The organism is Stutzerimonas stutzeri (assembly GCF_019090095.1).
GTDB classification, from domain to species: domain Bacteria; phylum Pseudomonadota; class Gammaproteobacteria; order Pseudomonadales; family Pseudomonadaceae; genus Stutzerimonas; species Stutzerimonas stutzeri_AN.
This window is the reverse complement of sequence record NZ_JAGQFP010000001.1, coordinates 115343-171542: the sequence shown is the minus strand read 5'-3', so window position 1 is coordinate 171542 and position 56200 is coordinate 115343. Positions and strand designations below refer to the sequence as shown.

General features: G+C 62.1%; 54 protein-coding genes (2 of these 54 cut by a window edge). 27 read left to right on the top strand and 27 right to left on the bottom strand.

From position 1 onward, the window contains the following. The 4 genes from ligA to moaA all read right to left on the bottom strand — a co-directional run. On the bottom strand, positions 1-1209 hold the 5' portion of the coding sequence (gene ligA, locus KVO92_RS00655) for an NAD-dependent DNA ligase LigA (protein WP_217473762.1). The gene continues 1158 nt to the left of window position 1, outside the view; the window shows 1209 of its 2367 coding nt (coding positions 1-1209); the start codon lies at positions 1207-1209; the stop codon falls past the left edge of the window. 304 nt (positions 1210-1513) lie between these two features. Beyond that, positions 1514-2335: a cell division protein ZipA gene (zipA, locus tag KVO92_RS00650; protein ID WP_217473760.1), complete on the bottom strand. Its 822-nt coding sequence runs from the start codon at positions 2333-2335 to the stop codon at positions 1514-1516. 180 nt (positions 2336-2515) lie between these two features. Next, positions 2516-6004, bottom strand: a complete 3489-nt coding sequence (gene smc, locus KVO92_RS00645) for a chromosome segregation protein SMC (protein WP_217473759.1) — start codon at positions 6002-6004, stop codon at positions 2516-2518. 319 nt (positions 6005-6323) lie between these two features. Then, a complete protein-coding gene (moaA, locus tag KVO92_RS00640) occupies positions 6324-7319 on the bottom strand; it encodes a GTP 3',8-cyclase MoaA (RefSeq protein ID WP_217473758.1) in 996 nt (331 codons plus the stop codon). A 241-nt stretch (positions 7320-7560) separates the two neighbouring features. Between moaA and KVO92_RS00635 the strand changes: the two genes are divergently transcribed. Then, positions 7561-8415, top strand: a complete 855-nt coding sequence (locus KVO92_RS00635; RefSeq protein ID WP_217473757.1) for an ion transporter — start codon at positions 7561-7563, stop codon at positions 8413-8415. 136 nt (positions 8416-8551) lie between these two features. Then, positions 8552-8965, top strand: a complete 414-nt coding sequence (locus KVO92_RS00630) for a CopD family protein (RefSeq protein WP_217473756.1) — start codon at positions 8552-8554, stop codon at positions 8963-8965. Between the two features lie 67 nt (positions 8966-9032). On the opposite strand, the gene KVO92_RS00625 is transcribed toward KVO92_RS00630, so the two are convergent. Next, positions 9033-9497: a DUF2231 domain-containing protein gene (locus KVO92_RS00625; RefSeq protein ID WP_217473755.1), complete on the bottom strand. Its 465-nt coding sequence runs from the start codon at positions 9495-9497 to the stop codon at positions 9033-9035. Positions 9498-9644: 147 nt separating this feature from the next. Between KVO92_RS00625 and coxB the strand changes: the two genes are divergently transcribed. From coxB to KVO92_RS00610, 3 genes are read left to right on the top strand one after another with little or no spacing between them, the layout of a single operon-like run. Further along, positions 9645-10538, top strand: a complete 894-nt coding sequence (gene coxB / locus KVO92_RS00620) for a cytochrome c oxidase subunit II (protein WP_217475383.1) — start codon at positions 9645-9647, stop codon at positions 10536-10538. Next, positions 10535-13066 (top strand): cytochrome c oxidase subunit I, encoded by a 2532-nt coding sequence (ctaD, locus tag KVO92_RS00615; protein WP_217473753.1) that lies wholly within the window; start codon positions 10535-10537, stop codon positions 13064-13066. The genes coxB and ctaD overlap by 4 nt, the downstream gene beginning before the upstream one ends. Continuing rightward, a complete protein-coding gene (locus tag KVO92_RS00610; protein WP_217473752.1) occupies positions 13066-13425 on the top strand; it encodes a hypothetical protein in 360 nt (119 codons plus the stop codon). Before ctaD ends, KVO92_RS00610 begins: the two co-directional genes overlap by 1 nt. A gap of 173 nt (positions 13426-13598) precedes the next feature. Here KVO92_RS00610 and tusA read toward each other — a convergent pair whose 3' ends face one another. Then, positions 13599-13850 carry a sulfurtransferase TusA gene (gene tusA / locus KVO92_RS00605; protein ID WP_217473750.1) on the bottom strand — a complete coding sequence of 84 codons (252 nt, stop codon included), beginning with the start codon at positions 13848-13850 and terminating at the stop codon, positions 13599-13601. A 60-nt stretch (positions 13851-13910) separates the two neighbouring features. Further along, complete coding sequence (rlmM, locus tag KVO92_RS00600; protein ID WP_217473749.1) at positions 13911-14960, bottom strand: 23S rRNA (cytidine(2498)-2'-O)-methyltransferase RlmM; 1050 nt, start codon at positions 14958-14960, stop codon at positions 13911-13913. A gap of 289 nt (positions 14961-15249) precedes the next feature. On the opposite strand from rlmM, the gene acnA reads away from it, so the two are divergent. Together acnA and KVO92_RS00590 are read left to right on the top strand one after the other, a co-directional pair. Continuing rightward, positions 15250-17925, top strand: coding sequence for an aconitate hydratase AcnA (acnA, locus tag KVO92_RS00595; protein WP_217473747.1), 2676 nt, complete (start codon positions 15250-15252; stop codon positions 17923-17925). A 225-nt stretch (positions 17926-18150) separates the two neighbouring features. After that, positions 18151-19719 (top strand): methyl-accepting chemotaxis protein, encoded by a 1569-nt coding sequence (locus KVO92_RS00590; protein WP_217473746.1) that lies wholly within the window; start codon positions 18151-18153, stop codon positions 19717-19719. A 42-nt stretch (positions 19720-19761) separates the two neighbouring features. Here KVO92_RS00590 and KVO92_RS00585 read toward each other — a convergent pair whose 3' ends face one another. Continuing rightward, positions 19762-20460, bottom strand: a complete 699-nt coding sequence (locus KVO92_RS00585; protein WP_217473745.1) for an alpha/beta family hydrolase — start codon at positions 20458-20460, stop codon at positions 19762-19764. Positions 20461-20540: 80 nt separating this feature from the next. Here KVO92_RS00585 and ccoN (KVO92_RS00580) point away from each other — a divergent pair, with 80 nt between their 5' ends. The 12 genes from ccoN (KVO92_RS00580) to KVO92_RS00525 all read left to right on the top strand — a co-directional run bounded on the left by ccoN (KVO92_RS00580) (position 20541) and on the right by KVO92_RS00525 (position 32606). Continuing rightward, positions 20541-21965: a cytochrome-c oxidase, cbb3-type subunit I gene (ccoN, locus tag KVO92_RS00580; RefSeq protein ID WP_217473744.1), complete on the top strand. Its 1425-nt coding sequence runs from the start codon at positions 20541-20543 to the stop codon at positions 21963-21965. 10 nt (positions 21966-21975) lie between these two features. Further along, positions 21976-22587, top strand: coding sequence for a cytochrome-c oxidase, cbb3-type subunit II (gene ccoO / locus KVO92_RS00575; protein ID WP_217473743.1), 612 nt, complete (start codon positions 21976-21978; stop codon positions 22585-22587). 96 nt (positions 22588-22683) lie between these two features. Further along, complete coding sequence (ccoP, locus tag KVO92_RS00570; RefSeq protein WP_217473742.1) at positions 22684-23619, top strand: cytochrome-c oxidase, cbb3-type subunit III; 936 nt, start codon at positions 22684-22686, stop codon at positions 23617-23619. Between the two features lie 355 nt (positions 23620-23974). Beyond that, the gene (gene ccoN, locus KVO92_RS00565) at positions 23975-25402 is read left to right on the top strand and encodes a cytochrome-c oxidase, cbb3-type subunit I (protein ID WP_217473741.1); all 1428 of its coding nucleotides are present in this window, start codon (positions 23975-23977) and stop codon (positions 25400-25402) included. A 12-nt stretch (positions 25403-25414) separates the two neighbouring features. Next, the gene (gene ccoO / locus KVO92_RS00560) at positions 25415-26026 is read left to right on the top strand and encodes a cytochrome-c oxidase, cbb3-type subunit II (RefSeq protein WP_217473740.1); all 612 of its coding nucleotides are present in this window, start codon (positions 25415-25417) and stop codon (positions 26024-26026) included. Between the two features lie 6 nt (positions 26027-26032). Beyond that, the gene (locus KVO92_RS00555; RefSeq protein ID WP_217473739.1) at positions 26033-26215 is read left to right on the top strand and encodes a cbb3-type cytochrome oxidase subunit 3; all 183 of its coding nucleotides are present in this window, start codon (positions 26033-26035) and stop codon (positions 26213-26215) included. Continuing rightward, the gene (ccoP, locus tag KVO92_RS00550) at positions 26216-27133 is read left to right on the top strand and encodes a cytochrome-c oxidase, cbb3-type subunit III (protein ID WP_217473737.1); all 918 of its coding nucleotides are present in this window, start codon (positions 26216-26218) and stop codon (positions 27131-27133) included. Between the two features lie 137 nt (positions 27134-27270). Further along, positions 27271-28683, top strand: coding sequence for a cytochrome c oxidase accessory protein CcoG (gene ccoG / locus KVO92_RS00545; RefSeq protein ID WP_217473735.1), 1413 nt, complete (start codon positions 27271-27273; stop codon positions 28681-28683). Between the two features lie 11 nt (positions 28684-28694). Beyond that, the gene (locus KVO92_RS00540; protein WP_217473734.1) at positions 28695-29198 is read left to right on the top strand and encodes a FixH family protein; all 504 of its coding nucleotides are present in this window, start codon (positions 28695-28697) and stop codon (positions 29196-29198) included. A gap of 7 nt (positions 29199-29205) precedes the next feature. Next, a complete protein-coding gene (locus KVO92_RS00535) occupies positions 29206-31638 on the top strand; it encodes a heavy metal translocating P-type ATPase (RefSeq protein ID WP_217473733.1) in 2433 nt (810 codons plus the stop codon). 43 nt (positions 31639-31681) lie between these two features. Beyond that, positions 31682-31888, top strand: a complete 207-nt coding sequence (ccoS, locus tag KVO92_RS00530; RefSeq protein ID WP_217473732.1) for a cbb3-type cytochrome oxidase assembly protein CcoS — start codon at positions 31682-31684, stop codon at positions 31886-31888. Further along, positions 31881-32606 (top strand): sulfite exporter TauE/SafE family protein, encoded by a 726-nt coding sequence (locus tag KVO92_RS00525; RefSeq protein ID WP_217473731.1) that lies wholly within the window; start codon positions 31881-31883, stop codon positions 32604-32606. The genes ccoS and KVO92_RS00525 overlap by 8 nt, the downstream gene beginning before the upstream one ends. A 53-nt stretch (positions 32607-32659) precedes the next feature. On the opposite strand, the gene nadE is transcribed toward KVO92_RS00525, so the two are convergent. Further along, positions 32660-33487, bottom strand: coding sequence for an ammonia-dependent NAD(+) synthetase (nadE, locus tag KVO92_RS00520; protein WP_217473730.1), 828 nt, complete (start codon positions 33485-33487; stop codon positions 32660-32662). A 194-nt stretch (positions 33488-33681) separates the two neighbouring features. Here nadE and hemN point away from each other — a divergent pair, with 194 nt between their 5' ends. The 4 genes from hemN (at position 33682) to KVO92_RS00500 (ending at position 37072) form a co-directional block, all read left to right on the top strand. Then, positions 33682-35064 (top strand): oxygen-independent coproporphyrinogen III oxidase, encoded by a 1383-nt coding sequence (hemN, locus tag KVO92_RS00515; protein ID WP_217473729.1) that lies wholly within the window; start codon positions 33682-33684, stop codon positions 35062-35064. 93 nt (positions 35065-35157) lie between these two features. After that, entirely contained in the window at positions 35158-35892 is a 735-nt protein-coding gene (gene fnr / locus KVO92_RS00510; RefSeq protein WP_102850835.1) for a fumarate/nitrate reduction transcriptional regulator Fnr, read from the top strand. Positions 35893-35909: 17 nt separating this feature from the next. After that, positions 35910-36458 (top strand): adenine phosphoribosyltransferase, encoded by a 549-nt coding sequence (locus KVO92_RS00505; protein ID WP_217473728.1) that lies wholly within the window; start codon positions 35910-35912, stop codon positions 36456-36458. Between the two features lie 17 nt (positions 36459-36475). After that, positions 36476-37072 carry an SCO family protein gene (locus tag KVO92_RS00500; RefSeq protein ID WP_217475382.1) on the top strand — a complete coding sequence of 199 codons (597 nt, stop codon included), beginning with the start codon at positions 36476-36478 and terminating at the stop codon, positions 37070-37072. A 12-nt stretch (positions 37073-37084) separates the two neighbouring features. Here the strand turns inward: KVO92_RS00500 and KVO92_RS00495 are convergent, their stop codons facing one another. The 8 genes from KVO92_RS00495 to pdxB form a co-directional block, all read right to left on the bottom strand. Further along, a complete protein-coding gene (locus KVO92_RS00495; RefSeq protein ID WP_336512592.1) occupies positions 37085-37798 on the bottom strand; it encodes an amino acid ABC transporter substrate-binding protein in 714 nt (237 codons plus the stop codon). Between the two features lie 8 nt (positions 37799-37806). Further along, on the bottom strand, positions 37807-38580 hold the full coding sequence (locus KVO92_RS00490) for an ABC transporter permease (protein WP_217473726.1): 774 nt from the start codon (positions 38578-38580) through the stop codon (positions 37807-37809). Then, positions 38580-39323: an ABC transporter ATP-binding protein gene (locus KVO92_RS00485; protein WP_217473724.1), complete on the bottom strand. Its 744-nt coding sequence runs from the start codon at positions 39321-39323 to the stop codon at positions 38580-38582. Before KVO92_RS00485 ends, KVO92_RS00490 begins: the two co-directional genes overlap by 1 nt. Positions 39324-39416: 93 nt before the next feature. Beyond that, positions 39417-40406 (bottom strand): ABC transporter substrate-binding protein, encoded by a 990-nt coding sequence (locus KVO92_RS00480; protein WP_217473722.1) that lies wholly within the window; start codon positions 40404-40406, stop codon positions 39417-39419. A 155-nt stretch (positions 40407-40561) separates the two neighbouring features. After that, positions 40562-41161, bottom strand: coding sequence for a recombination mediator RecR (recR, locus tag KVO92_RS00475; protein WP_217473720.1), 600 nt, complete (start codon positions 41159-41161; stop codon positions 40562-40564). Positions 41162-41270: 109 nt separating this feature from the next. Then, positions 41271-41597: a YbaB/EbfC family nucleoid-associated protein gene (locus KVO92_RS00470; protein ID WP_021207923.1), complete on the bottom strand. Its 327-nt coding sequence runs from the start codon at positions 41595-41597 to the stop codon at positions 41271-41273. A gap of 15 nt (positions 41598-41612) precedes the next feature. Beyond that, positions 41613-43652 (bottom strand): DNA polymerase III subunit gamma/tau, encoded by a 2040-nt coding sequence (dnaX, locus tag KVO92_RS00465; RefSeq protein ID WP_217473718.1) that lies wholly within the window; start codon positions 43650-43652, stop codon positions 41613-41615. A gap of 113 nt (positions 43653-43765) precedes the next feature. Continuing rightward, positions 43766-44911 carry a 4-phosphoerythronate dehydrogenase PdxB gene (gene pdxB, locus KVO92_RS00460; protein WP_217473716.1) on the bottom strand — a complete coding sequence of 382 codons (1146 nt, stop codon included), beginning with the start codon at positions 44909-44911 and terminating at the stop codon, positions 43766-43768. A 123-nt stretch (positions 44912-45034) separates the two neighbouring features. Here pdxB and KVO92_RS00455 point away from each other — a divergent pair, with 123 nt between their 5' ends. After that, a complete protein-coding gene (locus KVO92_RS00455) occupies positions 45035-46432 on the top strand; it encodes an MATE family efflux transporter (RefSeq protein WP_217473714.1) in 1398 nt (465 codons plus the stop codon). 13 nt (positions 46433-46445) lie between these two features. Here KVO92_RS00455 and KVO92_RS00450 read toward each other — a convergent pair whose 3' ends face one another. Next, entirely contained in the window at positions 46446-47201 is a 756-nt protein-coding gene (locus tag KVO92_RS00450; protein WP_217473712.1) for a sulfite exporter TauE/SafE family protein, read from the bottom strand. 105 nt (positions 47202-47306) lie between these two features. Here KVO92_RS00450 and KVO92_RS00445 point away from each other — a divergent pair, with 105 nt between their 5' ends. Further along, positions 47307-48263, top strand: a complete 957-nt coding sequence (locus tag KVO92_RS00445; protein WP_217473711.1) for a LysR family transcriptional regulator — start codon at positions 47307-47309, stop codon at positions 48261-48263. A 12-nt stretch (positions 48264-48275) separates the two neighbouring features. Here the strand turns inward: KVO92_RS00445 and KVO92_RS00440 are convergent, their stop codons facing one another. Beyond that, entirely contained in the window at positions 48276-48617 is a 342-nt protein-coding gene (locus KVO92_RS00440) for a ribonuclease E inhibitor RraB (RefSeq protein WP_217473710.1), read from the bottom strand. Between the two features lie 351 nt (positions 48618-48968). Beyond that, positions 48969-49829, bottom strand: a complete 861-nt coding sequence (gene speE, locus KVO92_RS00435; protein ID WP_217473709.1) for a polyamine aminopropyltransferase — start codon at positions 49827-49829, stop codon at positions 48969-48971. A gap of 154 nt (positions 49830-49983) precedes the next feature. On the opposite strand from speE, the gene KVO92_RS00430 reads away from it, so the two are divergent. Further along, a complete protein-coding gene (locus tag KVO92_RS00430; protein WP_217473707.1) occupies positions 49984-50952 on the top strand; it encodes a DNA-3-methyladenine glycosylase family protein in 969 nt (322 codons plus the stop codon). Between the two features lie 162 nt (positions 50953-51114). On the opposite strand, the gene KVO92_RS00425 is transcribed toward KVO92_RS00430, so the two are convergent. The 7 genes from KVO92_RS00425 to aroC form a co-directional block, all read right to left on the bottom strand. Next, positions 51115-51306, bottom strand: a complete 192-nt coding sequence (locus tag KVO92_RS00425; protein WP_217473706.1) for a PLDc N-terminal domain-containing protein — start codon at positions 51304-51306, stop codon at positions 51115-51117. 3 nt (positions 51307-51309) lie between these two features. Then, positions 51310-51519 carry a PLD nuclease N-terminal domain-containing protein gene (locus tag KVO92_RS00420; RefSeq protein ID WP_021207933.1) on the bottom strand — a complete coding sequence of 70 codons (210 nt, stop codon included), beginning with the start codon at positions 51517-51519 and terminating at the stop codon, positions 51310-51312. 78 nt (positions 51520-51597) lie between these two features. Continuing rightward, entirely contained in the window at positions 51598-52281 is a 684-nt protein-coding gene (gene mtnC, locus KVO92_RS00415; RefSeq protein ID WP_217475380.1) for an acireductone synthase, read from the bottom strand. Between the two features lie 2 nt (positions 52282-52283). Continuing rightward, positions 52284-52829 (bottom strand): 1,2-dihydroxy-3-keto-5-methylthiopentene dioxygenase, encoded by a 546-nt coding sequence (locus KVO92_RS00410; protein ID WP_217473704.1) that lies wholly within the window; start codon positions 52827-52829, stop codon positions 52284-52286. A gap of 82 nt (positions 52830-52911) precedes the next feature. Next, positions 52912-53532, bottom strand: coding sequence for a methylthioribulose 1-phosphate dehydratase (locus KVO92_RS00405; RefSeq protein ID WP_217473703.1), 621 nt, complete (start codon positions 53530-53532; stop codon positions 52912-52914). Then, positions 53529-54677 (bottom strand): MFS transporter, encoded by a 1149-nt coding sequence (locus KVO92_RS00400; protein ID WP_217473702.1) that lies wholly within the window; start codon positions 54675-54677, stop codon positions 53529-53531. The genes KVO92_RS00405 and KVO92_RS00400 overlap by 4 nt, the downstream gene beginning before the upstream one ends. Before the next feature lie 66 nt (positions 54678-54743). Next, on the bottom strand, positions 54744-55835 hold the full coding sequence (aroC, locus tag KVO92_RS00395) for a chorismate synthase (RefSeq protein ID WP_217473701.1): 1092 nt from the start codon (positions 55833-55835) through the stop codon (positions 54744-54746). Between the two features lie 153 nt (positions 55836-55988). On the opposite strand from aroC, the gene KVO92_RS00390 reads away from it, so the two are divergent. Next, on the top strand, positions 55989-56200 hold the 5' portion of the coding sequence (locus tag KVO92_RS00390) for an alpha/beta hydrolase family protein (RefSeq protein WP_217473700.1). The gene runs 754 nt beyond the window's last position; the window shows 212 of its 966 coding nt (coding positions 1-212); its start codon is at positions 55989-55991; its stop codon lies beyond the right edge, outside the window.

Here is a 56200-nt window from a genome sequence, read left to right as displayed (position 1 = left end):
TTCCGGTATCACGCCAAGAATCTGCGGGATGACATCACCGGCCCGGCGCACGATGACCGTGTCGCCGATCATCACGCCCAGACGCGCCACTTCATCCATGTTGTGCAGCGTGGCATTGGAGACCGTCACGCCCGCGACCTGCACGGGCTTCAGCCGTGCCACAGGTGTGATGGCGCCGGTGCGGCCGACCTGAAACTCGACATCGAGCAGCTCGGTGACTTCCTCGCGAGCCGGAAATTTATGCGCGATCGCCCAGCGGGGCTCGCGTGCGCGGAAGCCCAGTTCGCGCTGCTGCGCGGTCGAGTTCACTTTGAACACCACGCCATCGATCTCATAAGGCAGCGCATCGCGCTTCTCGCCGATCGCCTGGAAATAGGCGCGACATTCAGCGACGCCCTTGGCCAGCTTCAGCTCGCGACTGATGGGCAAACCCCAGCCCTTGAGTGCCTCGAGAATACCGATGTGGGTGTTCGGCAGCTCGCCATCACTTCGGCCGACCCCGTAGGCACAGAGCTCCAGCGGTCGACTGGCGGTTATCTTCGGATCGAGCTGGCGCAGGCTACCGGCTGCGGCGTTACGCGGATTGGCAAAGGGCTTGTTCCCCGCTTCGAGCTGACGCGCATTGAGCGCCTCGAAGCCCGCCTTGGGCATGTAGATCTCACCCCGCACCTCGAGCATCGCCGGCCAACCGTCGCCGTGCAGCTTCAGCGGAATGTTGCGGATGGTGCGCACGTTGGCGCTGATGTCTTCGCCTGTGCTGCCGTCACCTCGAGTCGCACCGCGCACCAGCTTGCCGTTTTCGTAAAGCAGGCTGACGGCCAGACCGTCGAGCTTCGGCTCGCAGCTGTACTCCAGCACGGCACCGCCGCCCAGAAGATCGCCCGCCGGCAGATCCAACCCCTCGCGCGCGCGCCGGTCGAAGTCAATCAGATCCTGTTCTTCGAACGCATTGCCCAGGCTCAGCATCGGTACTTCATGGCGAACCTGGCCGAACGCAGCCAACGCCGCACCGCCAACGCGCTGGGTCGGCGAGTCCGGCGTGACCAGTTCCGGATGCTCGCCTTCGAGCGCCTTGAGCTCATTGAACAGGCGGTCGTACTCCGCATCGGGGACGCTGGGCTCGTCGAGTACGTAGTAGCGGTAATTGTGGGCGTCGATTTCGCTGCGCAGTTCGGCGATACGCTCTGCGGCGGTTTGGGCGGAAGGCATATGACGGAGCCGTGGCTGTGGCAGTGCAGATACAGACAGTATCAGCGCGCCTTGGTTGATAGGTAGGCGCAGCATTTTAGCCGATCGGGGAGGTGAAATCGGTTCTGGCCGCTTACAAAAACGCGCTGCGCGCGGTTCATTTCAGATCGTGCGCGGCCAACACCCGCCTCCGCGCGAGGCCTTGTTTTCGAGTGCCCGAGTGCGCGCTCTAGGCCGGCGTGCCGCTCACCAGGCGCGTTCGAGAATGGCTATGGGCGCCACTCTCAACCCAAAAAAGAACCGCTCCTGAGAGCGGTTCCTGGGTTCAGCGCTTGGTAGTCATCTGCCGGCGCTCGTAATCGACGATGCGCTGGCGGTAATGCTCGATGGTTTGCGCCGTCAGCACGCTGCGCTGATCGTCCTTGAGCTCACCGTTCAGTTCCTGAGACAACTTCCGCGCGGCCGCGACCATCACGTCGAAAGCCTGCTTCGGGTATCGCGGCCCCGGCAGACCGAGAAAAAAGCTTACGGCGGGCGTGGTGAAATGATCGATGTCGTCCAGATCGAAGGTGCCAGGCTTGACGGCATTGGCCATGGAAAACAGCACCTCGCCGTTGCCGGCCATGCTCTCGTGGCGGTGGAAGATGTCCATCTCGCCAAACCTCAGACCGCTCTCGAGGATGTTCTGCAGCAAGGCGGGACCGCGAAAGCCATGCGGATCGCGCGAGATCACATTGATGACGAGCACTTCCTCAACCGGAGGCAGGTCCTGATCAGATTCTTCAGCCAAGTCCTCGTCATCATCCGAAACCGGGTCGAGCAATGTTGGCACCGGCGCGTCGTCGTTGGAGAAACGCAGGTCGCCTTGCTGGGGTTCCGTTGAGCGGCGCTTGTTAGTATCGCGCGCACTCATCGAAGGGAGCTCTTCTTCGTCCAGCGATGGCTCGTTGCTGCGACTCACCACACGCGGCGGCCCCAGCAATTCGTTGGAATCGTCATCATCCGGAAAGCTATTGGCGATATTACGGTCCAGCTTGAACTTCAACTTGCCCTTGCTACCGCGCATCCGCCGCCAGCCATCGAAAAGAATGCCGGCGATAACAATGATGCCGATGACGATCAGCCACTCGCGCAGACCGATATCCATTAATGCTTAAACCCCTGAAATCGATGATAAAGACGCAGATTCCCAGCCGCTGAACAGGCTCATCTGCGCATCGTAAAAATTGCGCCCTAAACTAGCACGACGAACGGTAGATGTGCACCGCCCGGCGCGGCTCTTTTATTGGTCTCCACTTGCCCTCGATCCGTCTGGATCACACGCCACTCAGGCTTCCGCCAATGCAACCGCTTGCTCCACATCGACCGCCACCAGCCTTGAGCAACCCGGCTCGTGCATGGTCACGCCCATCAGTTGGTCAGCCATCTCCATCGCGATCTTGTTATGCGTGATGTAGATGAACTGCACCTTTTCCGACATCTCCTTGACCAGACGCGCATAGCGCCCGACGTTGGCATCATCCAGCGGCGCATCCACTTCATCGAGCATGCAGAACGGCGCCGGATTGAGCTGGAAGATCGCAAAGACCAGCGCTAGAGCGGTCAACGCCTTCTCCCCTCCTGACAGCAGATGGATGGTGCTGTTCTTCTTGCCCGGTGGACGCGCCATGATCGCCACCCCGGTATCGAGTAAATCTTCCCCGGTAAGTTCCAGATAGGCATTGCCGCCACCGAAAACCTTGGGGAAAAGCGCCTGCAGACCGCTATTGATCTGATCGAACGTTTCCTTGAAGCGGTTGCGGGTCTCCTTGTCGATCTTGCGAATGACGTTTTCCAGCGTTTCCAGCGCCTCGGTGAGGTCGTCGTTCTGGGCATCGAGGTAGCGTTTGCGCTCCGATTGCTGCTGATATTCGTCGATCGCGGCGAGGTTGATCGGTCCGAGCCGCTGAATTCGTGCCCCCAGGCGCTCGAGTTCGGCTTCCCATTCCGACTCGCTGGCCTCGGCCGGAAGGGTCCCGATCACGCCATGCAGATCGAACCCATCCTCGCGCAGTTGATCCTGCAGGGCTTTGCGCCGCACCGTAAGCGCTTGCCATTCCATACGCTGCTGTTCGAGCTGCCCGCGCAGCAGTTGCGCCTGCTGCTCGGCCTGGGTACGCCGCTTCTCGGCGTCACGAAGTTCGCGATCGGCGTCTTCCAGCGCCAGTCGTGCCTGTTTGAGTTCGTCCTCGACCCCCATGCGCCGCTCCAGCAGCTCCTCGAGCTTCATGCGCAACTCTTCGAGCGGCGCCTGCCCTTCGTCCAGATTCAGACTCAGCTGCTCGCGTCGCTCCAGGGCACGCTCGAATTGTTGCTCCAAGCGCTCGAGCGCCTGGCGGGTCGAGTCGTGCTGCGCCCTGAGCGATCCGACCCGAACGGCCAACTGATGGGCGTGGTCCTTGTGCTGACGGGCTTCCTGGCGGATGCGATCGAGCTGCTCACGGATGCCGTCACGGCTCGCCAACAGCGTCTCTCGCTGCTCGGTCACCAGCGCCATGGCATCCAGCGCGTCCTGCAGCTGCAGCCGCGCCTCGCCGAGCTGCTCGGTTTCCACGGCTCGCTGTTCAGACAGCTCGATCAGCTCTTCATCCAGCCGCTGGCGGCGCAAGGTCAGCTGCTCCAGTTTGGCCTGGCTGGCAGAACGTCGCGCATTCAGCTCGCCTTGCTGGCGGGACAGCTCCTGATGCTGCCGACGCTGCTGCTCGCGGCGCTCTTCCCATTCGCGCTGCGCCTCACGAAGCTGGAGGAGCTGTTCACTCAGCAGTTCAAGAGCCGCTTCGCCTTCGTCGCGCTCGGCTTGCAGCCGCTCGAGTTCCTGGCTGCGCGCCAGCAAGCCGGATTCGGCCTCCCCGGCTCGACGGATTCGCAGAAAGTGGCGGCCGACCCAGTAACCGTCGCGACTGATCAGGCTTTCGTCGTCAGCCAGCGACGCGCGCTCCGCCAACGCCTGATCGAGATCCTCGACCGGTTTAACGCGGCCCAACCAGGGTGACAGGTCCGAGGTGGCGGTTACCTTGTCCAGCAAGCTGCCGCGGACGGCTCGCGCTGCCAGCTGGGGACTGACAAGACGCAGATCGCCCTGCTCGAAGCCGCCAAAGTCCAGGTCGTCGAAACGATCCAGCAGGACCGCTTGCAAATCGGCGCCCAGCACGGTTTCAACTGCCAACTCCCAGCCCGGCTCGACACGTAGCCCGTCGGCAAGACGTGGCCGTTGATCGAGCCCTTGGTCCTGCAGCCATTCAACGACGCCTTTACCCGGGTCCATTGCGGCCTGCTGCAGCGCTTCCAGCGAGGCGATACGGCCATTCAGCCGCTGCAGTTCACCCTGTGCGTGCTGCTCGCTGCGGCTAGCCTGCTGAATCTGCTCGCGTAGCTGTTCGAGCTGCTGATCGGTCTGCTCCTGAGCAACGGCCAGTTCTTCGAGGCCAAGCTCACCGAGCGCCAGCTGTTCGTTCAACTCGGAGAGTTCGACGCCTTCCGGATCGCCGGCAAGCGAGGCGCGTTCGTCATCAAGACGCCGTCGACGCTCGACCAGGCGTTCGAGGCTCTGTTCCAGTTGCTGGATGCGTGACTGTTGTACCTCGGCGGCGCGACGTGGCTCGGTACTTTGCTGGTTGAAGCGCTCCCATTGTTCCTGCCAGGCCTGCATGGAAATTTCGGCTTCTTCGAGCTGCGCCGCGGATTCCTCGGCCGCCGCGCCGGCGATGTCCTGCTCCGGTTCGAGCATCGCCAGTTCCTCACCGAGCGTGGCAAGCAGCGTGCGGTCGTGGCCCAGATGCGATTCGGTTTCCAGGCGCGCCTGTTCCGCCTCGCGCAGATCATCCTGCAACTGACGCAAACGCTGCTGACCGTGCTGAATGCTCTGCTCGACCCGTGCGATGTCGCCGCCAACGGAGTAGAAGCGCCCCTGAACCAGGTTGAAGCGCTCGGATAGCTCGTGGTGCCCGTCGCGCAAACGCTCGATGCTGGCGTCCGCATTGCGTTGTTCGGCGTTCAGCGCCTCGAAGCTGACTTCCTGGCCGCCGATCACCTGTTCGCGCTGGCCGACCTGGGCATTCAGTGCCTGCCAGCGCAATGCGGTCAATTGCGCCTTGAGTTGGCGCTCCTCGGCCTTGTACTCCTGATACTTTTCAGCCGATTGGGCCTGACGATGAAGGCGCTCAAGCTGGCGTTCGAGCTCCTCGCGCAGGTCAGTCAGACGTGCCAGGTTTTCGTGGGTACGGCGGATACGGTTCTCGGTTTCCCGGCGACGCTCCTTGTACTTGGAGATGCCCGCCGCCTCCTCGATGAAGTTGCGCAATTCCTCCGGCTTGGCCTCGATCAGCTTGGAGATCATTCCCTGCTCGATGATTGAATAGCTGCGCGGCCCCAGACCCGTACCCAGAAAGATGTCGGTGATGTCACGGCGACGACATTTCACGCCGTTGAGAAAGTAGGTGTTCTGCGCATCCCGCGTGACCCGTCGGCGAATGGAGATCTCGGCGAACGCCGCGTATTCGCCGGTCAGGGTGCCATCGGAGTTGTCGAAGATCAGCTCGATGCTGGCCTGGGTTACGGGCTTGCGGGTGTTGGAGCCGTTGAAGATGACGTCGGTCATCGACTCGCCGCGAAGATTCTTCGCCGAGCTTTCGCCCATCACCCATCGCACGGCATCGATGATGTTGGACTTGCCACAACCGTTGGGCCCAACGACGGCGGCCATATTGCTCGGAAAGCTGACCGTGGTCGGATCGACGAACGATTTGAAGCCGGCGAGCTTGATACTTTTCAGTCGCATGAGCCCTGTCCGTGGCAATCAGCGTGAGGATGAACAAGCAGGGTCGCCAACATCGGGGCTCCTACATCGGGTGAGTAGTGGCGCAAAGCCGCGAAGTTTATCACGCCGTCTGGCAGCGATCTCGGCACGCTCGGGCGCCGTGCTCCGAACCGAGTAGTGGTAGGCGTAAAGGAGAGGTTTGCAGGCGAGAACGTCGCGCCACGGTTCGCGTCGACGCGCCAAGGTCGAGGCGCGTCGGAGGGATGGGAGTCAGAGATCGATTTGCGAATCGCAGGGGGATTGGTGGGCCGCAGCCCACCCCGGGAAACCCTGGTAGGGTTCAACCACCGGTCATGCTCATGAAGCGCACCACCTGCACCTGCTCGTCCGTACGAAACTCATGCTTTTCCGGCTTGAGCTGCAGCGCGTCGATCAGCGCCTGACGCAGGCGCTCGCTGTCGCCCGGATGACGACGCATCAGCGTCTTGAGATCCAGCGCGCCTTCATGACCGAGGCACAGCACGAGTTTGCCTTCGGCCGTGACCCGCACACGGTTGCAGCTGCCGCAGAAATTGTTGCTGTGCGGCGAAATGAAGCCCACCTGGGTTTCGCTGCCGGCGACCTGCCAATAACGCGAGGGGCCGCCCGTGGTGTGGCTGCTGCGCACCAGCTGATGGCCCACCTCGATACGCTCGCGCACCTCGTCGCTGGAACAGAAGGTGATCTCACGCGCGTGACTGGAGACGTTGCCCAGCGGCATCTCTTCGATAAAGCTGATATCCAGGCCCCGGTCGACAGCAAAGTTCACCAGGTCGAGCACTTCGTCGTCGTTGCGGCCTTTCTGGATCACACTGTTGAGCTTGATTCGGCGGAAGCCGGCAGCACGCGCAGCATCGATGCCCTCGATCACCTGATCGAGCTTGTCGCGGCGGGTGAGCTCGGCGAAGCGTTCGCGCTTGAGCGAATCGAGGCTGATATTCAGCCGCTTGACCCCCGCGTCGCGCAGTACCGGCGCGAGCGTCGGCAGTTGCGAGCCATTGGTGGTGATGGCCAGATCTTCCAATTCTTCACGCGCACCCAGGCGGCTCAACAGGGTCGGCAGGCCCTTGCGCACCAACGGTTCGCCGCCGGTCACGCGGATACGCTTGACCCCTAGGCTGATAAAAGCGTCGGCTACGGCGTAGAGCTCTTCCAGCGAGAGAATCTGCGCACGCGGCGCGAACACCATGTCTTCGCTCATGCAATAGGTGCAGCGGAAGTCACAGCGGTCGGTAACCGACAGTCTCAGGTAGGTGATACGTCGGCCGAACGGATCGACCAACTGGGAATCTGGCATGTCGCTCTCCGAGGCTTGATGCCCCTTAAGACTATGTCGGAACGTGACGCGAGGCAAAGGGATGGAGCCGAATGGTCCACTCGACGGGCGAAATCGGCACCTGCCGGTATTGTTACCCCGCGGCGTCGAACGAGCCAACGACAAAACCGTCACTTACTTAGCTGTAGCCGCAACCATGTTTTGCGGCGGCGGTTCGAACACTGGGATAACCTCGCTTCATCGATTCACCAGGAGCTATGCAATGGACAATGACGCCCTCCGCTCGATGGGCTGGCGCGAGCGCCTCTACGTCATCATCTTCTTCACCAATACCTCGGCCGGCCGGCGTTTCGATACCTGGCTGCTCGTCATCATCTTCGCGAGCCTGGTGGTGGTGCTGTTCGACAGCGTCGCAAGCTACCGGGAACGCTACGGTGACGTGATGGCCGGTCTGGAGTGGGGGTTCACCGCGATATTCGCCGTCGAATACCTGCTGCGCATCTACTGCCACCCGCAACCGCGAAAGTATGTCTTCAGCTTTTACGGAGCCATCGACCTGCTGTCGGTGCTACCCGCCTTCATCGCTCTGGTGCTGCCCGACTCGCAATACCTGATCGTGGTGCGCGCGATCCGCATGCTGAGGGTATTCCGCGTGCTGGCGCTGACCCACTACCTGAGCCAGGCCACCTTCCTGCTGGTCGCGCTGCGTGGCAGCAAGCAAAAGATCGTGGTGTTCTTGCTCAGCGTGACCACCATGGTGCTGATCTTCGGCACGCTCATGTACGTGATCGAAGGGCCGGAGAACGGATTTACAAGCATCCCGATGAGCATCTATTGGGCCGTGGTGACGATCACCACCGTCGGTTTCGGCGATATCGTCCCGCAGACGGCGCTGGGCAAGGGCGTGGCCGCGCTGACGATGATCACCGGTTATTCGATCATCGCGGTGCCGACCGGCATCTTCACCGCCGAACTGGCCACCGCCATGCGGACCGACAGCCTGCAGCACCGTTGCCCGACGTGCGAAAAGCTCAGCCATGAGCCCAACGCAGCGTTTTGCAGTCGTTGCGGCTCGCAACTGTTCCAGCAGGCAGCCGCGACCGCCGACGACGACTGAGGGTTGTCCGCGCTGCTCGGGGCGCGTAGCGGCGCCCGCCACTGCTGCTGACACATCGGCACATCAGCACCAGCCGAACCGGCCAGGCAGCGGGCTGTCACAACTCTGACTTGCCCCGGGCCGGACGGAGACGCGAATGCCCCTGCTCAAACTGCTGCATTTCGCGAGCTTGCTGTGTTGGTGTGGCACCCTGCTGTATCTGCCGGCACTCGTCGCGGCCGGCACTCGCCAGACCAGTGCCCTCTTCTACCGCGACCATGCGCACCTGACGCGCATGGTGTTCACCCTCGTCGGCACGCCTGCGGCATTGATCGCGATCGGCTCTGGCACGGCACTGTTTTTGCGCGACGGCATCCTGGCGGGCTGGCTGATCGTCAAGCTCAGCACAGTGGCCGGCATGGTTCTCTGCCACGCCCTCTGCGGCGTCATGGTGCTGCATATCGAGCGCTCACCGGAACAGAGCGTGAACCTTCGCTGCCTGTTCCTGGGCATCGCCATCGCCACCTTCATCACCGCAACGCTCTGGCTGGTATTGGCCAAGCCGTTCTAGCCCAAACGTTCGACAGAACCGAAAAATGCTCATGACCGAACGATCCAAGCGACACGCGGCGCCCGACTCAGACCTTTTCCAGGTCGACTCCGACGGCATGCTCGTAGACCAACCGGCCGCCGAGGTACGCCGCCAGGGCGATCATCGCCGCGGTGACGGCCGAGAGGTACAAGGCCCAGAGTTCCATACCGCCACCCTGGTTCTGAAAGCGCAGCAGCCAGTTGAGCGAGGCCAGCGACAGCATCATCACGGCCAGAATGGCATGGCACCAGGCGGTAATCTTCAGGCGAATCTCGCGCACCGTGAGCAAGTCGATCAGCCCGAAGAGGCTCGCCACCCAACCGCCCAGCGCGCCTACACCGGACAACCACAGCCCGGCACGCCACCAGAAATCATCCAGCGTCCAGAGATGGGCCAGGTCGACGGGCAACAGGCCGGTCAGGGCGGCCACCGGAAAATGAATCAGCATCGGATGCAGCGGGTGGCCAGCAATTGCCGCGCGGCTATGGATAGAGTCTCGGTAGTTGGCCATTCGGCCCTCCAGCAGCAGAAAGGGAAGCAGGCAGCACAACGATCGGAACGAACCGGACGCCTCTTGAAATGGACCATCCTGGCGCTGGCAGTTCCTTTATTGAGTGCATGCGGCGGGCCACTATCGGCACTGAACCCGGCCAGCCCCATGGCGCGGCAGGTCGCGAACGTCTGGTGGGGCATGTTTGCGTTCGCCACCCTGGTGCTCGTGGCCGTCAGCGCCATCTGGATCTATGCGCTGGCACGCAAGCCGCGCGAAACGTCCGAACAGCAGGCGCTGAAGATCAACCGTCGCTGGGTTATTGGTGGCGGCATCGTACTGCCCAGCCTGAGCATCATCGTGCTGCTGATCTTCGGCATACCGACCGGGCGCAGCATGCTGCCGTTGCCGGTACAGGGCGAGCAGCCGCTTAGGGTGGAGGTCATTGGCCATCAATGGTGGTGGGAAGTCCGTTACCCGGACAGCGGTGTCGTCACTGCCAACCAACTGATCATCCCGGCTGGCCGGCTGATCGACGTGCAGGTCAGCAGCGCCGATGTCATCCATTCATTCTGGATCCCGCGGCTCGGCGGCAAGATGGACATGCTGCCCGGGCGCACCAATGTCATCCGTATTCAGGCCGGGCATGCGGGCATCTTTCATGGCCAGTGCTCGGAGTTCTGCGGCCTGCAGCACACCCATATGAAGCTGCACGTCGAGTCGATGGAACAAGCCGCCTTTGACGGCTGGATAACCGCACGTGAAAACCTGCGTTTCAGCGATGGACCGCCAGGCGAAGCGGGACAACTGTTCGGCAACCGCTGCGGGCAGTGCCACCGCGTGGCCGGCATCAGCGAAGGCGATCGGGCGCCGGACCTCAGCGATCTGGCGACTCGCCCCGGCCTCGGCGCCGGGGTGATCGAGAACGACAGCGAAGGCCTGCGCCGCTGGCTGAAAGAGCACAAGACGCTCAAGTTCGGCAATGCCATGCCCGCACACGACGACATCCCCCCGCAAACGCTCGACCAGATAGCCGACTGGCTGGAGACGCTCGCGCCATGAATTCATCCTTCAGGGACAACGCCCCCTGCACCGAACCGGACCAGTTGCACGACCAGTTCAACGAGGTCTGGGGCAATCCGCGCGGCTGGCGCGCGCTGACCATCGTCAACCACACCAGCATCGGCCTGCGCTTCCTGGTCACCGGTGGCGTGTTCTTCCTGATCGGCGGGCTGATGGCCATGCTGATCCGCACCCAGCTTGCCCTGCCCGGCTACGTGCTGATGGAGCCGGAGGTCTACAACCAGGTCTTCACCATGCACGGCTCGGTGATGATGTTCCTGTTCGCCGTGCCGATGATGGAAGGCCTGGCGGTCTACCTGATCCCGAAGATGATCGGCGCGCGCGACCTGATCTTCCCGCGGCTCTCGTCGCTCGGCTATTTCTGCTACCTGTTCGGCGGCATCATCCTGCTGTCCAGCGTGTTCCTCGGCGTCGCACCGAAAGCCGGCTGGTTCATGTACACGCCCTTGTCCAGCACGTCGCACATGCCGGGCGTGAATTCGGACTTCTGGCTGCTGGGCATCACCTTCGTCGAGATCTCCGCCGTCAGTGCAGGTGTCGAGCTGGTCGTGTCGATCCTGCGCACCCGCACCAGCGGCATGGCACTGCACAAGATGCCGCTGTATGCCTGGTACATCCTGGTGATGGCGCTGATGATCGTCTTCGGCTTTCCGCCGCTGATTCTCGGCAGCATCCTGCTGGAACTCGAGCGCGCGGCCGGGCTGCCCTTTTTCGATACGGCCAAAGGCGGCGATCCGGTGCTCTGGCAGCACCTGTTCTGGCTGTTCGGCCACCCCGAGGTGTACATCATCTTCCTGCCTGGCGCCGGCATCGTCTCGACGTTGCTGCCAGTGTTCTGCCAGCGCCCGCTGGTAGGTTATCGCTGGGTGGTGCTTGGCGTGCTGACCACCGGTTTCTTGAGCTTCGGGCTCTGGGTGCATCACATGTTCGCCGTGGGCATTCCGGCGCTGGCGCTGGGGTTCTTCTCGGCGGCGAGCATGCTGGTGGCGATCCCGACGGGCGTGCAGATATTCGCCTGGATTGCCACGCTCTGGCTGGGCAAGCCGGTGTATCACGTACCGATGCTGTGGCTGGTGGGCTTTTTGATCGTCTTCGTCTGCGGCGGCCTGACCGGCGTGATGGTCGCGCTGGTGCCCTTCGACTGGCAGGTACACGACACCCATTTCGTCGTCGCGCACATGCACTACGTGCTGGTCGGCGGGATGTTCTTCCCGCTGATGGCTGGGCTGTACTACTGGCTGCCGCATTTCTCAGGCCGAATGCCTTCGGTGCGCCTGGGCCGCTGGGGGTTCTGGCTGGTCTTCATCGGTTTCAACATGACCTTCCTGATCATGCACTGGACCGGCCTGATCGGTATGCCGCGGCGCGTCTACACCTATGACACCGGGCTGGGTTGGGACATCCCTAACCTGATTTCATCGATCGGCAGCTTCATCATGGCGATCGGGATCGGCACCATCCTGCTGGATATCGTGCTGCACTTCCGCTTCGGTCAACCGGCCAAGACCAACCCATGGAACGCCGATACCCTGGAGTGGGCGACCGCTCTGCCACCCAGCCCGTACAACTTCGTCAGCCTGCCCGATGTCACCGATCGCCACCCGCTCTGGCAGGACCCGGATTTGCCCCACAGCATTGCCCGCGCCGAGCACGCACTCAAGGCCATCGACCACGGACGACGCGAAACCTGGGGCTCTGACCCGCTCACCGGCGAGGTACGTGAGGTCATCCATCTGCCCGGTAACAGCTGGTGGCCCTTCGTTGCCTCGGTGTTCCTCACCGTGCTTTGCCTGAGCCTGTTGAACAAGGTCTACATGCTGGCCCTGGTGGCGACGGTGGCGACGCTGATCGTGCTGTTCCGCTGGTCCTGGGAGAACGGCGCGCACCCGGCTGCCGCACCCGATGCCCAGACCCAGCCCGACGAGCCGCCCCTGCATTCGCGCACATTCGACGGCCCCGGGCTCTGGGGCATGGGCGTCACATTGCTGGCGAACGGCACCCTGTATTTATCGCTGCTGTTCGGCTGGTTTTATCTCTGGACCGTCTCACCAGGCTGGCAGGTCCCGGAAGCGTCCGGCCTCAACGGCTGGCTGATGCTGGCAAGCGCCGTGGTGCTGACCGCCGGCACCCTATGGATGCGCCTGGTGCCCGGCCGTCTGCGCCGCGGAAATGGCGGGCGTCTGATGCTGAACCTGAGTGCTATCGCGGCTATCGGCCTGGTGCAGTTCGCGCTGCTGCTCTGGGTGCTGCTGTCGGCAGGCCTGCAGGTGACCGAAACGGCGCACGACGCAGTGATCTTCGTCATCCTCGCCTACAGCCTGATCCATTGCGGTCTCGCGACCATTTTGACCATGCTGCAGGCGCTACGGGTGAGATACGGCTACGTCGGTGACAAGGCGCCCTATGAGGTGATCGTCGTGGAGCAGCTCTGGTACTACAACCTGGCTGTGGTCTGGAGCGCCTATGCCGCGGTCGTTCTGCTACCGCCGGCGCTGGGAGGTATCTGATGGAATATCGCCGCACATCCGTTTTCCACCCGATGCAGATCCCGTTCGGCCTGGCCATCTGGAGCGTCTGGTTCGCTGCCATGTACGGCTCGCACGCCGTGGTCTGCTCCATCGCTCCGCCGGATCCTGAGCAAGGCATCTTCAACTGGCTGAACATCAGCTTCGGCGCCGGCACGCTGGTGGTCGTCTGTGCGCTGCTCTGGCTGGGGCGTCGATCCTGGAAGCTCTCGCGCCCGCCGCATGACCTGAACGAGCGTCAGGTCTTCGTCACCAAGGTGGCCTCCGGTATTCACTTCATTGCGGCGCTGGCGACCGTATTCATCGGGCTGCAGCTCGCGTTCCTGCCGCCCTGTGTTTGATTGCTTCCGCGTGGACATTGAACCGGGTGGGGTTGTGGTGGGTTACACCCATCCTACGTCGGGCCCGCCGTATGGATTCAGCTGTAGGCCGGCTAAAGCCCACACCACCCGTAGGATGGGCGAAACCATCGGCCCGCTTCACCGAACCGGCTGCGCGCTAATCTGCTTCCAAGTCACTCGGTCTTCTTGCGAATCCAATAGAGGTAGGTGCCGTCGCCTGCCTGCTGGTCAACCAGTTCGTGCCCGAGGAAGACGCAGAATTTCGGGATATCGCGCTGGGTCGACGGGTCGGTCGCGATGACCTTGAGCAGCTCGCCGCCGCCCAGCCCACGCACCTTGTTATGCAGCATCATCACCGGCTCAGGGCAGTTCAGGCCGCTGGCGTCGAGTACCGCATCGACAGTCAATTCAACGGATTGGGACATCACAGGCTCCTCATTCGGGTCGGCATTGTCGCTCAGACGATGCGGATGGTCATTCGTGCATCACAGCCGACGCAGGTGGCAGGTGACTTCCTCACGATCATGATAAAGCTGCTTGCAGCCGATACTCGCCTTCACCCCTCGTTCGGCAAGCCCATCGGCGATGCGTTCCAGCAGGCGCTTCACCTCGGCATAGCGTTGCTTCATGGGTAGCTTGAGGTTCACCACCGCCTCACGACACAGGCCTTCGCCGATCCAGGTTTCCAGCAAAGCGGCGTTCTTTGCCGGCTTCTCGACGATATCGCACACCATCCAGTCCACCGGCCGTTTGGGCCGGAAGGCGAACCCATCGGCCCGGTAGTGGCCGACCAGACCTGACTCTAGCAGTTGCTCGTTCATCGGCCCGTTATCGACGGCCATGACCTCGATGTCGCGGTTGACCAACTGCCACGTCCAGCCGCCAGGTGAAGCGCCCAGATCCACCGCCGTCATTCCTGCAGCCAGTCGCGTATCCCACTGATCGCGAGGAATGAAATGGTGCCAGGCTTCTTCCAGCTTGAGCGTCGAGCGGCTCGGCGCCTGCCGAGGGAATTTCAGACGCGGAATGCCCATCGGCCACATTGCACCGTTATCGGCTTCGGCAAGGCCGAGAAACACCTCGCGGCCGCTCTTGAAGGTCAACAGCAAGCGTGGCCCGTTGTGCCCTTCCTTGAGTCGCCCGGCCTTGATCAGGGCCTTGCGCAGCGGCGCCTCGAACTTGCGGCAGAAGGTCGACAGCTCCTTGCCTTCATTGGTATCCAGAACCTCGAGCCAGAGACTGCCACACAGGGGATAGCCTTGGAGCTGGTCGAGCAGAACGCCGATGCGATCGGTTTCCGGCAACGCCAGGTACTCGCCACGCGCCCATTGCCGGGCAAAGATCAGCCGGGAGAAGCGCAAGCCACGCATCAGGCGCTCCGGGCCGCCGTCATCGCTGCAGATGAACTCGGCGCAGGCGCTGTTCGGCTTCGCCTTGGCATAGCCGGCCACATCGAGGCGGGCAGCCTGATCGCTGATTTCAGCGCAGACTTCGTTCTCGAAACCCGGTCGACAGTGCAACAGCAGTGTTTTCATGTACGAACCTTATCGTCCCCAGGGGCTGGCGCCGAAGCGTCCGGCAAAAGCCGCACATGATAACCGAGTGGGGAACCCCAGGCTTGCTGCCTCGGTCCAGTGAACAGTCAGCTCCAGTTCAGTGCGGCAAGCGCGACCTCACCGCATTGGCCCATCGCGACCGCGGCCCGATTCCAACTGCCAACTGGATTGGCAGCCGGTTTCTTGGCGAAACGAATCGCCAGAAGCTAGTTTCAACAGACCGCTCCCTACTCAGTCAGCCCGACCGTGCGGGCACAAGGAGAGACGAATGCCATCCCTGGATAGTCTGCAATGCCGTCGAAGCCTCGAGGTGAACGGCAAAACCTATCACTACTACAGCCTCCCCGAAGCCGCCAAGCAGCTCGGTGACATCAGCCGCCTGCCGACGTCACTCAAGGTGCTGCTCGAGAACCTGCTGCGCTGGGAGGATAACGTCACGGTGCGCGCCGATGACTTCAGCTCGCTGGCAGTCTGGCTGAAGACCCATACGTCCGAACGCGAGATCCAGTACCGCCCCGCGCGCGTGCTGATGCAGGACTTCACCGGGGTTCCCGCGGTGGTCGATTTGACGGCCATGCGCGATGCGGTGTCGCGCGCCGGCGCCGACCCTCAGCGCATCAATCCGTTGTCACCGGTAGACCTGGTTATCGATCACTCGGTCATGGTGGATCGATTCGGTAGCGACCAGGCCTTCGAACAGAACGTCAAAATCGAGATGCAGCGCAACGGCGAACGCTACGAGTTCTTGCGCTGGGGCCAGCAGGCGTTCGACAACTTCCGCGTGGTGCCACCGGGGACCGGTATCTGCCACCAGGTCAACCTGGAATACCTCGGCCAAGTGGTCTGGACCAAGGAAGAAGACGGCGAAACCGTCGCCTACCCTGACACCCTCGTCGGCACCGACTCCCACACCACGATGATCAACGGCCTCGGCGTGCTGGGCTGGGGCGTGGGCGGTATCGAGGCAGAGGCGGCCATGCTCGGCCAGCCTGTATCGATGCTGATACCCGAAGTGATCGGGATGCGCTTGACCGGCAAGCTCAACGAAGGCGTGACCGCGACCGATCTGGTGCTGACCGTGACGCAGATGCTGCGCAAGCACGGCGTGGTCGGCAAGTTCGTAGAGTTCTTCGGCCCGGGGCTGGACCATCTGCCGCTCGCCGACCGAGCCACCATCGGCAACATGGCGCCGGAGTACGGCGCGACCTGTGGCTTCTTCCCGGTCGACCAGGTGACGATCGATTACCTGCGCCTGACCGGCCGCGACCCGGATCGCATCGCCTTGGTCGAGGCTTATAGCAAGGCTCAGGGCATGTGGCGCGACAGCCAGTCACCCGATCCGGTCTTCACCGCCACACTGGAACTCGACCTCGGCCAGGTGCAACCATCGCTCGCCGGCCCCAAACGCCCGCAGGATCGCGTCTCGCTCGGCGATATCGGCGCCAGCTTCGACCTGCTACTGGAGACCAGCGGCAAGACGCAGCAGGCCAATACGGCGGTCCCGGTCGAAGGCGAAAGCTTCCACCTGAAGCATGGCGCGGTGGTCATCGCCGCCATCACGTCCTGCACCAATACGTCCAATCCCAATGTGCTGATGGCCGCAGGCCTGGTTGCGAAGAAGGCCCTCGAGCGCGGCCTGAAGCGCGCGCCCTGGGTGAAATCCTCGCTGGCACCCGGCTCCAAGGTGGTGACTGACTACCTCGAGCGCGCCGGCCTGACCACCTATCTGGACCAGTTGGGCTTCAACCTGGTTGGCTACGGTTGCACCACCTGCATCGGCAACTCCGGGCCCCTGCCCGAGCCCATCAGCAAGGCGATCACCGACAACGACCTGATCGTGTCCTCGGTGCTCTCAGGCAATCGCAACTTCGAAGGACGCGTTCATCCGCTGGTCAAGGCCAACTGGCTGGCTTCGCCGCCGTTGGTGGTCGCCTTCGCCCTGGCGGGCACCACCCGGATCAACATGGACAAGGAGCCACTGGGCTACGACGAACAAAACCAGCCGGTCTATCTCAAGGACATCTGGCCATCCAGCGCCGAAGTCAACGAGGCGGTCAGCCGGATCGACGGGCAGATGTTCCGCACACGCTATGCGGACGTCTTCAGCGGCGACCAGCATTGGCAATCGATTGCCGTGACCGCGGGCGACACCTACAAATGGAACAGCAACTCCAGCTATGTGCAGAACCCGCCGTTTTTCGAAGACATCGGGCAACCTCCGGCCCCGCCGGCCGACGTGGAGAACGCGAGGATTCTGGCGCTCTTCGGTGATTCCATCACCACCGACCACATTTCGCCGGCCGGTAACATCAAGGCCAGCTCGCCCGCCGGGCTGTACCTGCAGCAGCTGGGCGTCAAGCCGGAAGACTTCAACTCCTATGGCTCCCGGCGCGGTAACCATGAAGTCATGATGCGCGGCACCTTCGCCAATATCCGTATCAAGAACGAGATGCTCGGCGGCGAAGAAGGCGGCAATACCTTTCATCAGCCAAGCGGAGAGCGGATGTCGATCTATGACGCCGCTATGCGCTATCAGGCCGAAGGTGTGCCGCTGGTGGTGGTCGCCGGCAAAGAATACGGCACTGGCTCCAGCCGCGACTGGGCAGCCAAGGGCACCAACTTGCTGGGCGTCAAGGCCGTCATCGCGGAAAGCTTCGAACGGATACACCGCTCGAACCTGATCGGGATGGGCGTGCTGGCGTTGCAGTTCGTTGGCGATCAGAACCGGCAGTCGCTGGGCCTGACCGGCAACGAGAAACTGTCGATTCGAGGCCTGAGCGCCGACATCAAGCCACGTCAACTGCTGACCGTCGACATCGAGCGGGCGGACGGCGCACGGGACAACTTCCAGGTGCTTTGCCGTATCGACACCCTCAATGAGGTTCAGTACTTCAAGGCCGGCGGCATTCTGCACTACGTGCTTCGGCAGCTGATCGAGAGTTAGGAACGGACCGCCTGTCCGACGGGCCCGTTGCAGCCGGCTGCAACGGGCTTTTTTGCGTTCTACGCGCGTGTCGTCGCCCTTAAGTCCTTGGGATATCAGCCGTTACGATGGCTAACACAACGGTCACCGAGTTGGCGTCAATTTGCCACCACGCTATAAGCGCCGCTTCGAGCGGCCCTGACCGATCACGTGGCGACGGCCACCTCGACTGCCAGGCGTATTCCCATGCGAAACAACCAACCCGTTACCCAACGCGAATATGCGTTTCCCGATCAACAACGACTGATTTCCACGACGGATCTGAAAGGCAAGATCACCTATTGCAACGACGTCTTCGCGGAAGTCAGCGGCTATGACCGCGCCGACCTGATCGGCGCTCCGCATAACCTGATTCGCCATCCGGATGTCCCTCCCGCTGTGTTCGCCCATATGTGGGCCACGCTCAAGGACGGCAAACCCTGGATGGGTATCGTCAAGAATCGACGCAAGGACGGTGATCATTACTGGGTCAACGCCTACGTAACGCCGGTGCTCGACATGCAGCGTGCCGTTATCGGTTACGAGTCGGTGCGCACCAAACCCACCCGCGAACAAGTGAAGCGCGCCGAGGCGCTCTATGCGCGGCTGAACGCAGGCAAGAGCGGTGTGCCACAGCGAGACAAGTGGCTGCCCGTCGCCATCGACTGGTTGCCCTTCATCGTGATCAGCCAGATAGGCTTCATGATCGGCGCATGGTTCGATCATGCCTGGGGCTTTGCCCTGGCGGCGCTGCTCTCCGTGCCGCTGGGTCTCGCCGGGCGCCACTGGCAGATGCGCGGCATTCACCGCCTGGTACGGCTGGCCGAGCAATCGACCAGCGACCCCCTGATCGCCCAGATGTATACCGACAGTCATGGCGTTGAAGCCCGCCTGGAAATGGCGATGCTCAGCGAGCATGCGCGCCTCAAGACGTGCCTGACACGTCTGCAGGACAGCGCCGTTCAGCTGCAACAACAGGCCAAGCGTGCTGACGAGCTGGCGCACAGCTGCTCGGATGGCCTGGCTCGCCAGCATCATGAAACCGAGCAGGTGGCAACGGCGATCAACCAGATGGCCGCGACTACCCAGGAGGTCGCCGGCAATGTGGCCCTGACGGCCGAGGCAACCGAGCAAGCCAGCCAGCTTGCCGCGCAGGGTCAGGAAATCAGCGCCCAGACGCGCAAGGCCATCGAACTGCTGGCCCACTCCGTGACAGAAACCGGCGATGCCGTGAACGCACTGGCGCGTAACAGCGACGAGATCGGCACCGTGGTCGACGTCATCAAAAGCATTGCCGACCAGACCAACCTGCTCGCGCTCAACGCGGCTATCGAAGCGGCGCGCGCCGGCGAAAGCGGTCGCGGCTTTGCGGTGGTCGCAGACGAAGTTCGCCAGCTGGCCCAGCGCACCGCGACGGCCACCGGGCAGATCCATCAGCTGATCGAACAACTGCAGCAACAAGCGCGGCAAGCCGTGGGCACCACCGAGCAGGGACGTGCGCAGGCCAGTCGCGGTGTCGAACGGGTCATTGATGCCGACAAGGCGCTGACCGGTATCAGCGATGCCGTCGCGCGCATCATCGACATGACGGCGCAGATCGCCTCTGCGACAGAACAGCAAAGCGCAGTGGCGGACGAGATCAGCCAGAACGTCGGCAATATCGCCAATCTGGCTGATCAGACGTCAGGCGATGCGCAGAGCTCGGCCCTGCTTTCCGAGGATCTGGCGGCAACCGCGCAGTCGCAATACAGCCTGGTGGAGCGCTTCAACCGCTAAACCGGCACGGTCGGCCTTCGCGCAGCAAAGCCAGGCGTTGGATTACGCCCGGCCTTGCTGCGGCTGGCGCAGAAACGTCAATACCAGATCGGCGGCTCGATCCAGGTGCTGGTCATGGGTCAGCCCGGAGCGTTTCAGCGGTTTGAGGTCATGGTCGGCCGCCTCGAGCCACTCCACGTCTATTGCCGACGACAACGCATAGCGCGACACCGTCTGCCGGTCACCGAGCGCGTCGCGCTCGCCCTGAACGATCAGCGTTGGGGTCTGCAGCTCGGCCAGATGGGCCACACGGGGCTTTTCCGGTTTACCTGCCGCATAGAACGGATAACCCAGGCAAACCAACGCATCGGCGACCAGCTCATCGGCCACCAGACTGGCCATGCGCCCGCCCATCGACTTCCCGCCGATCGCCAACCGACCCGCGGTTTGCTGTCGCACCGCCTGGTATACCTCCCGCCATTGCTGCAACAGCTGCGCCTGTGGATTGGGTGGTCGCCTGCCCCCACTGACCCGTCGCTCGGCCATATAAGCGAACTCGAACCGAACCACCGCAATGCCCCGCGCCACAAGCCGCTCCGTTATCTGCTGCATGAACGGGCTGTCCATCGGCGCCCCCGCACCATGCGCCAGAATCAGACTGGCGCACGCCTCGCCTGGCGGCCGATCAGCTCGGACGAACGGAATTTCGCCGGCTTGCGAGTATTGATCGGCGTCAATACCGGCCATTTGCCCATTGCCCATCCTTGCCCCCGCTTTTCAATGAAAGAACTGTCTGCTCACCGCAACAAAAACTGCTCATTACCGTGGATGGAAGCCCATACATGAACACAGCAACCAGTACCGCCTACGACTATAAGGTGGTCCGCCAATTCGCCATCATGACGGTGGTGTGGGGAATCGTCGGGATGGGGCTCGGCGTTTTCATCGCATCGCAATTGGCCTGGCCGTTTCTCAACTTCGACCTACCCTGGACAAGCTTCGGGCGCCTGCGTCCATTGCACACCAACGCGGTGATTTTCGCCTTCGGTGGTTGTGCCCTGTTCGCGACGTCCTACTACTCGGTCCAGCGCACCTGCCAGACCACACTGTTCGCGCCGAAACTGGCCGCCTTCACCTTCTGGGGTTGGCAACTGGTGATCCTGCTGGCGGCGATCAGTCTGCCACTGGGCTACACCAGCTCCAAGGAATACGCAGAACTCGAATGGCCGATCGACATTCTGATCACCATCGTCTGGGTTTCCTACGCCATCGTGTTCTTCGGCACCGTGGCCACGCGCAAGGTCAAGCACATCTATGTCGGCAACTGGTTCTTCGGCGGGTTCATCCTGACCGTTGCACTGCTGCACCTGGTGAACAACCTGGAAGTGCCGGTGACCCTCACCAAATCCTACTCGCTGTATTCCGGCGCGACCGATGCGATGGTGCAGTGGTGGTACGGTCACAACGCGGTGGGCTTCTTCCTGACGGCGGGCTTCCTCGGCATCATGTATTACTTCGTGCCCAAGCAAGCCGAACGTCCGGTGTATTCCTATCGCCTGTCGATCGTGCACTTCTGGGCGCTGATCACCGTTTACATCTGGGCCGGTCCGCACCACCTGCACTACACCGCACTGCCGGACTGGGCGCAGAGCCTGGGCATGGTGATGTCGCTGATTCTGCTGGCACCGAGCTGGGGCGGCATGATCAACGGCATGATGACCCTGTCGGGCGCCTGGCACAAACTGCGTAGCGACCCGATCCTGCGCTTCCTGGTCGTGTCCCTGGCGTTCTACGGCATGTCGACCTTCGAAGGTCCGATGATGGCCATCAAGACCGTCAACGCCCTCTCCCACTACACCGACTGGACCATCGGCCACGTACATGCCGGTGCCCTCGGCTGGGTCGCGATGGTATCGATCGGTGCGCTTTATCACCTGATTCCGAAAGTGTTCGGCCGCCCGCAGATGCACAGCATCGGCCTGATCAACGCGCACTTCTGGCTGGCCACCATCGGCACCGTGCTCTACATCGCCTCGATGTGGGTCAACGGCATCGCCCAGGGCCTGATGTGGCGCGCGATCAACGAAGACGGGACCCTGACCTATTCGTTCGTCGAAGCCTTGGAAGCCAGTCATCCCGGCTTCGTAGTGCGCACGATCGGCGGTGCGATCTTCTTCACCGGCATGTTGCTGATGGCTTACAACACCTGGCGCACCGTAAGCGCCGCCAAGCCAGCCGAATACGCAGCCGCCGCGCAGATCGCCTGAGGAGCCGATAATGAAGAAGCACGAAATACTTGAAAAGAACGTCGGCCTGCTGACCCTGTTCATGGCGCTCGCGGTAAGTATCGGTGGCCTGACCCAGATCGTTCCGCTGTTCTTCCAGGACGTCGTCAACGAGCCGGTCGAAGGCGTGAAGCCCTACACCGCGCTGCAGTTGGAAGGCCGTGACCTGTACATCCGCGAGGGCTGCGTCGGTTGCCACTCACAGATGATCCGCCCGTTCCGTGCCGAGACCGAGCGCTACGGCCACTACTCGGTCGCTGGCGAAAGCGTTTACGACCACCCCTTCCTGTGGGGCTCCAAGCGTACCGGCCCGGATCTGGCCCGTGTCGGTGGCCGCTACTCCGACGACTGGCACCGTGCGCACCTGTACAACCCGCGCAACGTCGTACCTGAGTCGAAGATGCCCTCCTACCCATGGCTCGTGGAAAGCACCCTCGATGGCAAGGATACCGCCAGCAAGATGAAAGCACTGCGCTCGGTCGGCGTGCCCTACAGCGACGATGACATCGCTGCGGCAGGCGACGCGGTCAAGGGCAAAACCGAGATGGACGCTCTGGTGGCTTACTTGCAGGTACTCGGCACGGCGCTGCAGAGCAAGCGCTAGGCCAAGGCTATCGAACAACGACGCGCTGCCGAGGTGGCCGTCAGGGAATAAACATCGCGGGGCAGCTCGAGCGTTCGGGCTGCTCAGGAGTAACAAATGAACGCTTTCTGGAGTGGTTACATCGCCCTGCTCACGCTGGGCACCATTGTCGCTCTGTTCTGGCTGATCTTCGCTACCCGAAAAGGCGAGTCCGCCAGTACTACCGACAAGACCATGGGACATTCCTTCGATGGCATCGAGGAATACGACAATCCGCTTCCCCGCTGGTGGTTCTTGCTGTTCATCGGCACCCTGGTATTCGGCATCCTTTACCTGGTGCTCTACCCAGGCCTAGGCAACTGGAAAGGCGTGTTGCCTGGCTACGAGGACGGCTGGACCCAGACCAAGCAATGGCAACGCGAGGTCGAACAGGCTGACGCCCAATACGGCCCGATTTTCGCCCGCTACTCGGCGATGGATGTCGCTCAGGTCGCCCAGGACGAACGCGCACTGAAAATCGGCGGGCGTCTGTTCGCCAACCATTGCGCGGTTTGCCACGGATCCGACGCCAAGGGCGCCGTGGGCTTCCCTAACCTGGCCGATCGCGAGTGGCGCTGGGGCGGCGATGCCGAAACCATCAAGACCACTATCCTGCACGGTCGCGTAGCGGCCATGCCGGCCTGGGGCCAGGTGATTGGTGAGGAAGGCGTAAAGAATGTCGCAGCTTACGTGCGCAATGGACTGGCCGGCCTGCCGCTGCCTGAGGGCACCGAGGCGGACGTTGCTGCCGGCGCTCAAGTCTTTGCCCAGACCTGCGCGGTCTGCCACGGCGAAAAAGGAACCGGAACGGCGGCCATGGGCGCACCGAACCTGACCAACCCGGGCGGTTGGATCTACGGCTCGAGCCTGCCCCAGCTGCAACAAACCATCCGTCACGGGCGCAACGGGCAGATGCCGGCACAGGAGCAATACCTGGGCAACGACAAGGTGCATCTGCTGGCCGCTTACGTGTACAGCCTCTCGCAACAGCCAGAGCAGATGGCCAAGCGGTAACCTCCCTACAGGGCGGCGTAGTACGCCGCCCTGTGCGAAAACAACTTCGTCGCGAAAACGCCTCCATGCGACGCTCTGTCGCAGACCGCCCGATCCCTCCCCAGTTTGCCTTCTGCCTGCCGGCTTCTATAGTTCTTCCCCATTCGCCGGACTTCCCAGAACTACAAGGCGAAACCCTCGACTCCACACGTCGGCATGACGTGTAAAACGACCCTGCAAAGCGTATGGAAAACGCTTGGAATCAGGGTCCGAACGGCGCGAGATGGCCTGGGCGTTGATTGCATTGCCCCCCTCCTTTCTCCATACTTGCCGCCGTTTTTGCCCCCTTGATATGCCATTAGCGTGGAAGCCTTGCATGAGCACAGCAATAAGTGAGACTGCATATAACTATAAGGTGGTTCGCCAATTCGCCATCATGACGGTGGTTTGGGGAATTATCGGAATGGGCCTGGGTGTGTTTATCGCCGCACAGCTAGTATGGCCTCAACTGAACTTCGACCTGCCCTGGACCAGCTTTGGTCGCTTGCGCCCACTGCACACCAACGCGGTGATTTTCGCCTTCGGCGGCTGTGCGTTGATGGCGACGTCCTTCTATGTGGTCCAGCGCACGTCGCAGGCCCGGCTGTTTTCCGACGGTCTGGCTTCGTTCGTGTTCTGGGGTTGGCAAGCCGTTATCGTGCTGGCCGTCATCACCCTGCCGCAAGGCTTCACCAGCTCGAAGGAATATGCCGAGCTGGAATGGCCGATCGACATCCTGTTGGCGATCGTCTGGATCTCCTACGCGATCGTGTTCTTCGGCACCATCATGAAGCGCAAGGTTGCCCACATCTATGTAGGAAATTGGTTCTACGGCGGCTTCATCCTGGTCACGGCGATGCTGCACATCGTCAACAACCTGGAAGTTCCGGTCACCTGGTTCAAGTCGTACTCGATCTACTCCGGCGCGACCGACGCGATGGTGCAGTGGTGGTACGGCCACAACGCGGTAGGCTTCTTCCTGACCACCGGCTTCCTCGGCATGATGTATTACTTCGTACCGAAGCAGGCTGGCCGCCCGGTCTACTCCTATCGCCTGTCGATCGTGCACTTCTGGGCGCTGATCACCCTGTACATCTGGGCTGGCCCGCACCACCTGCACTACACCGCGCTGCCCGAGTGGGCGCAGAGCCTGGGCATGGTGATGTCGATCATCCTGCTGGCACCGAGCTGGGGCGGCATGATCAACGGCATGATGACCCTGTCCGGCGCCTGGCATAAGCTGCGCACCGACCCGATCCTGCGCTTCCTGGTGGTATCCCTGGCGTTCTACGGCATGTCGACCTTCGAAGGTCCGATGATGGCCATCAAGACCGTCAACGCGCTGTCCCACTACACCGACTGGACCATCGGCCACGTACATGCCGGCGCCCTCGGTTGGGTCGCGATGATCTCCATCGGCTCCATGTATCACCTGATTCCGAAAGTGTTCGCTCGTGAGCAGATGCACAGCATCGGTCTGATCAACGCGCATTTCTGGTTGGCCACTATCGGCACCGTGCTCTACATCGCCTCGATGTGGGTCAACGGCATCACCCAGGGTCTGATGTGGCGTGCGATCAACGAAGACGGCACCCTGACCTACTCCTTCGTCGAAGCACTGGAAGCCAGCCATCCCGGCTACATCGTTCGGGCACTGGGCGGGGCGTTCTTCGTCACCGGTATGTTGCTGATGGCTTACAACACCTGGCGCACTGTGCGTGCCGCCAAGCCGGCCGAATTCGAAGCCGCTGCGCAGATCGCCTGAAGGAACGGATAAATGAAGAATCATGAAATAGTTGAAAAGAACATCGGTCTGCTGACCCTGTTCATGATCCTCGCGGTAAGTATCGGTGGCCTGACGCAGATCGTGCCGCTGTTCTTCCAGGACGCCGTCAACGAGCCGGTTGAAGGCATGAAGCCGCGCACCGCGCTGGAACTCGAAGGCCGTGACATCTATATCCGTGAAGGCTGCGTTGGCTGCCATTCGCAGATGGTCCGTCCGTTCCGTGCCGAGACCGAGCGCTACGGCCACTACTCGGTCGCTGGCGAAAGCGTCTACGACCATCCGTTCCTCTGGGGCTCCAAGCGTACCGGTCCTGATCTGGCACGCGTCGGTGGCCGCTACTCCGACGACTGGCACCGTGCGCACCTGTACAACCCGCGCAACGTCGTACCGGAGTCGAAAATGCCTTCCTACCCCTGGCTGGTAGAGAACAAGCTGGACGGCAAACACACTGGCGACAAGATGGTAGCCCTGCGCAGCGTTGGCGTGCCTTACACCGACGAAGACATCGCCGGTGCCAAGGACGCGGTCAAAGGCAAAACCGAAATGGATGCCCTTGTCGCCTTCCTGCAGAGCCTTGGCACAATTCTCACCAACAAACGGTAACGCACCATGGATATCGGGACTCTTCGCGGCCTGGGCACCATTATTGTCTTCGTCGCCTTTGTCAGCGTCGTGCTCTGGGCCTATAGCAGCAAGCGCAAGAAAGGCTTCGACGAAGCCGCCAATCTGCCCTTCGCCGACGAGCCCGACACCAAGAAGCGTGATGAAGAAGCTTCCAGGAGTAAGAAATAAATGACCACGTTTTGGAGTTGGTACATCACCCTGCTGAGCCTGGGGACCATTGCCGCACTGGTCTGGCTGCTGCTCGCGACTCGCAAGGGACAACGCCACAACAGTACCGAAGAAACCGTTGGCCATTCCTATGACGGCATCGAGGAATATGACAACCCGCTGCCACGCTGGTGGTTCATGCTGTTTGTTGCCACGGTGATCTTCGCGCTCGGTTACCTGGCCCTGTATCCAGGCCTGGGCAACTGGAAAGGCATGCTGCCGGGCTACGAAGGCGGCTGGACCCAGGTGAAGGAATGGCAACGCGAGATGGATAAGGCGAACGAGCAGTACGGTCCGCTTTACGCCAAGTTCGCAGCAATGCCGGTGGAAGAAGTCGCCCAGGATCCGCAAGCGTTGAAGATGGGCGGCCGTCTGTTCGCCTCCAACTGCTCGGTATGCCATGGCTCGGACGCCAAAGGCGCCTATGGCTTCCCCAACCTGACCGATAACGACTGGCTGTATGGCGGTGAGCCTGAGACCATCAAGACCACCATCATGGGTGGCCGTCAGGCAGCGATGCCGGCATGGCGCGACGTGTTGGGCGAAGAAGGTATTCGCAATGTTGCCGGTTACGTTCGTAGCCTGTCCGGTCGTGACGTTCCCGAGGGCATCAACGCCGACATTGAGCAAGGTCAAAAAATCTTCGCAACCAATTGTGTAGCTTGTCATGGTCCTGAAGGCAAAGGTACGCACGCCATGGGCGCGCCGAACCTGACCGACAACACCTGGCTATACGGTTCGAGCTTCGCACAGATCCAACAGACCCTGCGCTATGGCCGGAACGGCCGCATGCCAGCCCAGCAAGACCACCTTGGCAACGACAAAGTGCACCTGCTGGCCGCTTATGTGTACAGCCTCTCGCAAAAGTCGGAGAACTGATCCGAACGATTCAGGCGCGACCGACGGTCGCATCTGACATCGACTATCGAGGCGTACCATTCGCAGCAGGTAAGCAAAAGATCCCGGCCGGCATGTATCGGCCGGGACACTCACCCTTCCGCCGTGGTACGTAATCGATGTCCCAGCAAATTCCCGTTCGTGATGTGACGCCCCCGTCGAAGGTCAATGCTTCATCGGACCTCTACGCCGCTCGCGAAAAAATCTACACCCGCGCCTTTACCGGCCTGTTCCGCAATTTGCGACTGGTTGGCGGCGGCCTGCTTTTCATTCTCTATTTCGGAACCGTGTGGCTGACCTGGAACGGTCGTCAGGCGGTGTGGTGGGATTTGCCCGAGCGCAAGTTCTACATCTTCGGCGCCACCTTTTGGCCCCAGGACTTCATCCTGCTCTCGGCGCTCCTGATCATCTGCGCCTTCGGACTCTTCTTCATCACCGTATTCGCCGGCCGCGTCTGGTGCGGCTACACCTGCCCGCAAAGCGTGTTCACCTGGGTGTTCATGTGGGCGGAAAAAGTCACCGAGGGTGATCGCAACCAGCGCATGAAGCTGGACAAGGCGCCGATGAGTGCCAACAAATTTTTGCGCAAGTTTGCCAAGCATTCGATCTGGCTGTTCGTCTCGCTGGCGATCGGCATTACGTTCGTCGGCTACTTCACCCCTATTCGCGATCTGGTGCCGGATCTGTTCACGCTTCAGGTTGGCGGCTGGGCAGCCTTCTGGGTTGGCTTCTTCACCCTGGCGACCTACGGCAACGCCGGCTATCTGCGCGAGCAGGTGTGCATCTACATGTGCCCTTATGCCCGCTTCCAGAGCGTGATGTTCGACAAGGACACGCTGATCGTCTCCTACGACCCACGGCGTGGCGAGCGTCGCGGCCCGCGCAAGAAGGATGCCGACTACAAGGCCATGGGGCTCGGTGACTGCATCGACTGCACCATGTGCGTGCAGGTCTGCCCCACCGGCATCGACATCCGGGACGGCTTGCAGATCGAGTGCATCGGCTGCGCGGCGTGCATCGACGCCTGCGACACCATCATGGACAAGATGAATTACCCGCGCGGGCTGATCAGCTACACCACCGAGCACAACCTTTCCGGGCAAACGACCCACCTCGTGCGGCCACGCCTGATCGGATACGCGGTCGCGCTGATAGCGATGATGAGCGTGTTCGGCTATGCGGTCAGCGATCGCTCGCTGGTCAAGCTCGACGTGCTCAAGGATCGGGTGCTGTATCGCGAAAACGAGCAAGGCAGAATCGAGAACGTTTATACGCTGAAGGTCATGAACAAGGCGCAGAACGAGCAGACCTTCATCATCGAGGCCACCGGATTGGACGGCCTGCAGTATGAGGGGCGCCGGGAAGTGCATGCCGAGGCCGGCGAGCTGGTTACCATCCCGGTAGAACTGTCGGTGGCCCCAGAGAAGCTTCCCTCGAGCACCAACGAAATCGTCTTCCACGTGCGATCGGCAGATGATCCGTCCATAGAAGATGCATCGGACAGCCGCTTCATCGGCCCGAGCATTCGCTGAATAGGTAGTACATGAGCCATTCTGAGCAAGAGAACACCCGTTGGTATACCCAGTTCTGGGCCTGGTTCGTCATAGCCATTCTGCTGGCATCGGTGATTCTCGGCACATCGATGCTGACCATCGCGATCCGAAACTCCGACACCCTGGTCTCGGACAACTATTACGATGCCGGCAAGGGTATCAACCAGTCGCTGGAGCGCGAGAAGCTCGCCGAACGTCTCCAGGTGCGCGCCCAGGTGACGCTCAATGACGATCGTGGCCTGGCCGAAGTGCAACTGAGCGGTCACAGCGGCCCCCAGCAACTGGTCCTCAACCTAATCTCGCCGACCCAGCCAGAGCGTGATCGCCGCATCGTCCTGCAGCCACAGGGCAACGGCTTTTACCAAGGCCAGATGCAGGAACCGGTAACCGGCAGGCGTTTCGTCGAACTGCTCGGCCGCGAGGGTGATCAGGACTGGCGCCTGTTCGAAGAGAAGGAAATCGTCACCGGACAGACGCTCGAGCTGAGCTACTGACCGGTCGATGGCAAGCCCAACCCCCTGCTATCACTGCGGGCTGCCGGTGCCGGCCGGCAGCACCTTTCACGCCCGTGTGCTCGGTGAGCAGCGGGCGTTGTGCTGCCCGGGCTGCCAAGCCGTTGCGGAGGCGATCGTCCAAGGTGGCCTGGAAAGCTACTACGTGCATCGCAGCGACACCTCCGCCAATCCCGGCGCCTTGCCGCAGGCGCTGACTGACGAGCTGGCACTCTACGACCGCGAAGACGTGCAGCAACCCTTCGTACAACACGAAGGTGAGCAGGCCAGCACCTCCCTGCTGATAGAAGGGATCAGCTGTGCCGCTTGTGGATGGCTGATCGAAAAGCATCTGCGGGGCCTCGAGGCCATCACCGAGGCCAGCCTGAACCTTTCCAACCATCGCCTGCGCGTACGCTGGAACGATGCGTCCATGCCACTCAGCGAGTTACTTGCCGAGTTAAGACGCATCGGTTACGCGGCGCACCCCTACCAGGCCGACCAGGCGGCAGAACGTCTCGCCCAGGAAAACCGGCGCAGCATGCGCCAGCTGGGAGTGACGGGGCTGTTGTGGATGCAGGTGATGATGGCAACCATGGCCACCTGGCCCGAGTTCAACCTCGATCTGTCAGCCGGCATGGCCAGCATTCTGCGCTGGACGGCGCTGCTGCTGACGACACCCATCGTGTTTTACTGCTGCACCGACTTTTTCAGGGGCGCGCTGAGGGATCTGCGCACCCGGCACCTGACCATGGATGTGTCCGTGTCGCTGGCTATCGGTGGCGCCTATGTCGCCGGAATCTGGTCGACCGTGACCGGTCAGGGAGAGCTGTACTTCGATGCCGTGGGGATGTTCGCCTTGTTCCTGTTGGCCGGACGCTTTCTCGAACGTCGCGCCCGCGAGCGCACGGCTGCCGCAACCGCACAGCTGGTCAACTTGCTGCCCGCATCCTGCCTCAGGCTCGATGAGGCCGGCCAGACGACGCGTATTCTCCTGAGCGAGCTGCAGCTCGGCGACCGCGTGCTGGTACAACCCGGCACGCTGATCCCGGCCGATGGCGTTATCGTCAGCGGGCACTCGAGCGTCGACGAATCGGTGCTCACTGGCGAATACCTGCCACAGGCGAGGAGCACGGGCGATACCGTTACCGCCGGCACGCTTAACGTAGAAGGCGGCCTGACCGTGCAGGTCCAGGCGCTGGGCGACAATACCCGTCTGTCTGCCATCGTCGGCCTGCTGGAGCGCGCTCAATCGGACAAGCCCCGGCTGGCGGAGCTGGCCGACCGGGTGGCGCAGTGGTTTCTCGTCATCGTACTGCTGAGCGCGGCCGTCGTTGGCATCGTCTGGTGGCAGATCGATCCGCAGCGTGCCTTCTGGATCGTTCTCGCCTTGCTGGTTGCGACCTGCCCCTGCGCTCTGTCACTGGCAACACCGACGGCCCTGACCACCGCTACGGGCACGTTGCACAAGCTGGGGCTGTTGCTCACGCGCGGCCATGTGCTCGAAGGGCTCAATCACATCGACACGGTGGTTTTCGACAAGACCGGCACGCTGACAGACGGCCGCCTGACCCTTGGTGAAGTGCGCCCGTTGGCGGAACTGGATGCCGATACCTGCCTGGCGCTGGCCGCTGCGCTGGAAAACCGTTCGGAACACCCGATCGCCAAGGCATTCGGCCGCGCACCACAGGCCGCCGACACCGTCGGGAGCGTTCCCGGGCTGGGCCTGCAAGGTTCGGTCGGCGGACGCACGCTGCGCATCGGTCAGCCCGATTTCGTCGCAGCGGGCTACGGGGCGAAGGCTCCAGCCATCCCGGGGCGCGAGGGTCAATGGTTGTTACTAGGCGACGCGACAGGACCGCTGGCCTGGCTGGTACTCAGCGATCGCCTGCGCGAGGACGCACCTACCCTGCTGCAAGCCTGCAAGCGCCGCGGCTGGAAAACGGTCCTGCTGTCTGGCGACAGCTCGCCAATGGTTGGCGAGATCGCGCAGCAGCTCGGCATCGAGTCGGCCCACGGCGGTCTGACGCCAACGGACAAGCTCGATTATCTGCAGCGGCTGCAAGCCGAAGGACGCCGCGTATTGATGGTCGGTGACGGCGTCAATGACGCACCGGTGCTCGCCGCTGCCGATATCAGCGTGGCCATGGGGTCGGCGACCGACCTGGCCAAGACCAGCGCCGATGCCGTCCTGCTCGGCAATCGCCTCGATACCCTGGCGCAGGCCTTCGTGGTGGCACGGCGTAGCCGCCGAATCATCATCGAAAACCTGGCCTGGGCGAGCCTCTACAACGGGCTGGTCCTGCCGTTTGCGGCCATCGGCTGGGTCACCCCGCTCTGGGCGGCGCTGGGCATGTCAGCCAGTTCGCTGATGGTCGTGCTCAATGCCCTGCGCCTGGCCCGCATCCCCACCAACCGACAGGCCAGTCGTGGCGTAGGATAGGACTGCTCCGACCCGCCCTGCCGTATCGTTACTGGGAGGCCCCATGGCCGCGCTATACATCTTGATTCCTGTCGCCGTGATATTGGTCGCCTTGGCCATCTGGGTATTCTTCTGGGCGGTCGACAGCGGTCAGTACGACGATCTCGACGGCCCGGCACACAGCATCCTGTTCGACGAGGAAGACCCGAAGCACCGCGCCGGCATCGAACAGGCCGACGGTCGCGATGAGGAGAAATCCAATCGTGACTGACCTGCTGCCGCAGCTGGCTTCGGCGCTGGTACTCGGGCTGCTCGGAGGCGGGCATTGCCTTGGCATGTGTGGCGGCCTGATGGGCGCCTTGACCATGGCGATCCCGGTGGAACAACGCGGCAAGCGCTTGCGACTGCTAGTGGCGTATAACCTGGGGCGCGTGCTCAGCTACGCTTCGGCCGGCCTGCTCATCGGCCTTGCCGGTTGGGCGGTGGCCAACAGCCCAGCGGCCATGGCGCTGCGCGTCGTCGCTGCGCTGCTGCTGATCTCCATGGGACTGTATCTGGCCGGCTGGTGGAGCGGTCTGACGCGCGTCGAAGCCGTGGGTCGTGGCTTGTGGCGGCATATCCGTCCATTCGCCAGTCGGCTGATGCCGGTCAAGAGCGTACCCCGAGCCCTGTTGCTCGGCGCGCTATGGGGCTGGCTGCCGTGCGGTCTGGTCTACAGCACCCTGCTGTGGGCGGCAAGCCAGGGCGATGCCACGGAAAGTGCCTTGTTGATGTTGGCGTTCGGCCTCGGCACTTGGCCGGTGCTGCTGGCCACTGGCCTGGCCGCCGAACGGCTCATGGCCGTGTTGCGCAAACGCGGCGTGCGGATACTGGGGGGCATAATGGTGATTCTATTCGGCTTGTGGACCATGCCCGGTCCGCATCAAGACTGGCTGATGGGCCATGGCGGCGGCAGCGCCGAACCGCAGCCAGCCATGCATCATCATTGAAACGCCGGGCAGGCCAGCGCCAATGCGCTGCTCGCCCGCCGACCCGCTCTCGCTCAAGGCTCTTTTGGCAGCTGGCGCTTGTGCGCCGACTTGTCGTAGGTCTCGATGATGATGCGCGCCGCCTCGTCTGGCACTGGCTGACCCTGCAGAAAGGCATCGATGTTCTGGTAGGTCACACCATGGGCGGCTTCGTCCGGTTTGCCGGGAGACAGATCCTCCAGATCAGCGGTCGGGACCTTCTTCACCAGTTGCTCGGGCGCGCCCAGGGCGGCGGCCAGCTCTCGGACCTGATGCTTGACCAACCCCGCCAAGGGCGTCAGATCACAGGCGCCGTCGCCGAACTTGGTGAAAAAACCCATCACCGCCTCGGCCGCATGGTCGGTACCGATCACCAGCCCCTGGCGCGCATTGGCAATCGTGTACTGAGCCACCATGCGCATCCGCGCCTTGGTGTTGCCGAGCACGAAATCACGCTTTTCGGGCGTGAGAGGCTCAAGTGCCTCGGTCGCCCGCGACAGCCCGAGCACGGCGGCACCGATGTTGACCGTATGACATTCGTCCGGCTTGATCGTATCGACCGCCAGCTGTGCCTCGTCTTCATCATGCTGAACCTGATACGGCAGGCGGACGGCAATGAAGCGGTAATCATCGCCCTCGCCTGCGGCGCGCATGCCTTCGACCGCACGCTGCGCGAGCATGCCGGCAGTGGTGGAGTCCACACCACCGCTGATACCGAGCACCAGTGTCTTCATCCCCGAGTCGCGCAAACACGACTGGATGAAGGCCACCCGCCGCTCGATTTCAGTCTGTACGGCGGCTGGACCGTCAAAGGGTGGGCAGACGTTGAGTGCGGCAGCGATCTCTTGCTGGCGGGCGTGCATGAGTTTCTCCTGTGCGGGTGAGCAATCTGGAATGCTAGTTTGACTAATCGACCACAATCCAGCGAATAAATCTCCTGCCTTGTTACCGCCAGTCTCGGCGTCTCCTGTAGGTCCGGACTCGCTTGATACAGGTCAAGTCTGCCCAGCGGCGTGCACCCTAGAATCCCGTCACCCCACTCAACCGAGAACGTGAGATGCTCGACGCCATTCGCTGGGATGCCGATCTGATCCATCGTTACGATCAGGTTGCGCCGCGCTACATGACCTACCCCACGCCAGTCCAGTTCAGTGGCAAGCTGGGCTCGTTCGACCTGCTGCACGCGCTGCGTCGCAGCCGGCAGGCCAATCGGCCACTTGCGCTGTACGTCCATCTGCCGTTCTGTACCAAGGCCTGTTACTACTGTCGCTGCAACAAGGTCATCACCGACGATCGCAGTCGCGCATTGCCCTACCTCGAGCGGTTGGAGAAGGAAATCGAACTGATCGCCTGCCATCTGGGTGACGACCAGGTCGTGGAACAGCTGCACGTCGGTGGCGGTACGCCGACCTTTCTCAGTCATGGCGAGCTGCGTCGCGTAATGGCGCATCTGCATAGGCATTTTCATCTGCAGGATGACGATCACGCCGACATCAGCATCGAGATCGATCCACGCGAGGCAGACTGGCCAACGATGGGGTTGCTGCGCGAGCTGGGCTTCAACCGGGTCAGCATCGGACTGCCGGACCTGGATCCGGACGTGCAGCGCACCATCAACCGACTGCAGACGCTCCAGCAGACCCAGACGATCATCGAGGCCGCTCGGACGCTGCAATACCGCACGATAGACCTCGATCTGCTCTATGGACTACCCCTGCAAACACCGGAAACCTTCGCGCGCACACTCGAGACGGTGATCGCACTGCAGCCGGACCGGATATCCGTGTCCAGCTACATGCACTCGCCAGAACGCTACATGGCGCAACGACGGATCAACGCAGCCGACCTGCCCTCCGACGAGCAGTTGCTCGCGATGCGGCAGCACGCGGTGAAGCAGCTCGGCCGTTCCGGCTACCGCTATATCGGCATGGATCACTTCGCGCTACCCGATGACGAGCTGGCAATGGCGCAGGAAGACGGCACGCTGCAGCGCAACTATCAGGGCTATACCACGCATGGCCACTGCGACCTGATCGGCCTGGGCGTATCGGCCATCAGCCAGATCGGCGACCTGTACGTTCAGAACAACAGTGACCTGACCCTCTACCAGCAAGCGCTGGACCAAGGCCAACTGCCCACGGTGCGCGGCGTGCGCTGCAGTCAGGACGACCAGATCAGGAAGCACGTCATCCAGGCCCTGCTATGCAATTTCGAGTTGCATATCGGGGAGCTAGAAGCGCTCTACAAAATCGACTTCAAGACCTATTTCCAAGCCAACTGGCCCGCCCTCGAACAGATGGCCGCGGACGGACTCATCGTACTCAGCGAAGACGTCCTCCGCATTCAGCCCGCCGGGCGGTTGTTGGCCAGTGTGGTCTGCATGCAGTTCGATCACTACTTGCCGTCACGACCTGTTCCGTATATGAGCCGCGCGATCTAGTCCAAGCGTCGCCTGCGACCCTTGTACCAATTGGCCTAAGGCCTCCGCCTGAGTTAATCTTGCGCGTCCCGTAGGGTTTTTCAGGAACCGCCAATGTCCGAGTCGATCAAGGTCCGCAAGCAGCCGCAAGCGCATTGCAAGGACTGCAGCCTTTCCGGCCTGTGCTTACCGCTTTCATTGAACATGCAGGACATGGAAGCGCTGGACGACATCGTCAAGCGCGGGCGCCCGTTGAAGAAAGGCGAAATGCTTTTCCGTCAAGGCGATGCGTTCAGCTCGGTGTTCGCCATCCGCTCCGGAGCGCTGCGGACATTCAGCGTCACCGACGCCGGTGAAGAGCAGATCACCGGCTTCCATCTGCCCAGCGAGCTGGTTGGGCTGTCGGGCATGGATACCGAGACCTACCCAGTCTCCGCGCAAGCGCTCGAGACGACATCGGTCTGTGAAATTCCATTCGAGCGTCTCGACGAACTCAGCGTTTTGTTGCCGCAGCTGCGCCGTCAACTGATGCGCATCATGAGCCGCGAAATTCGTGACGATCAGCAGATGATGATGCTGCTGTCGAAGAAGACCGCCGATGAGCGGATCGCGACCTTCCTGGTCAATCTGTCGGCACGCTTCAGCGCGCGCGGGTTTTCCGCCAACCAGTTCCGTCTGCCCATGTCGCGCAACGAGATCGGCAGTTACCTGGGCCTGGCGGTCGAAACGGTCTCCCGCGTGTTCACTCGTTGCCAAGCCAATGGCCTGCTGGAAGCTGAAGGCAAGGAAGTCCGCATCCTCGATTCCATTCGTCTATGCGCCCTGGCGGGCGGCAACATGGACGCCTGAGGCGTCCGGAGCCCGTTATGATTTTTGACGAATTCTCCATCAAGAAGCTGATACGCCCGGTCCCGGATTTTCCCAAACCAGGCGTGGTATTTCGCGATATCACACCCCTGTTGCAGTCGCCCAAGGCATTGCGCATGGTGGCCGACAGCCTGATCCAACGTTATGTTGAAACCGGCTTCAGCCATGTTGGCGCGCTGGATGCCCGCGGGTTCATCATCGGGTCGATCATTGCCTACGAGCTGAACAGGCCGCTGATCCTGTTCCGCAAGCAAGGCAAGCTGCCAGCCGATGTGCTGACGGCGTCCTATACCACGGAGTACGGCGAAGCCTTCCTCGAAGTGCACGCTGACAGCCTCTGCGAGGGAGATTCAGTTCTGTTGCTGGACGATCTGATCGCCACCGGCGGCACCCTGATCGCCGCCGCTCAACTGGTGCGCCGGATGGGTGCCCAGATCCATGAAGCCGCTGCCATCATCGACCTGCCCGAGCTTGGCGGATCCCGCAAGTTGCAGGACATGGGCATTCCGACTTTTACCCTGACCGCATTCGAGCTGAACGAGCGGTAGCCGTGCGCCCTCGTGCGATGCTCCTCGGCGCCGCCACGGTGGCGCTGCTGGCCTGCAGCTCATCGTTGTTCGCGCTCGATCGCAACGCCTTGCTCGACGAAGCGAACCTGTTATTGCTACCGCGGGAACGGCCGTTGCCAAGCGTGAGCCTGGTGGACGAACAAGGCGAACCGGTTACGACCGAGGCGTTGCATGGCCGTTGGCATCTGTTGTTCTTCGGCTTCACTGCCTGCCCGGATGTATGCCCTACGACGCTGAGCGACATGCGACAGGTGCTGGGGCAATTGCCAGCAGAAATCCGCGAGCAGCTCCAACTGGTACTGGTCAGCGCCGACCCAAGGCGCGACACGCCGGAAACCTTGCGCACCTACCTTGGCCACTACCGCGCAGGATTCAAAGGCTGGACGGGCGAGCTGGCACAACTGCAGATCCTGTCCAAGGCGCTTGGCCTGCCTTTCGTTCCAGCGAGGGAAACCAATGGCGACTATAGCGTCAGCCACAGTGGCAATTTGGCGATCGTCGATCCCAAGGGACGCCTGCGTGGCCATATCCGAACCCCGCTCGACCGCGAAGGCCTGCGCCAGGCGCTACCCCAGCTGATCGAAGCCGAGTGAGCCAACGGCACGTCAGTGGCAATCGAGTGTGTCGGCCAGTACATAAGCCTGAAACGCGACCTCGTCGATCCAGTGCTGGGTGACGTCGGCCAACGCTTTCTGCCCCGGCTCGCTTGAAAGGTCCCGCTCGATCCGCTGCTGCAGCGCCGCGTCGGACGCTTCGATTCGCAAACTCAGAACAATGTCATTCAGCGCCGGCAACAGCCGGTTGTAGCGACGCCATTCGGGCAGTTCAGCGACCTGCCGCAGCAGTTTCCGATCGCCAACCACCGCCTGGCATTCGCCGAGTTTCAATCCAATCAGGGCCTGCGCCGCGCTGTCATAGCCGCGCGCGATGCCGCCAAAGCGGGATGTGATTACCGCAGCGTAAGGGTGTCCAGCTGTAACACAGAACGGCTCGCCAGCGAGCTGCTCCCAACGAGTCGGCCCCGCTTCCGCTGACGTGAGCGCTGCAACTTCGCTGGTGTAATAGGCAACGCCTGATGCCAGCGCTCCCATGCGCAGGTCCGCCTGTGCGACTGAGCCCGCCAGCGAAACGCTGCGCCCCAGCCGTTCAGCCAGCGTTTTTAGCCAGGCGGCTTCGAAACCCTCGCTCAGCGGCTCATCCGCCGTGGCCTTGAAAGGCCGATATCCATCGACCAAGGCAGCCTGCAGCGGCGCCCCATGCACGCTGACCGGGATCGACAGCACGAGCATCAGCACCAGCCGCAGCAGACGGGCGTTCACAAGGCCTCTCAGACGTACTGATAACGCAGCAGACGTTGTTTGAATTTTTCCAGCACCACCTGATCAATCATCGTTGCCAGGATAGCGATGACCAGGATATTCATCATCACACCGACCATATCGGCGATCTCGCCAGAGTAGGCCAGCGAGCGACCCAGGCCCTGGCCGAAGCCGATCAGCATCTCGGCGGAGATCAGCGCCCGCCAGGCATTACCGAAGGCAAGCTGCGCACCGGTGATCAATTCGGGCATGACCGCTGGCAGGTAGACGCGACGCAGCAGCTGCCAGCGCGAGGCGCCCATGACCCGGGCAGCCGCTACGTGAACCGGTTGGACACTTTCGGTCGCGTTCATGACCGACAGCGCCATTGGGAAAAACGCCGCCAGCGCAACCACCACGATGATCGGCAGGTTGCCAAAGCCCATCACGATGAGAAACAGCGGCACCCAGGCGATGGACGGGATTGACTGCAAGATCACGATGGCCGAGCGCAGGATCTCGCGGAAGAAGAACAACACCCCACCGACCAGCCCGAAACCGATGCCGAACAGCAAAGCGAAGCTGTAACCACTGCCCAGTCGGCTCATGCTGCCGTAGAGCCCTTCGCGAAACGCCGGCTCCTGCACCGTGGCAAATAACCGCTCGAACACGACCGGAATGCCGGGCATCAGAAACGCAGGCAGGCTCCACGCCGCGATCTGCCAGATCAGCAGGATGAACAGAATCGCCAGTACGACAGCGAGGTATTTTTTCGAACCGGTCAGACGACGTCCCTGACTCATCAGTGCCCTACCTCCGTCTTGATACCCAGCAAACGCAGGATTTCGCGCCGCTCGGCCGCGAACTCGGAGAGGTCGTGGCTCTTCTCGCAATGGGTGAAATTGAAGGTTTTCAGCACCCGTGCCGGCCGGGCACTGAACACCAGTACGTGATCAGCCAGATACAAGGCTTCATCGACGTCATGGGTCACCAGCAACACCGTGGGCAGATGCTCGTCGATCAGTTCGCGCAGAACATCCTGCAAAGCCATGCGGGTAAGCGCGTCGAGGGCGCCAAAGGGCTCATCGAGCAGCAGCACCTCCGGTTTGGCAATAAAGGCGCGCGCCAGCGCCGTGCGCTGACGCATCCCGCCGGAGACCTGATGCGGGTAGTACTGCTCGAAGCCGTCCAGGCTCACCCGGGCGAGCCACGCCTTCGCTTGTGCGAAAGCCTCGGCCTTGGCGACACCTTGCAGTTCCAGCGCCATGGCCACGTTGGCCTGCAGCGACAGCCAGGGATACAACGCATGCTCCTGGAAAACCAGGGTGCGACGCGGACTGGGCCCGGGGATGGGCTTGCCGTCGGCGAGCACGCGCCCTGCCGTCGGGTTCTCCAGCCCAGCGACGAGGTGCAGCAACGTCGACTTTCCGCAGCCCGATGGGCCGACCAGGGCAACCAGTTCGCCCTGGGCAAATTCGCCGCTGAACCCTTTGATGACTTCGAGCTGCCCGAAGTGCTTGTCTACTGCTTCAAACCTGAGCTGCATAACGCGTTGAGGTCCTTAAGGATCTGCCGGTACGGCGAGCTGTAATGACACTGCCCGGCGCTGAGGCCGGGCAGTTAGTGCGAGCCTGTTCGATCAGAGCTCGCGAGACTGCTGCCACGACAGGTCGAGAATGGCGCTGGTGTCGAACGGCTTGCCGTCGCGGGTCTTGAGCGAACCCAGGTCCTGGAGGATGTCGGCCAGTTGCTGGATGCGGGCCAAATCGTCGCTGCCCAGCTTGGCGTTGAAGGTCTGAGTGGCGATGGCCTCTTCGATGACTACCTCACGGGGCAGATCACCGCGGTTGAGCGTTTTCAACGTCGGCTCGGCGATGAAGTAGTCAGCGATGAGTTTGGCCGCGTCGGCCGGCTGCTTTTCCAGCAGCTCGATGGCATCGCGCTGGGCGTCCAGCGACTTCCAGACAGCGTCCTTACGCTTTGCCAAGGTTTCCCCGGAGGTGATCACCACCATGCAGGGGAAAGGCCACACCTCGCCGATTTCATAAATCTGCTTTACCGGTGCCACGAGCTGGGCGATGCGGTCGTACGGTTCGAAGAGAAACGCGGCATCGGTGCGACCCGAGACCAGGGACTGGACCGCGACCGCCGGGCTGGTACCCATGATGTTCACGTCGCTGGGCGACAGTCCGGCATCCTTCAGCGTCACACCACGCAGAACCGCATCGGCAGTGCTGCCTTCCTTCTGCGAGGCAAGAATCTTGCCTTTCAGGTCAGCGACTTTTTCGATACCGGTGCCTTCACGCGCGACGATGGAGTGATAACCCTGTTGCGCGCCACCAACGACCTTGAGGTCCGCGCCCTTGGATGCCCAGGCCACTGCATTGGTGAACCCCAGCACGCCGGTATCCAGTTGGCCACCGATGATGGCCTTGATCAGGTCGGTACCGGAACTGAACTCGACGAGTTCGACATCCAGGCCGTGCTTCTTATAGAAATCGCCTTCGTAAGCGACCATCGCTTGGGCGTCATCCATCACGCGGATGTAACCGACCTTGAGCTTTTCCTGTGCCTGCGCAACAGCACTCAACAGCAACAGAGCAGGAACCAACCAGCGTTTCGCTTTCATCTCGACCTCGCGTTCGTAGCGTGCAGTTATAACCAAAACAAAGGACAAAATTTCTTTTGGTTATTAAGCTAATCTGGCTTAGAACTTTACACGAAGCACTGGCAGTTCGGCACTACTTAGCAGCGATAAGCCACAAACGGAGCGTTATAAGCTTGTTACAGCGTGATCGCCTTTCGTCCTGCGAAAGCGTGGGCAAGCGTGCCGCCGTCCACCAGATCAAGCTCGCCGCCCAACGGCACCCCGTGGGCGATACGACTGAGCGTCAGCCCCTTGGGGATCAACAACTGGGCAATGTAGTGAGCGGTGGCCTCGCCTTCGACGGTGGGATTGGTCGCCAGAATCGCCTCATGAAAGTTCCCTTCGGCGACACGGGCGAGCAGTTCCGGGATACCAATGGCTTCAGGCCCGAGACCGTCAAGGGGAGACAGATGCCCTTTGAGCACGAAGTAGCGGCCACGAAAGCCAGTCTGGTCGACCGCGAACACGTCCACCGGGCTCTGAACGATGCAGAGCAACGAGTCGTCTCGTCGCGGGTCGGCGCATTGCGGGCAGAGATCATCCTCGCTCAAGGTGCGGCATTGGCGACAGTAACCCACTTCGTCCATGGCCCGGGTGAGCGCCTGAGCCAGTCGCAAACCGCCGCTACGGTCACGCTCAAGCAGCTGCAGCGCCATGCGCTGCGCAGTCTTCTGCCCCACTCCGGGAAGAATTCGCAGGGCATCGATGAGTTGACGAATAAGAGGACTGAAGCTCATAAAATCTCGGCGGGAAACTCAACGTTGAAGCTACAAGCGGTCAGGCTGGGGCGGTTCGGTGCGCCGACCAGCCTCGCTTGTGGCACCTGGCTTGTAGCTCGTGAACGCTTTAGAACGGCATCTTGAAGCCGGGCGGCAGCTGCATGCCATCGGTCATGCCCGCCATCTTTTCCTTGCTGTTCTGTTCGATCTTCCGCACGGCGTCGTTCATGGCCGCAGCGATCAGGTCTTCGAGAATTTCCTTGTCTTCTTGCATCAGGCTGTCATCCAGGCTGACGCGTTTGACGTCATGGCGTCCATTCATCACCACGCTCACCAGGCCGGCTCCGGATTGACCGGTCACTTCGGCATTGGCTAGCTCTTCCTGCATCTTCTGCATCTTTTCCTGCATTTGCTGCGCCTGCTTCATCAGCCCGGCCATGCCACCTTTCATCATGAGATATCCCTCGGGTCAGCTTTCGGAGTGTTCGACGGGTTCGATAGTACCGTCGCGAATGACGGCGGCGAACTGCTGCATCAGTTGCTGCACGACCGGGTCGGCCTGAATCGACTGTTCTGCAGCCCGCTGGCGCTCGCCACGGCGCCGCGACGCAGCCTGAGCAGGCGTTTCCTGCTGCGGCGCCTGCAGTTCGATATCCAACCGCAGGGTGCGTCCATGATATTGATTCAAGGCGTCGTTCAAGCGTCGGTGTTGGGTGGCGTTGAACAGCGCACTTTGCGCCGGGTCCAGGTGCATGAGCCAGCGGTCGCCTTCGACGGAGACCAGGGTGCAATTGGCTGCGATGCTTCCGGTCAGCCCGCCCAATCCCAGCTTCAGATAAATGTCTTGCCACTCTGCGGCCAGGCCGGTGGCGGGCTCGACTGCAGGCATCGGTTCGGCAGCTTGAGGCTCAGGCGCCAAATCATCCAGCCCATCAAGGAAGGCTTCGGCCTGCGTCTCAACCTCGAAGTAATCCTCGTCGGTGAGCGGTGGCTCGTCGTCATCCGGCTCGCTCACCTCAACCACAGCCGCTACGTGCTCCGGCTGCTCGATCGGGGTGGTCCGCTGTTCAAGCGCCTCGCTTTCTACCGCGATCGGCGGCGTACTGGGCGGTTCGTTCCAGGGAACGTCGACGACAGGGGGTTCGGAGGTCGGAACTACCGGCTCGGGCAGCTCTTCGGATACGAGCTGGCTCGCCGGTGCTGGCTGCGGCTCGACGCTCGCATCAACCGACGCCGGCGCGGGGGTCAGCCGTTCCGCTGGTGGGCCTGGTGGCGTAGCGACCGGCGGCTCGGCTCGCGCAGTAACCCCATCATCAACCGGCGCAGCCGATGCCGCTGAACCGGCCACCTTCGTCGTTACGGAATCAGTCGTGGCCGGACTGATTCCCAAGTTCTTTAGCGGTGTTCGCGGCGCGTTTTCACTGTCTGCGGGACGGAACGCGAGCATGCGCAACATCACCATTTCGAAACCGCTGCGCGGATCAGGTGCCAATGGCAAGTCACGGCGACCGATCAGGCCCATCTGGTAATAGAACTGCACGTCTTCAGCCGGCAGCGCCTGAGCCAGCGCCAGCACTCGATCGCGGTCGCCCTGCCCGTTATCGACAGCATCCGGAAGCGCCTGCGCAACCGCAACACGGTGCAGTACGTTGAGCATTTCAGCTAACACGCCGCCCCAGTCAGGCCCCTGCTCCGCGAGATGGCGCACCGCCTCGAGCAGTGCTCGAGCGTCACCTTCGAGCAGCGCCTGCAATACCCCGTAAACCTGGCCATGATCGAGTGTGCCGAGCATGCTGCGCACGTCGGCCGCGAGCACCCGGCCTTCACCGAACGCGATGGCCTGGTCAGTCAGGCTCATGGCGTCACGCATCGACCCGTCGGCAGCCCGGCCTAGCAACCAGAGCGCATCCTCCTCGAAGGGAACCTGCTCGACACCCAGCACATGGGTCAGGTGCTCGACGACACGCTCGGGAGGCATGTTCTTCAGGGAGAACTGCAAACAGCGCGAAAGAATGGTGACCGGCAGTTTTTGCGGGTCCGTGGTGGCCAGCAGGAATTTGACGTGAGGTGGCGGCTCTTCAAGCGTCTTGAGCAGCGCATTGAATGAGTGCGACGAGAGCATGTGCACTTCGTCGATCAAGTAGACCTTGTAGCGGCCCCGACTGGGGGCGTACTGCACGTTGTCCAGGAGCTCGCGCGTATCCTCGACCTTGGTGCGGCTCGCAGCATCGACCTCGATCAGATCGACGAAACGTCCCTCGTCGATCTCGCGACAGACCGAACACGTTCCGCACGGCGTGGAGCTGATGCCGGTCTCGCAGTTCAGACACTTGGCGATGATGCGTGCGATGGTGGTCTTGCCGACGCCACGCGTACCGGTGAACAGATAGGCGTGGTGCAGACGCTGACTGTCCAGCGCGTTGATCAGGGCCTTGAGCACATGCGTCTGGCCGACCATTTCGCGGAACGAGCGCGGACGCCATTTGCGGGCTAGTACCTGATAACTCATAACACCATCGCGGGCTAAAGCAGAAGACGCGTAATGCTAGCGGAGCAGGCCAAAAATTGCATCCAGCCCGTCGTCTGCCCGCTGCCTGGCATCACGCAGCGCTGCCTCATCCATCAGCGGCTCAGGCAAGCCCCCAGCGCCCGCACGAGGTTTTCCTGCACTGGTTGCGCTTGATTGATTTCGATCTGCAGACCCTCGATTTCCCGGCGCGGCGGGTACTGCTTGCGCAGTTGGTCGAAATCAATACGACGCTGCGTTTCGTTGCCATTCAGGCTGCGCCGGAATGCGGCGTCGTCCCGGCGCGGGTCGTAGACCGCGCGGCAGATGGTCGACAGCATGTCTGCCGGACTGACCGAGCCATCGAACACCAGCCCGCGTAGCGGTGCGGCAGGCATCAGCCCAGCGAGATCGACCTTGGGTTCGATGTCTTTGCTGGCACAGAACGCTTGATAGATCTGGGCCGTTCCGCGCAGCTTGCCGTCCAGGCTGTAACCTGCGATGTGCGGGGTGGCGATCCAGCACAACTCGGCCAGCTCGACGTCGACCTGCGGCTCGCCTTCCCAGACATCGAGGACAGCCTGGATATCCGGCCGTCTGGCCAGTTGCTCGCGCAGCGCGACATTGTCGACGATTGCGCCACGGGCGGCGTTGATCAGCCAGGCGCCTGGACGCAGGCGCTCCAGACGAGCCTGATCCAACAGATGGAACGTCGAATGCTCGCCCTCCAAGGTCAAAGGCGTGTGCAGACTGATGACATCGCACTCGTCGAGTATCTGCTCCAGCCCGACGAAATCGCCGGCCTCTTGCGCCTGGCGTAGCGGATCGCACACGCGGACGTCCCAGCCGAGGCCACGCAATACGTTCACCAGCCGGCCGCCGACCTCACCCGCCCCGACAATGCCATAACGGCGGCTATCCAGCGCCACACCCTCACCTTCGGCCAGCGCCAGCAGGCTGCCTAGCACGTAATCGACGACGCCACGCGCATTGCATCCTGGTGCGCTTGCCCAGTCGATACCCACCTCATCGAAATAGTCGATGTCCAGATGGTCCGTGCCGATGGTACAGGTGCCCACGAAGCGCACCGCACTGCCTTCGAGCAGCTCGCGATCGACCCGGGTAACCGAACGAACCAGGAGCACTTCGGCCTGCTCCAATGCCGCTCGGTTGATGCTACGGCCCGTCATGCGGCGAATGTCGCCGTGCTCGCCAAAAAAGTCGTCAACCAGCGGAATGTTTTCGTCGGCAAGGATTCGCATCAGTGGGGCTCCGTCATCGATGGGGGCCATTCTAGACCGGGTGGCGGCGCTATGCTGCCTTTCCGAGTGGTGCCTCGGCGGCGTAGACTAGCGCGCTTCTGTATACAATCCGGAATGTCTGTAATGCCCACTGAGTCGAAACTCAGACGGATTCGCGTAGAATTGCGCACCCTCTTCGCCCTGGCTCTGCCGATGATGGTCGCCCAACTGGCGAACACGGCCATGGGCTTCGTCGATACGCTGATGGCAGGCCGCGTCGGCCCCTACGATCTTGCCGCGGTGGCCCTCGGCAATTCGATCTGGGTGCCGGTGTTCCTGCTGGTGACAGGCGTCATCCTGGCGACCACCCCGAACGTGGCCCAACGCTTTGGCCGCGCTGAACATGAACAGATCGGCCCGCTGGTGCGCCAAGCACTTTGGATGGGGTTCGGCGTGGGCTTGCTGTTCGCCGTGCTGATGTGGAATGCCGAGCCCGTGCTTCACCTGCTACGGGTCGAACCCGTCCTGATCGAGCCCACCATGGCTTATTTGCGCGCAGTGGCCTGCGGCTTCCCTGCCGTGGCGCTGTACCAGGTGTTGCGCTGTTTCAGCGATGGACTCGGTCATACCCGACCGAGCATGGTGGTGGGCATTCTCGCGCTGACTTTGAACATTCCGCTGAACTACATCTTCATCTACGGCAAGTTGGGCCTGCCCGCGATGGGTGGTGTCGGCTGCGGATGGGCAACTGCGCTGGTCATGGGCTTCATGTTGCTGGCGATGCTGTTCTGGGTGCGCCGAGCCGGGTATTACCAGCCCAGCCAGCTGTTTGCCCGCTTCGATTGGCCACAATGGTCAGTACTGAGCCGCCTGCTCTCGGTGGGTGTGCCGATCGGCATCGCCGTGTTTGCCGAGGCCAGCATCTTCTCGGTCATTGCACTGCTGATCGGCGCGCTAGGCGCCACGGTAGTGGCGGGCCACCAGATCGCGCTCAATTTCACCTCGCTGATCTTCATGATTCCGCTGTCGCTGGGTATGGCGATCACCATACGGATCGGCCAGGCCCTGGGGCGTGGCGCACCTCGCGATGCACGTTTCGCCGCTGGCGTCGGAATCGTGTCCAGCCTGGTCTATGCCTGTTTTTCGGCCGGCTCGATGCTGTTGTTCAGCGAGCAGATCGCCCGGATCTATACCCCCGACCCGGCAGTGATTGCGGTGGCCGCCAGCCTGTTCTTCTACGCCGCACTGTTCCAGTTCTCCGACGTGGTCCAGGTAACCGCAGCCGGCGCCTTGCGTGGTTACCAGGACACGCGCATGACCATGATCTTTACCCTCTTCGCCTATTGGGGGATCGGCCTGCCGGTCGGCTACACCTTGGGCCTCACCGATAGGTTTGGCGAACCGAGCGGCCCGGCAGGTCTCTGGCAGGGGCTGATCGCCGGTCTGAGTTGCGCCGCGATCCTGCTGACCATCCGCCTGGCGCGCAGCGCACGCCGGGAAATTCGCCGGCAGCCGGCGACGGCCATGCAAACCCAGCCATGAGCGGAGCTGGCGGCTAGATCTCGAGCGCCAGCATGGCCGCACTCAGCAGCAGAAAGCCACTGAACATAAGACGCAGCAGACGCTCCGGCAGCGCGTGCGCAAGCTTCACGCCCAGGCTGATGCTGAGCAACCCGCCAATGGCCAGCGGCACCCCCAACGCCCAGTCGACCTGACCGTGGGTGGCATAGGTGACCAGCGTGACGGCCGTACTCGGTGCTGCCAGCGACAGCGATAGCCCCTGTGCCACAACCTGCGAGGTGCCGAACACCGCCGTCAACACCGGCGTGGCCAGCACCGCGCCCCCCACGCCGAACAAGCCGCCCAGCGCTCCTGCCCAGGCGCCCAGCACGCCTAACCATGGCCATGGGTGGCGCAGCTCGGTTCCGCCAGGCTGGTGCTTTATGAATACGCGCGACAGCGTATAGATGGCCAGGGCGACCAGGAAACCGATGAAGCCGATACGCATGCGTCCAGCATCCAGCGAGACAGCCACGGCCGCACCGGCGATGGCGAAGCAGAAACTGGCCACACCCAAGGCCGCAGCGTGACGTGGGTCGATACGGTTGCGCTGGTGATAGCGCCAGATCGCCAGCAGCACGTTGGGCACCACCATGACCAGCGCCGTCCCTTGAGCCACCTGCTGATCCAGATCGAACAGCACGCCGAGGACCGGGATCGCAATGAGCCCGCCGCCAATGCCGAACAGGCCGCCAAGCGTCCCCAAGGCCAAGCCCAACACCACGTTCAGCCCGAATTCGACGAATCCCATGCTCGTTTTCCAAAAGAAAACGCCATGCTACGCAGCCGCTTCTAGCAGGTACATGCACAAGCGCGCACAATGGTTTTGCCTTTCACGCATAGCAGAACGATCGATATGGACGCCAATGCCCTGACCAGTCAGCTCAAGCTATTTCTCGATGTGCTCGACGCGGGTAGTTTTTCCGGGGCGGCTCGCCTGCACGCACTGACGCCCTCAGCCGTGGCACGGCGTATCGATTCGCTGGAACGGTCACTCGATTGCCAGCTGGTCAGCCGCAACACCCACTCAATCAAACCGACCACGGCCGGACATGCATTCGCCGAACGCGCCAGGCGCATCGTCCAGGAGCTGCAGCTGGCGCGTGCAGAGATCACTTCTTTGCAAAGCGCACCGCAAGGCCGTATCCGCATCGATGCACCGGCGCCGTTCGGGCGCAGGCATCTGGCGCCCGCGCTGGCGGAGTTTCTGCAGGCTTATCCGGGCGTCGATATTCAGCTGCGGCTAATCGACAGCTTCGTCGATCTACAGGGGGAACACCTGGGCGACGTCGATCTGGTCTTACGTATCGGTCCGTTGGCCGATACGCGCCTGGTCGCCACGCCGCTAGCGCCCATGCTGCGCATCGTCTGCGCCAGCCCGGCATATCTTCAACAACGGGGCATGCCGCAAACGGTCGCGGATCTGCCGGCCCACGACGGGTTGGACTGGGATGCGCTGGCACCGCAATATGCCTGGCGCTTCGACCAGTCGGGCAAACAGCAACTGCTCCGCCCCAAACGCTTGCGCATGGTGGCGAACAATGCCGAGGCGCTGTTGAGCGGTGCGCTCGCCGGCCTGGGCATCGCCCACCTGCCGACCTGGCTGGTCAGCGAGCACCTGCTACGGGGGGAGCTATTGCCCCTATTCTGCGAGCAGGGGCTACCAAAACCGGAACCAAGCGGCATCTACGCGCTGCGGCTCACCCGGGAGGCCGATTCCCGGAGCCGGTTATTGCTGGAGTTTCTGAAACGCCGCTTCGGCCCGGTCCCGCCATGGGACCAGGCACTGCAAAGCGGACTCCGTTTCAACTGAATGAAGCGATGCTCAGACGGAACACCCGGACAGTTCCTGGGTGACACCCCAGCCGTCCACGACGCCACCCAAGGGCTCGACCAGGTTCTCCAGGTCCTGTTCGAAATCACCGATGCCATCGAACGTGGCATACATCACCTTGCTGACCTGCAGATCCCAGGCCCCATCATCGCGCGGGGCTATCTGCGTATTGACCGACTCGCCGCGAAAATTGCTGGCGGCAGCGCAGGCGCGCTCTCGATCTGGAAATACTGCGTAGAACTCTATCGGGTGGACCCGGGCGAAATCGAAACCGCCCTCTTTCATCCTTAGAAGCACGTTGCTGCTTACATCCTCATGGAAGGTGGTACTCATAAAACAACCTCCTCTCACCCATGGATGACGATTTTCAGGAATGGAAAGCTTTGTTCTCACCTCGTTGCGGAGTTGGCTGGATAGCCAACAGGGAGTCGCCGTTGCCTGGTCGTACGAAGCGGAAAAACCTTGTGGTCTTTCTAATAGGCCACTGCATGACCCGGTAGTTCGATGAAGCCGGCCTAACGCCCATCGCCCGGCGGCCTCATACAGCTCACACGGCACAACCACCATTCGAACATACGGTGTATAGGTCGCTGCCGCAATGGCCTATCGAGCGGCAGCGGCCACCGTGCTCGGGTGTTGAAAGGCCTCGGTGCGCAGCCAAACCTTGGCCGCGCACCAACCAGCTTAGCCGTTGCTGGGCTTGTTGATGGCCTGTAACACGTACTGCGGCAGCGCAAATGCGCCGAGATGGATATGCGGATTGTAATAACGGGTCACGATGCCACTGCCGTTGAACCGCTGGTGCAGGGTTTCCAGCGACAGCTTGCGGCTGTCGGAATCGCAGGCGCCCCAGGCGAAGGTCATGGCACCGCCGATATAGGTAGGCACCGCAGCCTGGTAGAAATGCCAGTCCGGAAACAGGCCGGTCATGCGTTTGGCGGTGGTCTGCACCTCGCTCAACTGCATGAAGGGAGTACCGTTCTGGGTGACCAGAATCCCGCCTTCGTTGAGGCATCGACGGCACGCCTGATAGAAATTCTCCGAGAAAAGCACCTCGCCGGGCCCGATGGGATCGGTCGAATCGGAAATGATCACGTCGAATTTTTCTTCGGTGGTCGCCACGAAACGCATGCCATCATCGATCACGAGATTCAGACGCGGGTCATTGAAGGCACCCTTCGAATGCTCGGGCAGGAACTCCTTGCACATCTCCACCACGGTGCCATCGATCTCGACCATGGTGATGCTCTCGACATCGCTGTGCTTGGCGACTTCGCGCAGCATGCCGCCGTCGCCACCACCGATGATCAGTACCCGGCGCGCCAGGCCGTGGGCCAGAATCGGTACGTGGGTAAGCATCTCGTGGTAGATGAATTCGTCCGCCTCGGTGGTTTGAATCACCCCATCGAGTGCCATGACGCGACCCATGCGGGCGTTCTCGAAGATGACCAGATGCTGGTGCTCGGTGCGCACCTCATGCAGCATCTTGTCGATCCTGAAGCGCTGGCCGTATCCCTCGTAGAGAGTTTCCTGATAATCGCTCATGGGGTGTCTCCCTGATGGATGGCTAACAGACGGGCGATGCACGCCCATTGGCAAAGAGTCGCATTCTACTTTGGTCCCATGACAGGTTGGAACCATCTGCTTTGAAAGCGCATCCGGTGAAGACGTACCCATCAATGGCAGCTATCGTCGACTCATGACGCCCTTCAACCTTCCCTACCTGCCACCATGGAATTGGTCACAGTTCCACGATCACTTCGCATTGCGCCTGCTGCCCGGCGTCGAGGCGCTTCAGCCCACGCGCTATAGCCGCACCGTGCGGGTCGGCGCCGACGCCGGCTGGCTCAGTGTCCAACCGCTACCGGAACAGACGGCTCTTGAGCTGACCCTGAGCGATTCGTTACAGGGCCACGCCCCCATGCTGGCGGCACGGGTTCGCAGAATGTTCGATCTGGACGCGGACCCCGCCGCCACGACCCGGCATTTTGCCGATGATCCGTTGCTCGCCCCGTTGGTCAGTGCCAATCCCGGTCTGCGTTTGCCCAGTGCCTTCGACCCCTTTGAACAGGCCGTGCGCGCGATCATCGGTCAGCAGGTCACGGTCAAGGCCGCGGTGACCATCACCCGACGCCTGGTGGAGCGGCTTGGCGCGGACCTATCGCCGGACCGGTCCGACAGATCGAGCGACCTGCTCCGGCTGTTTCCCAGTCCCCAGGCCATCGCCGATGCCAGTTTGGATAACATCGGCATGCCGGGTAAGCGCGTGGCAACGCTGCAACGCCTCGCAGCCGCGGTCGCCGACGGCTCCCTCGAATTGCAGATCGATAAGGGCGCGAATGCGCTCATCAGCCGGCTCTGCGAGCTGCCTGGCATCGGACCCTGGACCGCCGAATACATCGTCCTGCGCGGGTTCGGCGAGGCTGACGCGTTTCCCGCCGCCGACCTTGGGTTGTTAAAGGCACCCCTCTGGGGAGCCCAGGGCATCACTGCCAGGCAGTTACTGATCCGCGCAGAGGCGTGGCGACCTTGGCGGGCGTATGCCGCCGTGCATATCTGGTCGGCCTACGAACGTGCGTTGGCGTTAGCGAAGCACAAGCCCACCAAGAGCACAGCAATGGACGCCAGAGCCATCGTGAAGCGCCGAACACAGACGTCGACGGGGTGACGAGATGCCGAGGTCCGCAATGCCTAAGCATTAAAGCGAGCAGGCCGCGGCCGAAGCCAGCGTCTTCCATATCTTTGCCCGGAATGTCAGTGCAGCCTGACCGAGCGTCCCTCGTTCGCACCAACGAGATCGGACCCTGACGGGCCCGATCTTCATCTGGAATTACAAGCGGACTTTGCCGAGGTGTCCGGCGGCCACGAACCACATGATCAGACCCACGACCGGCAGCAGCAGGACAACGAGGCTCCAGATGATTTTGCGGCCGACCTCGATACGCGTGCGCCAGACCTGAACGATGGCGATTACATCGGCCACCAGCACGACCAGGGCCAGCAGCGTACTCCAGGTCTCCACGCGTCAAGGCCTCAGGTTGCGGTCGTCGGGACGGTTACCGCGTGGCCCCATGATGCCCCAGATGATCAGGCCCAGCACCGGGAGGATGACGATCAGCAGTACCCAGAGGGCCTTCTTGCCCGTAGTGCTGTCGCTACGGAGCACGCTGACAATGGCCCAGATATCCAGTGCCAGGATAAGCAGGCCGAAAATACCGCCAAAGGCATCGGTCATGGCAAGACTCCAAATTACGGTGAGTTCGTAATTAGGATGCCAGGGCGGTATGAGGGTTCAGTAGCCGCCGGTTCGGATTCAGAAACGCGCCGGATCGATTGCGTCGAAGCTGCTGACCACGTCGTGACCCGGCAGTGCCCCGCCTTCGCGTGCCAGGCCGCAGGTGCGCATGCCGGCCTGGCGCGCGGCGTCCAGTTCCTCCACCACATCGGAGAGGAACAGGATCGCGTCGGGTGGCAATCCGATCGAGGCGGCGATGCCTACATATGAGCCCACTTCGCGCTTGTGTCCGCTGCTGGTATCGAAATAACCGGAGAACAGCGGAGTCAGATCGCCCGCCTCGGCACAACCGAAGATCAGTTTCTGTGCCTGAACCGAGCCTGACGAATAGACATACAGCGCATAGCCCTGTTCGTGCCAGCGGTGCAGCGCGCGAACCGCGTCTGGATAGACATGCCCCTTGAGCTGCCCGGCGCGGTAGCCTTCGGCCCAGACCATGCCTTGCAGCGCTTTCAACGGTGTGGCCTTGCGGTCGGCCGCGATCCATTCCAGCAGAATCGAGGCGACGCGTTCGACGCTGGCGTTCGGCTCGCCGCTTTCACGCCGTACGGCCTCGATCTGAGCCGCCACCGACGGCTCCTCCGCATGATCGCGCACGTAGGCCGGAAGATGCTCGCGAGCATATGGAAACAAGACGTCGAAGACGAAGCTCACCGCACTGGTGGTGCCTTCGATGTCGGTCAGGATGGCTTTGATCGGCATCATCAATCCTCCAGTCGCGGGAAGCGGCCAGCGATATCCTCGCCGGTGAACTGCGCAACCCAACCCTCGGGGTTGTTGAACAGACGAATGGCGACGAAGTGGGGATGTTCGCCCATGTCGAACCAGTGCCTGGTGCCAGCCGGCACGGAAATCAGATCATTCTTCTCGCAGAGCACCGCGTATACCTTGTCTTCGATATGCAGGGTGAACAGGCCACGCCCTGCGACGAAGAAGCGAACCTCGTCCTCGGCATAGCGATGTTCGTCGAGGAATTTGGCGCGCAGTTCCGCCTTCTGCGGATGGTCGCTGCTCAAACTGATCACATCGACAGTGACGTAGCCGCGCTCACTCATCAGCCGATCGATCTGAGGACGATAGGCGGCGATGACCTCTTCCGGGCTGGCCCCGGCACCAATGGGAGCGCAGGCCTCCCAGCGCTCCAGGCGCACGCCAACCTCGGCCAGCGTGGCGGCGATATCATCGATGTGCGTCAGCACCTTGAGGGGTTGCTCGGGATGGCTGTCCTGGTAAACGCTGAGAATGCTCATGGTTGTCTCCAGCCGGCACGTTCGTGCCCGGCTTGTCATCAGTGGTTCGGCACGCGTCAGACGCGGTGAAATCGGTGCGCAGTCAGGGTCGCTGCAGCATGCGCATTTTCAGTTCGCATTCGAAGAGAAATTCAAACGCCTCGATCTGACGCAGCGCATCGCGCATCTGCGCGCCCCAGGTGTAGAGACCATGCCCGCGGATCAGATAGCCGACGCAGTCGGGATGCTGATCCAGCCAGGGCTGGACACGCGCGGCGAGTCGCTCGATGTCCTGGTCATTGTCGAAGATTGGTACGACCACCTGCGATTCGTGCGTGGCAACGCCGCTGAAAGCCTTCTGCAGCTCATAGTCTGCAAAGACCAGCGACTCACTCAGACAGAGACGAGAAAGCACGGTGGCGTTGACCGAGTGCGTATGCAACACGGCCCCGATCTCGGGGCGCCAGCGATACAACTGGGTGTGCAGCAGCGTTTCGGCGGAGGGTTTCTTGCCATCCTCCAGGCTGCGCCCGTCCATGTCGACGGCCAGCAAGTCCTCGGGCGTCAGTTGCCCCTTGTGCTTACCCGACACGGTCAGCAGTACCTCGGCGCTGGTCAGACGTGCCGAATAATTGCTGCTGGTGGCCGGCGACCAGCCGCGACCATAAAGGAAACGTCCCGCCTCGATGATGGCCTGCGAGAGCTGTTCACGCGTGGATGTCATGCCCGATTCTCCTGCTGGGGGATGGCAATGATAACGGCTGCGGCCAGTGCTGCCAGACTGGCGATGGCAAAGGTCCATAACGGGCCGAGGCTGGCCCAGCTGTAGCCGGAATAGAGCGCCCCCAGGGCACCGCCAATACCGGCGAGGGTCGCATACAGCGCCTGCCCTTGCCCCTGCTGCCTATGGCCGAAACTACGCTGGACGAAATGAATGGCCGCTGCGTGGAAACTGCCGAAGGTGGCCGCATGCATCAACTGTGCGATAAGCAGCACCGCCAGATGATCGGCCAAGACGCCCAGCAGCAACCAGCGAATCGCGGCCAATCCGAAACTGACCATCAATACCTGGCGCAGCGAGAACCGCGCCAACAAGGCGGCCATCACCAGAAACAACAGGATTTCGGCCACCACCCCCAGCGCCCAGAGCATCCCGATGATGCTGCGACCGTAACCAAGCGCCTCGAGGTGTATCGAGAAAAACGTGTAGTACGGGCCATGGCTGACCTGCATCAGGCCTACGCAGACAAAAAAGGCCAATACCCCCGGCCGGCACAGCTGGCGAAGAAAGCCGCCCTGCCCGTCCAGCTCCGGTCGTTGCTCCGGCACGGCATCTGGCACCCAGACACTGCTGATGACGATACCCGCCATGACCACCATTACCGCCACCGGATATACGTCCAGTCCAAGACGGTCAAACAGCGCACCGAGCCCTACGACCGCCACAATGAACCCCATGCTGCCCCACAGGCGGATCTGGCTGTAGCGTGACGCCTGATCGCGCAGGTGCGCGAGGGTGATCACCTCGAACTGCGGAAGCACCGCGTGCCAGAAGAAGGCGTGCAATGCCATCACCAGTGCCAGCCAGGCGTAGCTCTTGCTGTGGAAGATCAAACCGAAGGAGAGCAAGGTACAGATCGCGCCGATACGCACGATCACCAGGCGCCGCCCGGTAGCATCGCCGAGCCAGCCCCAGAGATTGGGCGCTACGCAGCGCATCAGCATGGGAATGGCGACCAGCTCGCCGATACGCGCCGCGGAGAAGCCGAGGTGGTCGAAGTACAGGCCGAGGAAGGGTGCAGCGGAGCCTAGCAGCGCGAAGTAGAAGAAATAGAAGCTGGACAGGCGCCAGTAGGGCAAGGCGGTCATAGGCCGGGGGCACCGAGCTGCAAGCAAGACGACATCCGATGCCCCGTTCGTGTGGGTGCCTATGGCTCAGAGCTGCCCGAGCACCGGCGTACCCACCAGCACGTCAGCATTCTGTCCGCGATGACGCAGCAAGTGATCCAGCAGCACGATAGCCATCATCGCTTCGGCGATCGGCGTGGCACGGATACCGACGCAGGGGTCGTGGCGGCCTTTGGTGATGACGTCGACCGGATTGCCATCGACATCGATCGAGCGACCGGGCGTGGTGATGCTGGAAGTCGGCTTGAGCGCCAGATGCGCAACGATCGGCTGACCGGAAGAAATCCCGCCAAGCACCCCGCCCGCATTGTTCGAGACGAACCCCGCCGGCGTCATTTCGTCCCGGTGCTCGGTGCCGCGCTGTGCGACGCAGGCGAAACCGGCGCCGATCTCCACGCCCTTGACCGCGTTGATACTCATCAAGGCATGCGCCAGGTCGGCATCCAGACGGTCGAAAATCGGCTCGCCAAGGCCTGGCGGTACACCGTCGGCGACCACGGTAATCTTCGCTCCCACCGAGTCCTGATCCCGGCGCAACTGGTCCATGTACGCTTCAAGCTCCGGCACCCTGTCCGGATCGGGGCAAAAAAAGGCGTTCTGCTCGACGCTGTCCCAGGTTTTGAATGGAATTTCGATAGGCCCCAGCTGGCTCATGTAGCCACGGACCTGGATGCCCAGCGTCGCTAGGTATTTCTTGGCGATGGCGCCGGCGGCAACGCGCATGGCGGTTTCACGGGCGGAGCTGCGCCCACCGCCGCGGTAATCGCGCAAACCGTACTTATGGTGGTAGCTGTAATCGGCGTGAGCAGGTCGGAACAGATCCTTGATCGCCGAATAGTCTTTGGATTTCTGGTCCGTATTGCGTATCAGCAAACCGATCGGACAGCCGGTGGTGCGCCCCTCGAACACGCCGGACAGTATCTCGACCTCGTCCGGCTCCTGGCGCTGGGTGGTATGCCGACTGGTACCCGGTTTGCGCCGGTCGAGGTCTCGCTGCAGGTCCGCGGTGGTCAGTTCCAGCCCAGGCGGGCAACCGTCGACGATGGCGACCAGCGCCGGACCATGGCTTTCACCAGCGGTGGTGACGGTGAACAGTTTGCCGTATGTGTTGCCGGACATGCAGGGCGCGCTCCGCGATCGACCTAAACAGGGGCCGGAAGTATACCCGAGCGGCTGCAGGTTTCACTGCCTTCGGTGACGGCGCATACTGGCTCGGCGAACCAATGGTCCCGCCTCGTATCCAATTCGCTTCGTCAATGATCGATCTCCGCCATGCGCTTCCTTCTGCTGGTAGCCCTGCTCGCCATGCTCACTCCCCACGTACAGGCTAGAACGCTGTTAAACCAGGCGATGACGGTGGAAGTCCCCGAGGGCCGTCTGTATGGCAGTCTGTTGCTGCCGAAGGCTGAGCAAGCCGTACCGGTCGCCCTGTTGATTCCCGGCTCTGGTCCCACCGACCGCGACGGCAACAACCCGTTGGGCCG

What these genes read in the sequence shown, in the direction of transcription:
- KVO92_RS00480 (WP_217473722.1), bottom strand. Translation starts at nt 40,406, where the DNA reads ATGAAAGCGAAACGCTGGTTGGTTCCTGCTCTGTTGCTGTTGAGTGCT.
- KVO92_RS00485 (WP_217473724.1), bottom strand. Translation starts at nt 39,323, where the DNA reads ATGCAGCTCAGGTTTGAAGCAGTAGACAAGCACTTCGGGCAGCTCGAA.
- ctaD (WP_217473753.1), top strand. Translation starts at nt 10,535, where the DNA reads ATGAATTCATCCTTCAGGGACAACGCCCCCTGCACCGAACCGGACCAG.
- pdxB (WP_217473716.1), bottom strand. Translation starts at nt 44,911, where the DNA reads ATGCGAATCCTTGCCGACGAAAACATTCCGCTGGTTGACGACTTTTTT.
- KVO92_RS00445 (WP_217473711.1), top strand. Translation starts at nt 47,307, where the DNA reads ATGGACGCCAATGCCCTGACCAGTCAGCTCAAGCTATTTCTCGATGTG.
- hemN (WP_217473729.1), top strand. Translation starts at nt 33,682, where the DNA reads ATGCTCGACGCCATTCGCTGGGATGCCGATCTGATCCATCGTTACGAT.
- rlmM (WP_217473749.1), bottom strand. Translation starts at nt 14,960, where the DNA reads ATGAAAACACTGCTGTTGCACTGTCGACCGGGTTTCGAGAACGAAGTC.
- moaA (WP_217473758.1), bottom strand. Translation starts at nt 7,319, where the DNA reads ATGCCAGATTCCCAGTTGGTCGATCCGTTCGGCCGACGTATCACCTAC.
- KVO92_RS00470 (WP_021207923.1), bottom strand. Translation starts at nt 41,597, where the DNA reads ATGATGAAAGGTGGCATGGCCGGGCTGATGAAGCAGGCGCAGCAAATG.
- acnA (WP_217473747.1), top strand. Translation starts at nt 15,250, where the DNA reads ATGCCATCCCTGGATAGTCTGCAATGCCGTCGAAGCCTCGAGGTGAAC.
- fnr (WP_102850835.1), top strand. Translation starts at nt 35,158, where the DNA reads ATGTCCGAGTCGATCAAGGTCCGCAAGCAGCCGCAAGCGCATTGCAAG.
- ccoO (WP_217473740.1), top strand. Translation starts at nt 25,415, where the DNA reads ATGAAGAATCATGAAATAGTTGAAAAGAACATCGGTCTGCTGACCCTG.
- KVO92_RS00635 (WP_217473757.1), top strand. Translation starts at nt 7,561, where the DNA reads ATGGACAATGACGCCCTCCGCTCGATGGGCTGGCGCGAGCGCCTCTAC.
- KVO92_RS00610 (WP_217473752.1), top strand. Translation starts at nt 13,066, where the DNA reads ATGGAATATCGCCGCACATCCGTTTTCCACCCGATGCAGATCCCGTTC.
- KVO92_RS00440 (WP_217473710.1), bottom strand. Translation starts at nt 48,617, where the DNA reads ATGAGTACCACCTTCCATGAGGATGTAAGCAGCAACGTGCTTCTAAGG.
- KVO92_RS00410 (WP_217473704.1), bottom strand. Translation starts at nt 52,829, where the DNA reads ATGAGCATTCTCAGCGTTTACCAGGACAGCCATCCCGAGCAACCCCTC.
- dnaX (WP_217473718.1), bottom strand. Translation starts at nt 43,652, where the DNA reads ATGAGTTATCAGGTACTAGCCCGCAAATGGCGTCCGCGCTCGTTCCGC.
- KVO92_RS00630 (WP_217473756.1), top strand. Translation starts at nt 8,552, where the DNA reads ATGCCCCTGCTCAAACTGCTGCATTTCGCGAGCTTGCTGTGTTGGTGT.
- zipA (WP_217473760.1), bottom strand. Translation starts at nt 2,335, where the DNA reads ATGGATATCGGTCTGCGCGAGTGGCTGATCGTCATCGGCATCATTGTT.
- KVO92_RS00585 (WP_217473745.1), bottom strand. Translation starts at nt 20,460, where the DNA reads ATGGGCAATGGGCAAATGGCCGGTATTGACGCCGATCAATACTCGCAA.
- KVO92_RS00400 (WP_217473702.1), bottom strand. Translation starts at nt 54,677, where the DNA reads ATGACCGCCTTGCCCTACTGGCGCCTGTCCAGCTTCTATTTCTTCTAC.
- KVO92_RS00590 (WP_217473746.1), top strand. Translation starts at nt 18,151, where the DNA reads ATGCGAAACAACCAACCCGTTACCCAACGCGAATATGCGTTTCCCGAT.
- KVO92_RS00405 (WP_217473703.1), bottom strand. Translation starts at nt 53,532, where the DNA reads ATGACATCCACGCGTGAACAGCTCTCGCAGGCCATCATCGAGGCGGGA.
- KVO92_RS00430 (WP_217473707.1), top strand. Translation starts at nt 49,984, where the DNA reads ATGACGCCCTTCAACCTTCCCTACCTGCCACCATGGAATTGGTCACAG.
- coxB (WP_217475383.1), top strand. Translation starts at nt 9,645, where the DNA reads ATGGCGCGGCAGGTCGCGAACGTCTGGTGGGGCATGTTTGCGTTCGCC.
- ccoP (WP_217473737.1), top strand. Translation starts at nt 26,216, where the DNA reads ATGACCACGTTTTGGAGTTGGTACATCACCCTGCTGAGCCTGGGGACC.
- KVO92_RS00625 (WP_217473755.1), bottom strand. Translation starts at nt 9,497, where the DNA reads ATGGCCAACTACCGAGACTCTATCCATAGCCGCGCGGCAATTGCTGGC.
- KVO92_RS00535 (WP_217473733.1), top strand. Translation starts at nt 29,206, where the DNA reads ATGGCAAGCCCAACCCCCTGCTATCACTGCGGGCTGCCGGTGCCGGCC.
- speE (WP_217473709.1), bottom strand. Translation starts at nt 49,829, where the DNA reads ATGAGCGATTATCAGGAAACTCTCTACGAGGGATACGGCCAGCGCTTC.
- ccoP (WP_217473742.1), top strand. Translation starts at nt 22,684, where the DNA reads ATGAACGCTTTCTGGAGTGGTTACATCGCCCTGCTCACGCTGGGCACC.
- ccoG (WP_217473735.1), top strand. Translation starts at nt 27,271, where the DNA reads ATGTCCCAGCAAATTCCCGTTCGTGATGTGACGCCCCCGTCGAAGGTC.
- KVO92_RS00505 (WP_217473728.1), top strand. Translation starts at nt 35,910, where the DNA reads ATGATTTTTGACGAATTCTCCATCAAGAAGCTGATACGCCCGGTCCCG.
- KVO92_RS00450 (WP_217473712.1), bottom strand. Translation starts at nt 47,201, where the DNA reads ATGGGATTCGTCGAATTCGGGCTGAACGTGGTGTTGGGCTTGGCCTTG.
- mtnC (WP_217475380.1), bottom strand. Translation starts at nt 52,281, where the DNA reads ATGCCGATCAAAGCCATCCTGACCGACATCGAAGGCACCACCAGTGCG.
- ccoN (WP_217473744.1), top strand. Translation starts at nt 20,541, where the DNA reads ATGAACACAGCAACCAGTACCGCCTACGACTATAAGGTGGTCCGCCAA.
- tusA (WP_217473750.1), bottom strand. Translation starts at nt 13,850, where the DNA reads ATGTCCCAATCCGTTGAATTGACTGTCGATGCGGTACTCGACGCCAGC.
- aroC (WP_217473701.1), bottom strand. Translation starts at nt 55,835, where the DNA reads ATGTCCGGCAACACATACGGCAAACTGTTCACCGTCACCACCGCTGGT.
- ccoN (WP_217473741.1), top strand. Translation starts at nt 23,975, where the DNA reads ATGAGCACAGCAATAAGTGAGACTGCATATAACTATAAGGTGGTTCGC.
- KVO92_RS00555 (WP_217473739.1), top strand. Translation starts at nt 26,033, where the DNA reads ATGGATATCGGGACTCTTCGCGGCCTGGGCACCATTATTGTCTTCGTC.
- KVO92_RS00490 (WP_217473726.1), bottom strand. Translation starts at nt 38,580, where the DNA reads ATGAGTCAGGGACGTCGTCTGACCGGTTCGAAAAAATACCTCGCTGTC.
- KVO92_RS00540 (WP_217473734.1), top strand. Translation starts at nt 28,695, where the DNA reads ATGAGCCATTCTGAGCAAGAGAACACCCGTTGGTATACCCAGTTCTGG.
- KVO92_RS00500 (WP_217475382.1), top strand. Translation starts at nt 36,476, where the DNA reads ATGCTCCTCGGCGCCGCCACGGTGGCGCTGCTGGCCTGCAGCTCATCG.
- ccoS (WP_217473732.1), top strand. Translation starts at nt 31,682, where the DNA reads ATGGCCGCGCTATACATCTTGATTCCTGTCGCCGTGATATTGGTCGCC.
- smc (WP_217473759.1), bottom strand. Translation starts at nt 6,004, where the DNA reads ATGCGACTGAAAAGTATCAAGCTCGCCGGCTTCAAATCGTTCGTCGAT.
- recR (WP_217473720.1), bottom strand. Translation starts at nt 41,161, where the DNA reads ATGAGCTTCAGTCCTCTTATTCGTCAACTCATCGATGCCCTGCGAATT.
- nadE (WP_217473730.1), bottom strand. Translation starts at nt 33,487, where the DNA reads ATGCACGCCCGCCAGCAAGAGATCGCTGCCGCACTCAACGTCTGCCCA.
- KVO92_RS00420 (WP_021207933.1), bottom strand. Translation starts at nt 51,519, where the DNA reads ATGACCGATGCCTTTGGCGGTATTTTCGGCCTGCTTATCCTGGCACTG.
- ccoO (WP_217473743.1), top strand. Translation starts at nt 21,976, where the DNA reads ATGAAGAAGCACGAAATACTTGAAAAGAACGTCGGCCTGCTGACCCTG.
- KVO92_RS00455 (WP_217473714.1), top strand. Translation starts at nt 45,035, where the DNA reads ATGCCCACTGAGTCGAAACTCAGACGGATTCGCGTAGAATTGCGCACC.